This window comes from Imperialibacter sp. EC-SDR9, from assembly GCF_902498805.1.
Lineage (GTDB): Bacteria > Bacteroidota > Bacteroidia > Cytophagales > Cyclobacteriaceae > Imperialibacter.
Map to the genome: position 1 here is coordinate 1 of NZ_LR701577.1, position 57,671 is coordinate 57,671.

Sequence of the window (57,671 nt, forward strand, 5' to 3'; positions counted from 1 at the left end):
GCTCAGACGGAGCCGCATTTTAAAAAAAAAATATAATCAAATATGAGACCTCTGCCAAGGCCGCAAGGTCTTGCTGACTCTAATATCCAACAACAACCCCAGCTTTTTTTAAATGCGTTTGCCCTGCTCACCTACCCTATGCTCGTTATCTTTTCGGGCTTTTTGACCATTTTGGGCGGTTACCTCATTTCCATTGCTACTGGTGTGCTTACAGGCACGGAATACATCTACGGCATTCGATATGAATTCGTGCAATTCAACGTCTCCTTTGCGCTGATCAAGTCGGTGGCATTCGGCTTTTTAGTAGCAGCCATTTCTTCTTACAAAGGATATTATACTGTCGGAGGTGCGCTGGAGGTAGGTAAATCGAGTACCAGCGCAGTGAACAATAGCTGTATTGCCATTCTGGTTGCCGACTACGTATTGGCCCAACTTCTTATTTGATTTTGTATGATTGAGATAGAAAACATCAAGAAATCTTTTGACGGAAAGGCCATATTGCATGGCATTTCTGGCACGTTCGAAAAGGGCAAAACCAACCTGATCATTGGCGCCAGCGGCACAGGAAAAAGTGTGCTTCTCAAGTGTATTGTGGGCCTGGTAAAACCCGATGAGGGAACGGTGACCTACGATGGGCGGGATTTCACACACGGCGACAAGAGCCTCAGAACAGATATCAGACGTGAAATAGGCATGTTGTTTCAGGGCGGAGCGCTCTTCGATTCCATGAATGTGGAGGCCAATGTTATGTTTCCGCTCAATGTACTTACTAAGATGCCTCAGGCGGAAAAGCTCGACAGGGTGAACTTTTGTCTCGAAAGAGTGGGGCTGGCTGGCGTGAATAAAAAAATGCCATCGGAAGTCAGCGGAGGAATGAAAAAGCGGGTGGGTATTGCCAGGGCCATTGTCAACAACTCCAAGTACCTGTTTTGCGATGAGCCCAATTCCGGGCTGGATCCACAAACGTCGATAACAATAGACAACCTGATTCAGGAGATCACCTATGAATTCGACATTACCACGGTAGTTGTTACCCACGACATGAACTCAGTAATGGAGATTGGCGACTATATCCTGTTCATGCATCAGGGCCAAAAAAAATGGGAAGGCAGCACCGACACAATTGCACAGGCAGATGTACCGGAATTGAAAGACTTTATATTCGCCAACAAATTGATGCGAACAATGATTAAAGATGTGAAATAAGCTGATGGCATTTCGCTCATCTTGTTTTTGCTTTGAACATGAAATAAGAAAATAGATTTGAATTATTAACCAGAGTTGGTCGACGAAACATAGCCGAACAACCGCTTTCCCCACAATGCACAGTAAAGTTTCCTTTTTCCGGTTTGTTGCCACCATCGAAGGCATTTCCTTCCTCGTATTGCTATTGATCGCTATGCCATTGAAGTACTGGATGGGTCAGCCACTAGCCGTCAGGTATGTGGGAATGGCTCACGGCGTCCTGTTCCTCCTCTACATTCCGGCCTTGTTGTTAGCGGCTCCTGTGTTAAAATGGGGCTTTTTGATGACATTCAGAGCGTTTCTAGCCTCTTTTCTACCGGGCGGCACTTTTTTGCTCGACAGGCAAATTGTAAAAGACTGGAAAGAGATCAATTCTTCAGCAAACAACAGCTAACTATCCGCATTTAAGAGCCCTGAAGTAGTACCTTGATAGAAAATTGGCTTTCTTTATTGCCATTACCGGATCATTTAACCTATGAAAACCCTTCTTTTTTCTTCGCTGTTTTTAGTCACCCACTGTCTCTTTGCCCAATCACCGCAGGCGTTTGAAATCTACAATTCAAAAGGCAAGCAGGTTGCTTACGAAAAAATGCTAAAGGACGTTTCCCGGGCCGATGTGGTCTTCTTCGGTGAGCTGCACGACAATTCCATCAACCACTGGCTCGAGCTGCAGGTAACTAAAGGCTTATACGCTGAACATGGCAAAGAGCTGGTAGTCGCCATGGAGATGCTCGAGGCCGATGATCAGCTGGTGGTGGACGAATTCATGAGCGGCCTTATCGAAGAGAGGCATTTGCTCAAGGAAGCTAAAATGTGGGACAACTATAAAACGGACTACAAACCCATCGTAGAATTTGCCAAAGAACACCAACTGAAAGTGGTGGCGTCAAATATCCCCCGAAGGTATGCCAACCTAGTATACCGAAAAGGGCCTGATGCGCTCAATAACCTACCCGACGAAGCAAAAAAATACATTGCCCCTCTTCCCCTGGAAATTGACCTGAACTTACCCGGTTATCAGGAAATGATAGAGTCGATGGGTGGACACGGTGCCCCGGGAAGCGCCGAAAACCTGGCCAGTTCTCAGGCAAGCAAAGACGCAACAATGGGCTGGTTCATCAGCAAAGAAAGTAAGAGCAAGGTCATTCACTTCAATGGCTCCTACCATTCCAAAAATGGCGAAGGCATCATTTGGTACCTGAACAAATACAACAAGAAGGCAAGCGTGGCTACCATCCACTGTGTGGAGCAAGAAAACATCGGAGAGCTGGGAGAGGGAAATGTTGGTGCTGCGGATTTTATCATTGTGATCCCCTCTGATATGACGAAAACATACTAAAGGCAACCGTTGCAATCGATCAGGTGGCATTTGGATAAGCAGATTCCAGATTATTTTTTTACTTTCATACAATTTTAAGCTCCAACAGGCTTCTTTTTTTTCGACCAGCACAATGAATTTACTTAAGAAAGCACTCGGGAAGCTGCTGCCTGCCAGAGATGCCTCCAGGCCTATAGAAGAAAGGCTTTTTGAGATCACACTCTGCCTGACTATCCTCACGCTACTGTTGTGGTCGTTGGTAGGCATACTGTCGCAATTCAATTCAACTGTCCTCGGCATCTATCTGTTCGCACTGTGTTTTTACTCTGCGGTCTATTTGGCTGTTAAAAAAGGCATATCCTTTCGTCTTACTACCTCTGTTTATTATATCTCTGCATTGCTCATCATCTCCTTTGGCTGGCTCCCCTCCGGCGGCATCCGTGGTGCTGTGATGCACATGTGTGTGCTCATCTACATCTCAGGGCTTTTGGTTTTACCTATACGCCGTTATATCATCTTTATCATATCCACGATTTGCGTGGTGATCATTTTCGTCACCATCGAGTACTACCACAGAGACCTGGCCGTGCCCTACACTGATTATGTGAGCGAATGGAGAGATCTTTCGATAGCGGGGGTGGTCATGCTGGTGGTGATGGGCTTTGCTTTCTATATTTTCAAAAAAGAGTATTTGCAAGACAGAGAGCATCTGCAACGAATGAACCTCGAGTTGGGTACTGCCAAAGAAAGGGCCGAATCGGCCGATAAGGCTAAGAGTCAATTTCTGGCTACCATCAGTCACGAAATGCGAACACCGCTCAATGGAATCGTCGGACTTGCGGAACTAATCGAGAAAACCAATCTTGACAAAGAACAGAGCGAGCTTGTAAAAAACCTGGCAACCAGCAGCCACATACTTTCAGGCTTGATTACTGATGTGCTTGACATCACCATGATTGAAAACAACCGGGTGACGTTACAAGAAGATGCTTTTGAGCTGAAGGATGTAACGAAGGATATCAGCCAGCTATTTCATGGATTTGAGTCGGTGAAAACCAGTAAGGTTTCCATTGAGTTGGTACACGCCAGCAAATCCGACATTCACCTGATGGGTGACCTTAAGAGGATCAGGCAAATCCTTATTAACCTGACAACGAATGCGGTCAAATTCACGCCGGCAGGAAAAGTGACCATGTCTACCACCGTTGTGAGAAAAGAAGATAAGATTGCCACAGTTCTTTTCAAAGTTGACGACACCGGCATTGGCATTCCAAAGAGTCAGCACTCCAAAGTGTTTTCAAGATTCTTCAAGCATGAAACTGGCTTGGCGATGATAGGCACCGGGTTGGGCCTCTCGATTGCCAAAAGCCTCACCGACTTGATGAAAGGGAAGATATGGTTCTCTTCTGCGGAGAACAAAGGCAGTTCGTTTTATTTGGAACTTCCACTGGCACTAGCCAGCCAAGCTCACCATGCGGGGGCGGAAAAATACGCTCAACCAATAACCTTTAGTGAACTATCCATCCTTGTGGCAGAAGACGTACCTATCAATAGGCTTGTGATGCTTAAAATACTCAAGAACATTGGCATCACGAAAATAGAAGTGGCTGAAGATGGGGAGCAGGCTGTGACCCTGGCTTCTTCTCAAACCTTCGACTTTATATTGATGGACATTTTAATGCCCAGAATGGACGGTATTGAAGCAGCCCAGAGAATTCTTGAGATATTTCGGGAGAGACATCAAATCCCCCCTTTTATCATTGCTGTTACTGCCAATGCTATGACGGAAGATGAAGCCAAATGCCGGGAAGCCGGGATGGTTGATTTTATCACTAAACCTTTTACCACTGACGCCCTCACAGCAGTTTTCACACGTCTTTGGAGCTCAGTTTAGCTCTCGTCATCAGCATCATTATATACGCACAAATCACAGCCCAGCGCCATTCGACATATCAGTTTGGCTCGCTCACCAAAAATTGTTTAACTTACTGACAAGCTATAGCAGTCAACCTTTGACTTTGCCGACCTTATAAAAAACTCACTGTTCTTAATATAATTTTTTCTTGAAATAATTAAATTATTTTTAGGGACGTGTTTTTTGCATATATTTAAGTGATCAGCCTAGCTATGGGAAATACCGTTGCCATTTATAATTTTAAAGGAGGGGTGGGCAAAACCACGACTGCTCTCAATCTTGGCTACGCATGGTCCCGCCAATTCAAAGTACTTTTGATCGATTGCGATCCACAGTGCAATCTTAGCAACTCCCTGGGGGCCGATAATTCTACAAAGTCCATTTACCGATACATCAAAGACCTGTTGCATGACAACCTCCCTGAGAGTATTGAAGCGCAGGAGGTAACACCATATATGCACCTGTTGCCCGGGGACTACCTGATGACGGAAATGGAGTCGAACAGCAGGTTTATTTCGTTTGGTCCCAATATCGTGCAGAAGCTGGGGTACGTGTTACGTAAGGATTACGATATCGTGATCATGGACATGCCCACTCATTTCGGAGGACTGGTAAAATCGATGCTTACTGACGTAGACAGTATCCTGATTCCGGCTCTTGCTGATTCGTTCTCCATTGATGGCATCAAAAAACTGCTAACGTTTCTTTACACCGTTGAAAGAAAAAGGCCGCTGAACATACTGGGGATCTATTTCAACATGTACAAACAGTCGCTCATCCACCACAGAGAAAAGTATGCTGAGGCAATGACGGAATTTGAAGACCTGATGCTGGAAAGCACCGTCTCGAACTCCATCAAGGTAAGCGAGGCCATAGATATTGGCAAATCCATGAACAGGGTCAATCCTGAAAACAAGTCAGCCATCGACTTCCTCAAGCTCAGCGACGAGCTGATGGCCAAGTTCAATAACACCTTTTTGTCTTCGAAATTCATCTCCGAGGAGTTCCTGGAGAATATCAAGACGAGGTAAGGCTCTGAAAAGGATTCAACCGCTGAGAAAACCGAAAACACAGCGCCAGGGAGAAATACCGCCCGGCTTTCGGTAAACGCAAACTCCTCACAGTAGTCCCGTAGGGACGACACATAGGTAAACTCCACCAACACGTAAAACAAGCACTGCCAGTGCCGTCAGGTACGGCACATGGCGCACCCACGTGCCTACGAAAAAAACTTCCTACAACAACCTGGCTAATACAAACCACTCCCCACCTTTCTTCCACTTCAAAGGTTGAAGCCGCTTCAATAGCCTCATTGCTCCTCATCAAAAAGCCAAAGCATCGTTCTCCTCAAATTACTATATTCATTCAAAACATACCTTAACTACAATAATTACCATGGAAAACGAGAACAATAAAACCAATATTGGGCGGCGGGAAGTCATTAAAGGGCTCGGCCTTGGAGCCACTGGCACGTTTCTGGGGGCTGCCAATCCAGCAGTGGCGGGCGTGTATGAAGCCGCCACGAAAGCCCTCCCTCCTCTTACCATCACCAATGTGAAGGCCATTTCGACCTGCCCTCATGGCATAGAGCTGATCGTGGTAAAAGTGGAAACCAGCGAACCCGGATTATATGGCCTCGGCTGTGCCACCTTCCGCCAGCGGGCCCGGCCTGTTATTTCTGCCATCAACGACTACCTCAACGACTTCTGCAAGGGCAAAAGCGTCGACAACATCGAAGACATGTGGCAAACCGCCTACGTAAGCTCCTACTGGCGCAACGGCCCGGTGCTCAACAATGCCCTGAGCGGCCTCGACCAGGCCCTGTGGGATATCAAAGGCAAGCGTGCCAATATGCCGGTGTACCAGCTGCTGGGTGGGAAGTGCCGTTTTGCCATCCCCTGCTACTCTCATGCGTCGGGCAACTCCCCGGAAGCCGTAGCCGACGATGCCAAGCGAATCATGGACGAGGGCTACAAGTATGTGCGCATTCAAATGGGCGGCTATGGTGCTGCAGGCGTGGCGTCGGTGCCCGACTTCAAAGCCAAAGGCTTCGGAATGCCTGACGACAACTACATGGATCCTTACTTCTACATGAAGAGTGTGCCCGAGATCTTCGCCAAAACCCGGGAGGTATGCGGTGAAAGAGTGGAGCTGCTGCACGACATCCATGAACGCCTTCAGCCCAACGATGCCATCAACATGATCCGCAAGCTGGAAGAGTTCAGGCCTTTCTTTATCGAAGACCCTTTCTCTCCTGAAAACATTGGCTATTTCAGGCAGCTTAGGCAGCAGAGCAGCGTGCCGTTGGCCATGGGCGAGCTCTACAACAATCCTCACGAATGGGTAGGCCCCATGAGTGAAAGGCTTTTTGACTTCATCCGTATTCATATTTCACAGATAGGTGGCATTACGCCCGCTATGAAGGTGGCCAGGCTGGGTGAAGCCTTCAATGTGAAAACAGCGTGGCACGGGCCTGGAGATGTGTCGCCGGTAGGCCATGCTGCCAACGCCCACATCGACTTTGCGGTATGGAACTTCGGTATCCAGGAAAGTGTGAACTTCTCAGACACGCTAAGGGAAATCTTCCCCGGCAGCCCTTTCATGAAGGACGGTTATATGTACGTAAACGAAGCGCCTGGCCTTGGTGTGGACATTAATGAAAAGCTCGCCGCCAAGTACCCCATTCCTGAGAAGCAGTTGAACGGCTGGACACAGCTGAGAATGCATGATGGAACGCCGGTGCGGCCTTAGGATTTTTCCCTTTTAACCCTCCAAGGGGTTTTGAACCCTTGGAGGGTTGACTGTCATCCTGGCTTTAGAGATGCCTGCCTGCGCAGGTTTGGCGAAACCGTGGATCTGTATCGAGCATTTGAGTCCCTACTCCTTCCTAATCACCAGCGGAAAGTCCTGTCCTCGTGAAAAGGTATACGGGTATTGAGGGGTTCCTTTTAGCTTCTGGGTGAGCTCGGGCACCTGATCGTCGAGGAAGGACTTGAGTTCGTATATCGTGACTTTGCCGTCTTTGGGTGCGCCGTCCGCTGCTCCCTGCAAGCCGGAAATTAGCAGGTAGGTAAACAGCCCGTGACCAAGCTCAGCAAACTCCGTGGCAAATTGCTCACTACCAGCCGACGCCATCACATGAATGCCCGCACTTCGGGAAAGCTGTGCAATGGCTTTTTCTTCGGCTGCTCCACGGGTGGCAAGCAGCTCTATGGATGCGCCGGACTGACAGGCATCCATCACAATTAGCTGCTTGAGTGCGTGAATGCTTTTCAAGTGTTCCTGCAGCTCGCTGGCCTCAATGGCATTTTTCTTCAACGATGACACGTCGTACAGCCTGAGGCTTTCGGTGGGGATAAAATAGAAACTGTTGTCGACCATGCTACCATGCCCGGCGTAGTAGAAAATAAACACATCCTCGGGGTGCACTTCGGCGCTGAGTTCATCCAGCTTTTTGATGATGTTTTCCTTTGATGCCTGGTCATCGAACAACGTATGCAGCTTGATTTCCTTGAAAAGTGATGTGCCGTTGTCGTCAATCATGCTGCTGAACGACTCAGCGTCGGGTCGGGCATAGTTCAGCGTCATCTTGGGGTTTTGGTACCTATTGATGCCCACGGCCAGGATATGGCAGGTGGCACTTTTCGAAGAATGATCCGCCATTACCTCCACGTTACTTATCGCCGATTCAATATTGTCATTGTTAGCGGCCCTGGCTTCAAAGGTGTTGGCACCTCCTATCAGGTCGACCGTGTGACGATAAGTCGTGCTCCTGCCTTTACCGGAAGGGTAGCTAAGGCCCTGCGTGTTCAACGACATGCGCTTGCCGTTGTGAAAGAGCCTCAGCTCACTTACACCGCCGCCATTGTCAATCATTTTAACATACACTTCGGCTTTGGTGGCATCGTCGGCTGGCAGCGTAGCAATTTTTACGGTAGGTGGAGGGGATTTCAGAAGCTTGGTCTGGATGTTTTTAAGGTTGCCTGACCCTCCCCTGTTCGAAAAAATCTGCGGTAGCAGGTCAGGGCGATAGAACTCCTCAAAAAACTGGTCCACAGAATAGGTGGTGGTTTTATCAACAAAGTGGATATGCTTTCTCGCCTCGTCTGTCCCGTTAAAATAGCCCTCCGGGTTTTTCACCATCCATTCGTTGGCACCAAAGTGAATGTGCTCAAAAAACTCCTTCCCTGAAGCCAGGTCCCAAAACTTGGTGGTGCCGTCCAGGGCATGGCTGATCAGCATTTTGTTGTTTTGCCCCAGCAGCAGCGAGGTGACTTCCGCCGTATGACCTTCAAAGGTCTTGACCTGCGCAGCGGTGTTGTAATCCCACACCCTGATGATTCTGTCGGCTCCAGCCGTGTAAATTTGGTTTCCGTCAGGGCTAAAGATGGCTTTGTGCACCGGGCCGACGTGGCCCGTCAGCTTCTTCGTCATCAGGCCGGTGGCAATGTCCCAAATGCGGATGGAGCCATCCCAGCTCGTTGTGAGCAGTTCTTTCTGATTGGGGCTTAGGGTCAGTGAGGAAACAATATCGGTGTGCCCAACGAACGTGCGGACGGGCAAGTGGGTGTCCAGCTCAATCATTGTCAGCGAATTGTCGAGCCTGGCCACAAACACATACAAGTCGGTGGGATGAAAAAGCAGGTTGTAGACTGACTGTGACTGGAAGTCGTAGTAGTTCACCCGCTCGCCGGTGGCTAGGTCGTATATTTTGATCGTTGCGTCCCAGCTGGCAGTGATGAGATGCTTTTCGTCGTTGCTGAATTTCACATCGAAGATGGGCTCTCTGTGGGCTTTGATGGTGCGAAGGGTATCTCCGGTGGCCACGTTCCAGAGGATGATTCGGCCATCGCCGCCACCCGTGGCCATGGTTTGGCCATTGTCCGTCAGGTCATAGCAGAGGGCTGCTTTCTCATGGCCTTTGTACTCCATGACAGTTTTGCCTGAGGCGATGTTCCACCGCTTTACCTTGGTGCCAAACTTGCCCTTGATCAGCTCCGTGCCATCTTTGGAAAGCATCAGCTCATTTTTGAACCTGATGTATTTGGCAATGTACGAGTCCCAGTAAGAGTTGGGGTCGTAATTGATGCCGCCTTTGTCCCGCTCGTTGAGCAACCCCGTGAGGGTGGTTTCGACTTGCTCAGTAGTGGTATTAAGCTTGTAGGCTGTGTTGTTGTCGCAGGCAAGCAACAGACTACCATCAGCCGCCATATGGGTTTCGTTGATTTCGGTGGCTGCTTCCGACGTTATTTCCTTCACGAGCTTCCCTGACTGATTCTCCCAAGTGACGACGCTTGATTTGGTAGCCACCCAAATGTCGTTGCCTTTCTTACTAAAACCAACGCCGGAGAGCTCTTCCACTTCCTCACCATAGGTTTGAAGCAGGTCACCGTTTGAAAGCTTGTATTTTCTTACGACCGTTTTGTTGGAGGCTACCAGCAGGGTTTTGCTGTCGTCGCTAAAAGCTACCCAGGTAGCACAGCCCCCGCACCATCCTTCTGCCTGTTCGAAAGTGTATACCTTTTCCCAGGTAGCAGTGCTGTATACATTGGCCGTTCGGTTGTCCTCTCCTATGGCCAGCCACTTGCCGTCTTTTGAAAAAGCTGCATTGATGCCATAGCCGAGGCCTTGGTCGGCATTGACTTTGAAGGACTGAACTATCTTTTTCGTCTCAAAATCCCACAGGTGTGCTTCGTTGGGATAGCCCCCTGTGAAGAAAAACTTGGCATCATTGCTAAAAGCGACGGCAGTAAGGTATTTAGCTTCCACCGGCGTAGTGAAAATCATTTTGCCTGTAGCCACTTCCCAAATGCGGGCTGTTTTGTCACCGCTGCTGGTGATCATATACTTGCCATCGGCAGAGAAATCAATGCAATTGACGCTACCGGTATGCCCCAGGAAGCTGCGCACTTCCCTGCCAGTGGATACCTCCCAAAGCTTGGCGGTTTTGTCACGACTGCCAGTGGCCACCAAACTACTGTCGGGGCTTTGAGCGACACTCAGCACAGCCAGCTCATGCCCCTGTTGGATGACTGTTTCGAGGGTTTGGGCAGCCAAAGCAAAGGACAGCAAAAACGATAGCAAAGAGGAGAAAAAGCACTTCATTGGGTAAGGTGGTCAGCTATAGGAAGCAAGTTACTAAAGTTGACTGGTTGAAGCGGTAGGGAATGGAGGGAAGTTGTGTAAGGAGGCCCGGATACTGAGTCGGCTTGCTATCACACCCTACTTATCCAGCACCTCCGGCCGAAGCTCGACAAGCAGAAACAGGGGGAGAAAATAACTCGGTCAAGATTAGCATCGGAAGACATTTATCTAAATGAAGGAAGAAGGTGTTTTGCCCAAAATTCTGAATCTTCTTCGTTCGTGGTTCGTGCAGGTGCTGCTTCAGGGCCAATTGCATTGAAGGGAAACTCTTTTGGATAATTGATATAGATAAAGTGACTTTCAGTATCAAAAGCAAATTGTCGGCGCCCGGGAGAATAAAAGTACTTATATTTTGAATAGTCCCTTCCCATAATAAAATCAAATTTCTTTGCCGCAACATCCACGATAACAAAGCATGTACGCCCGTAGTTTTGTTTTTTTCCTAAAACATACTTTCCGTCAGGGCTGGCTAACAAAACTTCGATATATTCAGCAATCAACTCACTCTTTGAAAGATCAAATAAGGGGGTAGAATATATCTTCCAATCGTATACATCAGCTCCCTTTAGATAAAAAAATTTCTTGCCAAAAAACAATTTACCACTGCTTACCTGCATGTTTATGCACTCAATGCAACTCAAATCTCTTTGTTTGATCTCATCGTCGTCTATCTCAAAAATTCGGACAGTGCTATCTGACCTGCCGGATCTCAAATATTGGCTCACGTATTCGTTCAGGACGACAAATTTGCCGGATTCATCCAAAAAGTAATCGACATCCCTGTCGTAATAGTGCTCTGGATAAGATCTAATCTTCGTATCGCTACCATTGGAGCTAATCCAAAAGTCCTGAAAATCTTGTAAAAATTGACCACGGCTCAGCTCATCGACGTTTTTGTCAAGAAGATCCCCAGGAACCTGGAAAATGCCTCTGTACAGCGTGCTGCCATCCATTTGAATAAAGCTTAAAATATTTCGACCCTGCTTTTTAATAGATAAGGTGTCAATCACCTCATTGGTTAACTCATTATAAAAAACTTTCCCGACTGCCTCGGAGCTGAGTCCATATTTCGTGCTCTTTCTCAAATTGACTTGATACACTAGGTTATCATCGCTGCTACCTGCTGGGTAATATACCCTTCCAGACAAGAGTTCTCTCAGATCATCAGGTTTTGGTATTATTAATTCATCGGCCAAATGATACTCTTCTTGTGCTATCAAGCCATTACTCACGGTCATCAAAAGAGCAAATATCAGTTTCTGCATGGCAGTTATTTCCGGTTGATGTTGAAATCGACTTCCTTTCAGAGCGTCTCGCAGAGGACTTTCAGTAAGATGGTTGACGCCCCATCTTACTCAGCGCCTGCAACCGGATCGGCCTCAGGAGACACAGAGAGGTGATATTATTCGCTAAGTTGTTCATTAACCTGAAAACAATATAAAGTACCATTTTGATCGGTCGCAAAAATCAAATTTTCATGCATTTCATTACCAAACCGAAATAACAGACCATCCATCTCTATCAAAGGGCGTTCAGGTTTTGGATTTTGAAGACTGTCGAAAATATTAGAAAAGCATTCAAAGGAAATTTTACCATCACTTTTTCTGGCGGCAGTCAAACACGCATAATCATCAATCCTACGGTAGGTCAGTAAATAATTCTGCGTCTCCGCCATCATAAATGCATCCGCAGGGGTATAGCCATCGTTGCGCCAAGCCACCGTTCCATTAATGCTCTGATGGGCGGATAGACTAGCATTGGTGGTATAGAGTATGCTGTCATTTAAAAGTATTTCCATATCGGAAGCGCTACTATTTTCATTTTTCCAAACGATTGAATTAAGACTTAAGTCGAAACAAGCTAGCCCCATCCCCTTAATCCAAACATAAAGCAATTCACCATTCAATTTTGGGTCAGATGCAAATTTTCCCAATAGTATTTTTTCTAAAATTTCACCTGAGCTTGCTTCTATTTTATACAAAAATTTATCGCCAGAAACATATACTGCATCGCCTACTTTGATCGGTATATTATAAATATTTTCGATGTGTCTCTCCCAAAGCTTTTTTCCGTTAAGGACACTTATTGCGGAAAAAGTTGAGTCATCGGTTGCTGAGAACAAGACAGGTCCATTTATAACTCTTGGTTTTCTAATCCACGGTTCCCTTATTCTGTTATTAGATTTATATAATGTCTTTCCATTGAAAATATTTACCAATGCCTGGCCTCCCCTAGAGGAGAAGAAGATTAAACTATCATTAGTTATTTCTTTGATAGCCTCCTGGTCTTCTGGTTTTGAAAAGTAGAGTTTTTTTCCAGATGCAGCTTCGTATGCGTACGCCAAGCCATAAGTTTCAAATATCAAACCCTCATTCACCAGAGGGTTTGAAGAATAACGTTGCCCTTTCGCTGTCCATTTCAATTCGAGGAGCTTATCCAATGTTTCAACTCCCTTGCTTTGCCCCTGAGCAAAAACGCCCTCAAAGCTGAAAATTGTAAATAGTAGCAATAGAGCTTCTTTTAGCTTATTCATTTATAAATTGGTTGTAATTTCTACCAGGGATTCCGAAATGCATCCAGTCTTTTTTGCCATTATAATGGCCACCCCATTCTGTGATATTGCTAAATAAATCAAGCAAGATCCCTTCCATCAAAGACTCACTCATATCACAAAAACCATCTTTGCCTAATTCATTTCCAAAATCTCTGTTTAAAAATTGGATTAGAAGATCTTTTCCATAGACGTCAAAACCATCGTAGCCATAAAGTTTCAAAGCACTAACAAAATCAAAATATTCATCGGCAACAGGCTGAATTCTAACGAAATCAATGGAAAAGCTGGTGGCAACAAACTCCCTCAGTTTATTTATAGAACTCAAATCTGCATCATTGTAATCGTTTCTGAGCAATGTGCAAGCATCCTTGAGGTCTGATAGTTTCAACAAAATGGTTGCCAAATAAACGTCATCTAAATATGCTATGGAAGCTTTTCCAGCGGTCGAGAATATTGCTCTATCAAATATAGGCTCAATTACATTTTTCAATTCATTGATGCTGTAAATTCTTGATTCGATCTGATTTATAGTAGTTTCTATTACTATTCCAGTATTTTCACTTTGTTTTTTTTTGGCAATAAGATCAAGGATTGTGTTCAAGTTAGTTTTTATTACGTCAAGAGAGTTCTTTATCACATCATTATCTAGATCATCAATAGGGTAATGCCTAGAGTCCTTATTATAGAGGTCGATATGGCTGTAGGAATTCACATTAGTAAAATCAACCGAGTTTATTTCTTTGAACTTATTCAAAAAAATACTGTGCGCTCTCTTAGTATCAAAACCTGAAACTTTGGGAGCTCCAGGATCAAAATTCGTTCCAGTAAAATATCGTATAACGAAAAACGCAAGAGGTCGTTCAGAAAAAATTATTTGGGGGTTCCTTTTTGAGTCAATATCAACTGCTAACCCCAAAGAGTGAGGACTTAGATCAGTGCTTGGGGTTGATCCGTTATTGATCTTTCTGATTGCAAAATCATTGATCAAACCGTCGTATTTCTCCACAACCTCTTTGTATACGGCATTCCCATAATTCTGAATAATTGCGTTCTCAACTTGTTTGAGGTACGGGTAGAATTTTTTATGAACTCTAATCGTCTGCTCTAAAAAAGTATACTTGGAGCTCTCTGTATCAAAAGTTATTTTATCTTTAAAGTATTCGAGAGGATTAGTTTCCTCAATTGCCTTAAACTTACTTTTATACAACCGGCTTGCCTCCTTGTATTTGGCATACCTTTCGGCATTATTACATTGAACCTCCTTTCCACCAACTATTTTTGTGCAGAGTACCCAGTTCTGCATGCCCGTGTTGTCATTCCATTCATCGACTTCTTCCTCCACATCACTTTCGATAGATGAGACAAATTCAATATCGCTCCCTGATTCAAGTGAAGCGCTAATGCGTATTTCAAACGGTGATTCATCAAAACGAATAAACTTATCCAAAGAAGCTCCCTGATTCATTTTTCCATCCCAAATGAAAACTCCTTCCTGTGTAATCGGAAGATCTTCGTCATTCAGGTAAGCCAACGTGCCATCATTCTTGAATATCTCTACTTTGGCATATTGAAGCGGGAACCGCTCGGTGGCTTGAATTGAATAATGTATGGAAAGACTATCTTCGCCAATCCCCGGAGCAAACATCCTATCCTCAATCGGTTCAATCGTAACTAACTCAGGGCGCTCCTCTTCTGTATCTTCGATAATGAATGGGCAAACCATTTCCAAAAGCTTTGTTTTCACTCCATCGGATAGCTCTGGATAAAACGGCGGCACCTTTTCTAAAAATGTAAGCCCTATCACTTTCAATAACTCTGAATTATTCTCATCGGCGGCTAATTGCTTCAAGAAATCATCCACAGATTCGGTCAGTTTTTGAATATTCTCTAAAATAGTTTCGGTGCCTGCTTCCCTATCCACAAAGCAAGCATTAAGCTTTTCCCAGGGCCTTTCAATATTTTCTTCAACCGCCTTTTGCCATTCTTCTATATTTTCTCTAGCACTTGCTAGCGCTTCTTTGATAATTATTTTCTGTATTCCCTCCAATGAAGCATTGGCTGTTATCTCGTCTTTAACTTCCTTAGAATTCGTTTCCACCCGCTGCAGCGCCGCTATCAGCGCACTCACCACTGTTTCTTTGGCCTCGTTGGGGGTGGCGAAGGTGGCGCTGCCCAGCTGCTGCTGGCTGGTGGAGGCGGCAATGGAATCGACTTCGGCTTGGCTGATGCTGAGCAGCTCGTAGACCTGTGACGTTTTGCCCGTCAGCTCCAGGGTGGTGGTGTAGCCCGTTGGAGGGCCATCGGTGGCCACAGGCACAAAGATGATTTTGGCGGCCAGCAGGTTGTCGTTGTCGGCCTTGTTGATTTTGCCGAGGCGCTGCTGCCGGAAGATCCTGGGCCAGAACTCATCGCTGTCGATATAGCCGATGGTGAGCACCTGGATATTGTTGCGCTGCATGAAGCCGTCGGTGAAGGCGGTGAGGCGCTCGTCTTTGGCAATGCGGCCCAGGGCCAGGGAATGCGTGAGCCGGGGCAGATCAAACAGGCCTTTCATGATGTTGCGGGCTTCGTCTTCGGATATCGTGATGTTGTCGAGGGTGTCGCCTTCTTGTGGTGGGACTGAAGATTGCCGGGCATAGCTTTGAGGCACAATTGCCAGCAGAAGCATCCATAAAATCAGGTAAAATGCCGGGCTATATACCTTCGATATCATGCCAGCGGAGATAAAATTAATAGATAGTATCCCGCTATTTTAAAAAATGATTTATACGAAACCCCTTGCAAAACTGTCTCCATCCGGCTAAAAATAGGTTCTAGGCTGAAATAATATAATGAGATATTAAAATACGTACTTATTTTTCATTTGCAAATAGGAGTTGGATTTTGAGGGAGAAAGTAGCGATTGAAACGGCAGGTGAGGTTTGAGGTAGTGGTGCTTCGGTGCGAAGGGTGGCGGCCCTTCGCATGGATATGACGTTCTTCCGGGCCCCTTCAGGGGCGCCCGGCTTAGGGCGCCCGGCTTAGCGTGCCAGGCCCATGGTTTGCATATGTCCGGCCGGGTGAGGCCGTTCAAGATGTGGCCACATCAACAATCACTATATATAGGAGATTCCTGATCTCCGCTGGCGCTGCTTCAGGAATGACGGCGTGGAGAGGGGCTGCGCAAAGGATACCAGGAAGTCCGTGAAGTGTATTGACACCACCAGTCCCGTTAGGGACGACATGGCGGTAACGCCAAAAGCCAGGAAGGAAAGCAGAGCGAGTGCCGTAGGTACGGCATATAATCGTTCCACGATCATAGGTGCCGTTAGCTTGACTACAACTCCTACCTGTATAGCACCGGAAAAAGTACCTTATCAGGCCTCGGCTGTGGCTCATGGGGATTTCTTCGCTGCGCTGCGAAATGACGTTGTTATGGAAGGTCTGGCAGATGAGCGACCTCTTTAATTAGCCACAAAAAAAATCCCGCAGCTGCCTGCGGGATTCTAGGTTGGGCTTTTACACCTCTGGTGATTGATCATTCTTCGTCAGGTTCGTTCGACAAAAGGGTGCTTGATAGCTCAGTATACTTGGTATACCTCACTGTACCCATGTTTTCCCTCATCTCTGCGCTGGGCAAAAAGCTGATCTTGTTGCGCTTGATGCTGTAGTTACCCACCTCATCAGGCGTGTCGTAGCCTTTGCTGCTGATGTTCACCCGAAAGCTTCCCAGCTGACTCAGGTTCACTGTGCGACCATTGCGCAGAAACTTGGGTATCAACTCGAGAAAGTTCTCGATCACTGCCATGGCATCGGCGGTAGTCACGGTGCTTCGAGACGATATCTCCCGCACCATTTCTCTCAGTGTAACTTCTCGCTCTCTTTTGATGCCAGCGTAGTACTTGATTTGTCCTCCTCCAGCCACTCCCGGCTGGGTACGACCTATTGCTTTATATAAGATAGACATGACTTTAAAATTTAAATGGTTAATAAAATGATTTAAAACTGTGTCTCAGCCTGTGAAGCGTGTGCCACTTTTACTCCCCTGCTATGCGAACTCCCACATGGGCATGTTCTAAGAGGATGACTCCGATGACCTGGTCTTCTAAAGCATCCCGATACCCGGTGAGCCCACAGAAGGAAAGGCAAAATGCACTACTTCAAAAGATAAAACGGTAATTGATTTTGGAAATCCGGCCGGTTTTCCTGGAGTGAAAAAGTGGTTCGTTTGAGGCCTCAGCGGAAGTAATTCTTACTCCTTGTGTACGCTAAATTCTAATTCAATATTGATGCCAAAAATGAATTTCACCGTGCCAAATGTGGAATTTTTTTCTATTATTTTTTCAATCTATAATTTTTTAGAAAACCAGGAAGAAAACCCCTCTTTTAAGCCAACCAAAACATCTCTCCTCCCGTTTAAACACCCGGCGTTTTAGAGTGAATAGATTGATTGCAATCGTTTGCATTTGGTTATTCGCATGTTGACAACCTACATCAGCTCACGTTCTACTTCCGCCGCCCTCAATTGACCGATATTCCCCCCTCTTAAATTGTACTTTTCCTTGACTATTTTCCTACCCACCAGACCTCAATAGTCGGGTTTTTGACTGCCTGCTTTTGGCCCTCCGGAGACAAGCGCTTGTGCCACTATGTGTTAAGCGCTTATGCCGGTACCTGATAAGCGCTTGTGTGGGTACCTGATAAGCGCTTGTCTCACCCCCTCATAAGCGCTTAACACGAGACGAATAACAGCATGACTTGAAACGAATAAGCGCTATACATGAGGCGGATAAGCGCAATACACCCACCGAGGTTAAAAAAGTTCGATTACAGGCAATAGAGAGGGGTTTCGATGGAGAGTGCAAAAGAGAAATGAGTGACCGAAATAGTGGGCGGGACAAGTAAAACAGTCCTATAGGCTGCGATATGTAATAGGATTAAACCATTTCTCCCGGCAAAAAAGCCAGTTCGCTCACAGCATCGAATAAATTATCACCGGAAGTGACAATTATGACGATTTTTATATATTACCTACTCATAACTGTTACATAACCTATCCGTCAGGCAAATGAACCGACCAGTCAACGTAAAAAATCTTTCTTTCCTTCTATTAGTTTGCTTTATGGGGCTTGGCTTCACCGCCACCAGCCAATCTTTCCGCCAGGACACCCTCGGCCTTGTGAACAAGCCTATGACATTCTACTTCACTTACAGAGCCGAGCCTTTCACCGACCTGTCGTACATGCATTTCAAATTCAGGGAGGTCAACGACCATCAGCTTATGAACAGCTACTACAAATACCAAAAGACCCACAAGGCCACCCGAATTACCAGCGCTGCCGGCGCCTTCCTGATCGGTTTTGCCGGCGCTGCATTGCTCCTCAACTCCCGACGACAGGAATTCGACAAGCCGCCCATGTACGCCCTGCTGGGCACAGGCATAGTCACTACCGGTGTTTCAATATGGCTGGAACGGAAATCAATCAAACATGCCCGCAAGGTGGTAGGGCGGTACAATGGTTTGGTGAGGTAGAGGGGGGGGGGTTAGGCTCGGTTAAAATCTTCTTTGAAACCTGAACGCATTTTCGTTTGTTTGTGTATTGAAGCGTCTTTATAGGCTTGAAGGCTTACGTTCTACGTAGGAGATCATTAGAGCTTGTTGGGGCGCTTCTCCTTTTTGCTGCTTTTTTGATATACGTAATCGCTGGGAGTGAATAGCCAATGGCGATACGGATGTAAAAATCGGTCGAGTTTGTCGTTATCGATGCCCGTGGAGATGCCGATATTAAAGTGGGGTCTGATTTCCCTGATTCTGGTATTGATGTATTTATAGACCTTCTCTTTGGCTAACGTTCGTTTTCCTCTTCTTTTTTGACCAGCAGGCTTTTCTTTGTGTTGATCATTCAACCTGAAAGCCATGGCACCAATAACTACATCGATGCACTGTAGGATGATATGTTTCTTCGAATCTACTTCGTAAATATCACTTTTACTGAGCCTTAGGTTGGCCGAAGCCAACTCTGGAAGGAATTGGATTCCATAAATAAAGTCTTTGAATTTTTTATTCTTAGTGTGGCTGTCAGGCAAGGTATCAAAGAATAATTCCAGTTGGATAGGGTAATCAGACTCCAAATAGGGGAAGCCAAAAGAGTGTTTGATAAACTGATAGTAGAGTAAGTGGTACTGAATTCTCCTATTGTCATGCGGAATGGATGTAGGAACAAACCTGTTGTCAGTAAACATCACTCTCACCTTGATGAGGTTGTTCGCTACTGCCTGAAAGAACACCTCCATCATTTCGCAATAGGCCTCTATCCTTTGGCTATTGATGTTGCCCCACTTTAGCTCTGAATCTTCCATATTCAGATCCATCCTCTTGCTCAATAGTACATTATTAACCCTCTCAAAATCAGCACGGGCTATCATGCACCCGCCGTAGAAATTAGAATAGTATTTACCCTGTTTGAGCGATTCGTCGCAGAATATGTAGAAACCCTTTTCCTTCATTAATTAAACTTAAAGTCCGGTTTTGCCTCCTTAACCAGTCTACTTTTTAAAAACTTGCTGTCTCCTTCAGGGGATTCCCTCATTCTGGTCTTCACGTTGGCGGCTTGCTTCCCGTAAAGCCTGAAATAAAAGTCGTAGGTTTTGGAGTAGGCATCGTTGAGAGAGTACGCATGGATGGGTTCGAAGAAAGGAAGGTTCCGTGAAGTGCAGTCTACTACCGTGCAATGACAATCCACCAAATCAAAGTCCTTGGTGGGCTCCTTCCTGGCCCCAAAAAGGGTTTCGTGGAGTTGGACTGCAAACATGCATTTCACTTTGTCAGTCTTTTTTGATTTGGAGCCCGCACTTATTGCAAAATGAAGAACCTCCCCTTTGTCCTTGAGCTTTAAGGCTTCCTTAAATCCCTTGTCTTTCAAAAGAGCTAGCCGTTTCTCAGTGACCATTGGGAAATTGACCTCATTATAAGGATCTGCCTTGAGCACATCCTGGGGATTGACCGTGATGGTCAGTTCACTGCCCTCAGCAAGAAGAATACGCTTGCCGGTATCTTTGCTATAAAGGAACCCATATTTGTAGATTGCATTATGTGCTTCCATATCTTTCGTGTTGTTTGGTGGTTATTTTGGCAATGAAAAATAGTGAAAAACATGGCATTACTCTACATATTATTGAATTGACGTTGCTATAGCACGCAATTATGGAAACGCTATGCGACGGGTAAGAGTAGCTCAGAAAACTGCGACGGCCCAATAGCAAGTGCAGTCAGGTATAGTATATAGAACAAAGGTGCGGGTAAAGGGGCAGCTAACTACTTCTGTAGGACTCCTTTTCGGATATCTGGCCCTGTTTGAAGTGACTTCAATAGACTTGATTTTTTGGGCATCAACTTAACATGGCTCGTCGGAAATCCCTTTTTTTAAACCTAATACCCAAATTTGCGCCGATTTCTTTAATCAGGTCAATTTTTTGATTTGGATCCATTCCCTCGTTCCCACAGGAGGCTGGAAACAAATAGGTGCCCCGAACTGTCATGGCTTTTTGTATCCTAGGGTAGCTTACAAGCATGTTAGCATCATGGACGTCTTTAAACCTCAAACAGGTGTAATTGACTGGCCGATCTTTGTCAGTTTCAGAATAAATCGGAAAGTTTCCGATGATGGAATCGAGCCATTCCACTGTAACATGTCTAGGAATATACCGGTTTTGAAAATAAAAGAATTCCTCACTTGTGAGATCGATGTATTTAATAAGAGTTTCCTCATCCACAGTACCGCTTCTAAGGCTAGGAAGTAAACTTTGGAATCGCTCAATACAACTAATCATTACTGTAAAGCGAAATTGTTTCTGGTTATGCTGATAACCAATGTAGAAAGCTACTAACCCTAAGATTCCAGCCGACGTAATTACATTTGCTGCAATGGTTGTGACTTCAATCAAACTCATTATCTCAGAGAAGTTTAGTTTCTATTAGTTTTTTTATTTCCGTTCCTACTTCGGAATTCAGTCTTCCATCTTTGATCGGATTGATGGTTGCGAGCGTGCATCTCTTGCCTAAAAAAGAATAGGTTCCTGAAACGTGGATCTTTGTTTCCTTTCCTGGGTAAAGAAGAAAAGCATGGTCTTTTACTTTAAATGAATTGTAAATAAACATCTGTTGCAGATCCCCGTCAGAGATAGAATCTAAATCGAAGGTTTTCCATTTTGTGTCGATCACTGCACTTTCGCAAATTATATCAGGCCTAATGGTTTTGCCATTGATTCCATAATTGATATCGGGATTCCAAAATGATGTTACATTTTGTCTGGTAGCCGAAGGGATCTCTTTTCTGATTTGACGGTAGATATACTCCTCCCAAATTCTGTTCATGTCGAATAGTAAGGCGAAAACCTGATTATCACCCCCTCTTACGTCTGGGCTGAGATGTAACAGTATCATCTTAGCAATTTCAACTGCCTTTTTGTATCTCTCCGTCTTTCGGTCGAATTTCAAAAGCCCAAAGTTTTTGGTGGAAATTTTAGTTTCCGGAAGCTCTGGAAAGTCAAGTAACGTCCTGTTAATTTGATCTGTCAGAAGTGGATTGACATTGATCAATTGCAGTACTTCCAGTGCCCGTCTCAAAATTTGGTTCAGCAGATGCTCATGGTCATAAACCTGATGTGTGGTGTAAAATCGCTCTTTGTGGACAAGGTTTCGGCTGATGTTTTGAGCAAACTGCAGTGAACCCTTTAGAGCTAAAACATTACCAGACCTACTTCTGTATCGCTTAGCCAGCCCCTTGTGAAGTAGTGTTCTAACTTCATTGATGTATTCCTGGAAGTAAAGATCCAGCAACGAATTCGATCTATATTTAAGTTGAGCTTCGGATACCGACTCCATCCTAACAAACAGGCACTCTTTCAGCATGTAAAAAAGCACCTTCTGCCAAAGGTCCTTGTTATCGTCTCCATATCGGTCAATCTTTGGTAAGATTTCTATTGTGAGATTTCCTGCCTGTACCACGCCAACATATTGGTTGAACTTTACGCCTTCCGGTACAAGCGTGAAATGCTTTCTCCCATGCTTCTCGTTGTATTTACCAAGCAAATCGAGGTGCTTCTGGGAAATAACTATGGCATCTTCGGAGGATCCTCCAGGAAAACTATCCCCAAGGTAGATGGCGTCGTGTTCAAATACCTTGATGATCCTACTCATATATAGACTTAAAAGCGTCTATTGTCCACTTGGAGGGTGAGCTAAAACCATACACCGGCCTTTGTATAAGATCGTCGACCAAGTCTTTCTCGTATCCCTTAAATTTAAAGAGGCCCTTTTCTGCCGCTGTTGTTTCAATAAAGGAGTCGCCCAAAACCAACCCTATCTTCCCAAAGTCGCCGTAAAAATACTCTTGTAGCAACGGGATAATGCTATTGTGGAAACAGTCCCTCAAGTCTTTTAATGAATACACCTTCAGGAAATAGCTGTGTCCGATACAGTGGTCTTTGTCGAGTAGCCGTTCAATCCTAACATTTAGCTTGGTCAGTAGCAATTCAAGATTAATCCCGGTCAGGTTGGTCAGCTCAAACGTATCAAGCTGGGCCTCCATCTTCTTATCATCCCAACTCTCCCATATTGCCTTCTTCCGGTCGTGGAATTCTTCCGGCACACCAAATAGCTCGAAAAATTCCACTTCAGTAGTCTTATATGGCTCATCGTTCCACGGGGTTTCCTCACCGTCCCAAAACATCTGCCACAACATGCGCTTTGTATTCAGCAGCTTTGGTTGGGGAGCTATCTCCTTGAATACAAATCTTCTTCTAAGAGCGGTATCGAGCGCTTCAACACTCCGATCAGCCGTGTTCATTGTTCCGATTAAGAAGAGATTGGGTGGAACAGAAAACTCTGTCTTTGAATAGGGCAGCTTGGTGGTCAGAACTTCGGGCCGGTTCTTTCTTTTGTCAGCTTCGATTAGCGTAATCAGCTCTCCAAAGATCTGAGACACATTACCGCGATTTATCTCATCAATTATCAGTACATGGTTCTTTTTAGTTCGATTTTCTGACTTTACCACTTTGCCTTGTTCTTTGACAAAAAACTCTTTCTTTAGGGAATATTTTGCTAATTTATAGATCGTCATCATAGACAACGATTTTTTGTAAAATTCCTCGACAGGAATATTTTTATCCGTCATAATCCATTCCACTGTCCTGAAGTGATTGTACTGAATTCCCGAATCCGGATTATATTTGTACTCACCCGTCACTTTCCCAATCGCCCTAATCTTGCTATTTCCGTACGAAACCACAACGTATTGCCCGGTTTTTAAGTAGTTCTTAAAAGTGTTAACAGCAGTGGCATTGTATGGATCATAACCTAATTCTTTGACCTTTTCTTTGACTTGTGATTCATTCATCCCAGTGTAGTCTTGATCCTGACCATAACCTAAGGCGATGACATTATTTTCAATACAATATTTGTAGATCTCCTCATCTTCAGGCACCTGACTATTTCCCAAGCTTATTTTATAAAAAGTGGCCTGATTGTACTGATTTTCTGAGAGGTCAAAGATAGTCTTAGACTCTTCGGGCTCATAGTCCTTATATGAATCGGCTCGTTCTGCAATCCTTTTAAAAACGCCTGGCGAAATTTCATAACCAAGCATACCTTCCCTGTCTGTGGACATGATCGGCTTTATCCCTTCTATAAAGTCCTCATAAGAGAATGACTGATGAAAGGTCACGAACTCAATCTGTCCCAATTCCTTGTACTCCTGATATGCCTTTCTTAAATCGTCTCTGTCTGCATATTTTTCCTTAAACTGACTTTCATCCAGTTCTTCCACTATTTTGACGGCTTCCTCCATGGTGGAGTAAGTCTTACCTGTTCCTGGAGGGCCAAACAAAATCTGATTGAGTGGATGATTGCTCATAGAAGTCGAGTTAGTACTTGTGGAAGGTTGCTTTTCGCTGCGATAGGCCTCATAGGAAATAACATAAAAGGGCTCATCGATCTGCTCTCTTACGTTCTGTAATATGTTCAGATACCCCTGCCAATCATGAAAGTCCGTATTGATCCCTCTTTCATTGAGGTAAGGTCTGGTTTGTGCATTAATAGGGAGGTATTCTTCAGGGTTGACGTAAAAAAGGCCCTGTGTAAGCTTTACGAACCCAACAGCCGGTATTTTCTGGGCTTCCTCAAAATCTTTCGCATCAACTTGCTTTCTAATCGCATCCTTGAATAGCTTCCACAAAAGGGGAAGCTGGGGGGCTTGCCTGATTTCTTTGAATGGGAAGTACCACACTCGCTGAGCTGGTGCTGTAGGAATTCCATTGACATCTGTCGGCTCCTTAGCACTAAGCTTGTATTTCTTTGCAAGGGTCTGCAGAAACTGCAATCTCTTTTCCGGGCCAAATTTAAAAGTCATGGAAAGGAACGTAAACGGGTCAATGACTGTAAGCGGGATTTTTCCAGTTTCATCCTTGTCCGTTAGCCCTTCCTTAATTCCCAACTCTTTCAATGTATCGATTAGTGACTCCTGCTGACTTTCTAGTCCTGAAATCTTCGTGGACAGTTCTTTTAATACCGGAACCCACGTGTAATTAGGACGAACACTCTTTGGATTATAAAGCAACGCCAACCTGCTGATGGATGTTCTTTTGTCAGCGAAAGCACACCGCACGTTGTTCGCTACCTTATTTTTTTCACTTTCTAAAAAGTCATTTTCATCTCTATCTGGAAACAAATCCGAAACTTCTTTTCCGTTGTTTTCTTTGCCAGCTGAAAATGACTCCAGTGGCTGCAGCCCCTCAATGTCATCATTTTTGGCAATCTGGGCGGAAAGTCTGTTCCTGCGAAATTCTTTATTCACAAATTCCAGGACTTCCGCTCTGGTCGTATTTTGAAGGTACATGTAGTCCGACTCAGAAGTGCCCGGAATGCGAATTATCTCTCTGTATTCATCCGGTATGCATGTTCGTCCGTAGTCTATCAGCTTTTGCTTAAATTTTTTTAAGGTCATGGTTTAGTCGTTTAGTACTTCGTAGGGCCATGTGTAGTGGCTGTGAATAAAGGGGGTGCCTCCCTCTCTATTGGTCAGCTTGGCCCTTATCCGGAAGCGAGTACCCACTGGGTATTCCTCCGATAGCTCCTTTGCGCACCTTACGTGCATATGGGGTAAAAAAGGAGCTTGCCCCGGAATGGGACGGATATGAATGGGGCCGTGGCGGCCGGCAGTATTACTGGGCTTGAAGCTTTCTACCACTATATGTTGGTATTCGGATATCATTGCAGCTTGAGGTTTTGGTACTCGTGTTCACTGAATTCAAATTCACCATCTATAGCCGTCACTTCCTCGTAGGTGAGATTGTAGAGTTTGTAAACCATGGAATCAATCACCTTTTCCAGCTTTTTTGTGTCCTTTCCCGCAGCTTTCAGCTCCATTACTTCCTCTACTTTACTCTTAAAGAGATCGTCTGTGGCCTGCGGCACCCTTTCTGGTAGGGGGAAAGGATTTATGTAGTTGGTTTTAAATGTTCTTGCATCCCCCTGAAGAGTATCGCCGGTGTTTAACAAGAACCACCAAAACAGCTGAGAATTCGATATAGCCAGAAAATATTCATAGCTCGTCTCCACATGTTTTCTTTTTACCCAGCTATATACCTTTGTATTGTGATACAGGTTTTCAAAGTTCAATGTCACATTGGGATGATCCGAGCAGATTTCCATGCTGGAGAGCTTGGGTTGTTCGAATTTGGTGAGGTTCTTCGGGTATATGTAAGCATACCAGCAATCCATTGACTCCGCTTTCCCTCTTTCCCTTGCCTTGAAAGCTTTTTCGTTGTCCTTAACGAATGCGTATGTCAGTGGATAGTTTTTCTTGAGCTCGTCGAGCAGCACAGGTTTTGCCTTTTTACCATCAACTATGTATGGAAAAAAGACATAGGTGCTGGTACTGAGCTTTTTGTAACGATGGACATTTTTGCCCATGAGTATGGGCTTGAAGAACTGTCTTTCTACTTTGTACTCGGTATCTGCCAGTTCATTGTAACCAACGATAAACTCGCCGTCTACTGAAGAGTTGTGCAGGAAATATAGGTCGTCTTTACTTGTCGCTATGCCCTGAAATACATCTTCAAAAACATCCTCAAGTTTTTTGGAAGCTAAGTACATTTTGGTGAAAACATCATATTGAATGGCAGCGTCGAATAAAATGAACTGGTTAGTTCCGTAGGATTTTGATGCTGACTTTAACTTATCATAAGACACAAATGAGTACTGGGATTCGTCCTGCATTAACGAAATGAAATCACTCTTAAATGGGAACTTCTGAATTTTAAATCCTTCGTTTGGCAGCTTGCTAAAGAAGCTAATACAGGTATAGGTATCTGCTTCATTAAACACCATATTAGCACCAAAATGGGCAATCTTATCTATGTAGCGGCCTTTCAGCAAATAATCCCTGAATACACCAGAGCTAGCCGCATTAAAAAACTTGTGGGGGAAAATAAAACAGTTGCTGCAGTGATTGTTGGATAAGTCTACGGCCAGCTCAAAAAAGAGATTTGCCAAATCGTAGGCTCCTTTTGCATTTTCGAATTTCTCCTCCAAAAACTTCTTGTCGGCAGGATAAAGCCGTTCCAGTTCCTGCACCCGCATATACGGGGGATTGGCAATCACAATATCAAAACCAGGATTGGCTTTTACGTGGGGGTTCATCACTTCCGGAAAATCCAGTCGCCAATCAAAATATGGTAGATGTCGGCTGGCATCCTTCTTAATGGCTTTTAGCTTTTCAATCGTCTTGGTAAAACCAGCTTCTCGCACCTTCAAGCCCGCTTTTTTCACCTGATCATCTTCAAACAGACTTACCTGTCGCCTAAGACTTTGCCCTACCTTGTCTTTGTCGGCGTCAAGTTGAGCAAGCAATAGTTCAATTTTAAGGCTTCTGATGTCCTGTTGTATTTTTTCCTTTCCTTTGGTACTTCTATAAAAGTCGGCCTGCCTTTCGGTGATTTTCCGTGAGATATCCTTGATTCGTTTTTCCAGGTCATTGCCTCCCTTTACCTCCCAGTCAATGTCGATTACCTCATTTTTGAACTTCCCTAGCAGCGCATTCCCAGTAACGATTTTGTATTCGAGGTTAGGCAGTGGCTTGGGCAAGTCTTCGTCGACAATGATCGAGAGCCAAAAGCGAAGCCGGGCTATATCGACCGCCCCGGGGTCGGTATCCACACCATATATTGAGTTTTGGATGATGTCGATTTTGATTTTGGCAGGGTTCCATTCATCTGTGTCAAGATCCCAAATAGATTTTGCCAAGTCTGAAACACTGGCAAATACCTCAATGATGTCGACCATTTCCTGCAAAATGCCCACGGGAAAGGCCCCTGAGCCAATGGCTGGGTCACAGATTTTTACATTTTTCAGTGACAAAAGAAGCTCTTCTTCGAAGTCGATGAGCTTTGCCCCCTCCTGTTTTTTCACAAGGTCTTCGAAATATCCCCGGAACTCTTCCTCCTGATCGCTATTAATCAGGTTTTTGCTCCTAAATGATGTCAGAAGATAATTGGTCAATGTCTCCTGGCACATGAAATGAACTATCGGCTTTGGCGTGTAAAAGGCTCCTTTGTCTTTGTTGTCTTCAAGTAAGTTCTCGAAAATGACTCCGAGCATCTCGGGGTCTACAGCCACCATCTGTTCTTTCGATGAATCTTCGTCGATGGTAAAATTGAAAGCATCGAGAAAATCAAGAAATCCTCTTTCTTGTTCGTACTCCTTCCGGTCATTCGAAAAGAGTGAGCTTGGAAAAACAATTTGAACAGCTTTCTTGTCGACATCATCTTCCTCGAACAGTCCGCCATTTAGAAATGGGATTTTGGTCGTTGTGCTATTGGGAAGCTTAAAGTCGCTCCCCTCCCTCTCCTCATTAAGTGCTTTGAAAAAAAGCGGCCTTAGCCATTCGTTGTAAAAAATCCCTTTGTCCTTACAGTTATCAAAGCACCAGCGAATAAAATCACGATTACCGTCCTTAAACTCTTTGGTAGATGCTCCCAGCCAACCTTTCTTTTGAACAAAATAGAGGAATGTGATTCTCCCCATGAGCTTCTTGCAAAAATCCCTTGCCTTTTTATCATCACCACCAAATACAGGTACGAAAGATGAATTAGGGCTAGATAACTTCACTTCTTTCCATTTCCCCTTCTCTTTTACCATCCTTTTGCCAGTTAGGAACTGTACGAAATTCTGGTAGTGCTCCCGATATTCATTAAAGAAGGTCTTCGACAAGGTTTCGACCGAAAAGGCCTCATTCAGATGCCTTTTTTCTTTTGGCGTTTCCTTAGCGAGATGAAATAACCTTGCGGCGGGCGTTTTCACCCGCTCACCATTGCCCAAAATGTAAGTGTACCTTTTGCGGTCACGAACGTCAATATCCTTGAAAGTAGCTTCATCAAACTCTTTAGTAACATAGGTAAATCTCCATGTGGGGTCATTGCCTTTAAACACAACCAAAGCAGCATCGACCAGTCCTGTTATGATGTAGTCTTCTATTAGTTTCCTAACTCCCACACGGTTCTTCGATAGCTTTACACCGTCTTTTATGTGGACTTCGTAAAAGCTGACGGTAGCGTCTTTCAGCACCACTTCAGCAATTCTATCAATAGAATCGGCAATATCAGTCTTATACTTTTGGTCGAAGTGCACAGACTCTGACTTCGCAAATACATCTACTTCCGGAAACACCGCATGTAATAGGTTAGTCCACTTTTGTTTGTTGTAGGGACTGCTCAATACTTCACGAAGTTGATTTTCGGTCATCGCTTACTTTTTACCCTGTAAAAGACTCAGATATAATTATTTCCGGCAAATCATTCTTCGCCAAAAGCTTGGTTTTCCTTTTTATCATTTGGTGGTCTTCCTCGTCATTATCCTTTGCAATTTCAGCCAGAGGATAGTCACTCAGAACTGTGATGAGGCTCTCATACAACTCCGATTTTCTTAACCGCTGCGCCTGAGCGCTTTTGATAAGCTTGTTAATCTCCCGTGGTAGTTTTTGAAAAGCGCCCTTTCTTATTGCGTTTCTTGCGTTGAACATCAAGTCCTCTTCGTCAGGAGTAGCCAATTCGTATCCACGAAAATTGCCTAACAGTGCAACTGCTTTTTGTTCGTTCGGCCCCAACTTTACTGTTGCCTTATCACCAAGGTTTCTCAGGCTCGATTCGCTTTCAAACTCATTTAAGGCTATCTGTATTTGCTCGTGATGATGCCCATGTAAAGGAAAAGCACGCTCGGAGACAGTAGATTTATAGATTCTTGCTGCTTCTATAAAAGTCAGCTCCTCAAGCTTAAAATCAGGAAAAACGAAGAAAAAGCTATCTCTGTGTCGATTTTTAAGATAAGCCAGGGTGCATTGCTTTGAGCGTACGTCTTTCCTTCCGCAACGTGCCCTTTTCGGAATCTTCTTTTGAATTCTTCGAAACTCGTCCGGGTTCTGGTCACGGAACTGCCGAAGCCAGTTAAGAAACTCCAGTCTTTCATCCTTTTCTTCTTCGGGCACCTTTTCGAAAAGCCCGTAGCTATTGAACTCCTCTTCAGTTGAATAGATCTGGCTATCTTCCCCAAGAGCAGAATGAAAAGCCTGTAATTTTATGTAGGCTTTCTTATTCAACTCGATTTGATCATCTGTTTCTGCGGTGGGAAAAAAGTTATAAATGTAGATGTACTCAGAGGGGGTGCCAACCCGGTTGACCCGCCCTATCCTCTGCATAAGTCGGGTGGCATTCCAGGGAATATCATAGTTCACTACCACATTGGAGCGGTGCAAATTGACTCCTTCTGCTAATACTTCTGTGGTAATAATAATGTCGTAATTGTTTTCTCTAAGGGCAGGGTTATAATTAGCATCGAAATTTTTGGCGATAGTTTCAGCCAAGTCTTTCTGATTGCCGCTGCTGACACTTAATAGTTTACTAAAACCATCCTCATTAAGCCGCTCAGTTATGTATTCGGTGGTCTCCTTTGATTCTGAGAAGATAATTAGCTTGTGATTGTCATTAATGCCGCTGTCCAAAAAATTATCGATCTGATCTCTGAGTTTGTCATATTTCGGATCCTGAGTTACTTTTCCCCATTCACTGACCAATTCATTCAAAATGCTTTCGTCCCGAAAAATGCCATCTACAAATTCTTTGTCAAAGTCCTCCACGGCAAACGCCTGAATCAGTTCGGGATCGGAACTCTCCCGAAGTATTTCCTCTAAGTCGTCCTCTTTATCATTAAGTATAAACTCATTTACATTAAGCTTAGGGGCAATATAAATTCTACCTTTTTCAATCATTTTGAGCATGGCGGTATTGGCATCCCTAAACCGCTTTAATGATTTCTTAAAGGCATAAAAGCTGCTATCGATTCGCTTTACAAGCAGTATGCGCATGATATTAGCCAGCTGCTCAGAAATGACGTCAGCCCTTTTGTTAAAGTACTTGTCCTTAACTTCTTTGGGCAAAAACTTGATGGCCTGATATCTATAGTACCCCAAGCCATTTCGGTTGCCTTTGAGTAACTGAATAGTTTTATCATAAAGCACATTCAAATCTGGTTTAAGAACATACAGAACCTGGCGTGGGGGTATAATCTTAGGAAAACGCTCCCCTTGAGAGCTTAAGTCTTCCCAGTACTGGGGCGTATTTTCAATATCCGTCCGTGTTCTTCTTACTATAATCGGGGTAAGAATTTTCACCCGAATGTCTTCATAAATTTTCTTCACTTCCCTGGCAATAACAGTACGGTCTCGCTCTTTCCTTAGCTTCTCGTAGGTATCGATATGTGGTCGGAAAAAATGCTGAAGATTCCCCACTTCCAGGGTGGATCTCTTGGCATCCTGAAAAAGGTAAATCTGGTTACGTATATCCTCAGGTCTATTGTTCAATGGCGTAGCCGTGATAAGGATTACTTTCTTTTTAAAGGTTCCGTCGAGTTGTTTTCTTTTGCAGGGGGTCTTACAGAGTTTTTGAAGCTGGTTAAACATTTCTGATTCATCACTCCGGAATTTATGAGCTTCATCAATCAGGATAAGGTCATAGTCTTCCGGGTGTTTAATCTTATGCAAAGAGCCATTGGTGATAAGCTCCCAGTTAGGAAACTCAAAATCTCGAAGGGTCTTCTGCCAGCTTGGTTCAAGTGCAGGGGGATGAACTATGAGGGTTTTGGTTCGGTAGCCGTTACTGAAATAGAACTTCTTTGCTATGATTGTGGCAATCACCGTTTTTCCCAAGCCCACCACATCAGATAAGAAAAACCCGCCGTGCTTTAACAACTTGTTATAGCCGTCGTTCACCGCATCGACCTGATAGGCGAGCTTTTTATAGCCTTTGGGAAGATCGGTTATCGATTCAGGATCATACTCGATACTACTGCCGAAGTACTCAATAAGAAACTTTACATATATCTCGAAAGGGGAAAATTCATCGTTGATGTATGTCTCAAGCTTCGCCTTTTGAATAATCTGAGGCGATATATCAATCGATTCGTCCCAGAGCGCTTCGAATGTTTTCAACGAAAAGGCAACGTCATCAAAATCCCGCAGTTCAACATTGAACTCAAAGTTACGCTCCAGCCCGGATTCGGTGAGGTTGCTTGATCCTGATATTACAGACCCGCTATTGTGCTCATTCCAGTTGGCAGGACGAAAAATGTATATTTTGGCATGAATGTTCTTATCAGGATGAGCCTTGATTTCGATTCTGCCGCTTCCCACGTCTCTAATAAACTCAAGTATGCCTTCCTCTACTTCTTTGTCATAGTTGGCTTCCTGAATATCTTCTACCAAACGTCTGTAAAATTCCTCACGAGTCTCATTTGCATTAAACTTAAACTCAAGACCTTTTAAAGACGCTTCAGTCATTAGGTGATCGACATCAATCCCCACCAGAATCCTAATTTTAGTCACTTTCTGTAGAAACCCCCTCACTCTGAAGTAACCGGAGGATCTAAAGAATCCCACCAGAGCATCGAAAAAAGCTACCTGTGTATGAGTGAATATTCCCTCAAATTTCTTGATTAGTGTATTTTCTGTAGAGTTGGTGAAAAACTTGGTTGACATCAGGCTAGATTGTTCCTCAGAGAATAATGGCTAAAATGGGAAAAAATTGTGAGATATACTTAGGGAAGTTTCGCAGCCATACCTGCGGAAAGTAATCTCTTGGCAAAGTAATTGATTAGGAAAAAGCTTTCGCCAAGCAAATGAAGAAAAATAGCAAAAGAAAAGACCTCATGATCGGCTTCCATGATCGACTCAGGTTGGCAATGGAGGTTAGAGCAGAATCACAATCATCACTCGCCAGGCAGTTAGATCTAACCCAGCCTGAAATTCATTATTATCTTAAGGGAAAGATCAAACCACGGCCCATCGTCAGACAAAAGCTGGCTTATGTATTAAAGGTCAGCTACCTATGGCTTGCCTGGGGCAGAGGTGAGCTCGTCGCCTTTGAAACTGGCTATCCCATTGAGGAGTTTCATCAAAATTTTGAGGAGAGGTTCATTTTCCTGTTTTGGAGTAGAGGTATTAGTGTGCAACAACTTGCCAGCACCATGGAAGTATCCTATAATGAAATTGAATATTGGATGGAGGGTGATAGATATCCCACTGAAGAAAAGTTGGATAGGGTTTGTGAGATTTTTAAGGTTTCCAGGTCATGGCTGGAGGAAAAGTCGAACTTATGCATGACAGTTGAGAAAAAAATACTGGGGGTTAACTCACTTTATTGATATATATGGATGATTTACCTACTTTTGGATCGACATAATTATCGAAGCAGTTACTTAACTTTTCGTAATTATGTTGTACCAACAAATTCTTGACGCTCTCAAAGAGCAAAATTACTCTCAGGCTCTTGATCTAATTGATGAGGATCGGGTCGAAGAGTTTTTTAATCCGCTGCATTCCAGGTTCTTCGCCAAACAGTCTTTACTCCCAGAGGATGAAAATTTCTGGAATGTTCTTTTCTTACATGAAAAGAGTTCAATAGTATTTCGATCTGAGTTCATTTATTCTTTTCTAGAGACGTTCTGGAAAAGACAAAGCTTCTCCAGAGACCTGATCAGAGCTTTTACTGACAGGCACCCGAAGAAGTTTGTTGAGTCGCTGAGATTGAGTGGGTACTTTTTGGAAGACCATTACTTCAAGAATATCAGAAAAGCATTTGAGAACCCATCTCCGTACCTAAGTAACCACTTCAATTGGATGGATCGGCTTCGATCTAAGAAGAACAGCTATGTAAAGGAAATTGATCAATTGGAGTCAAGGCTGAAGGAAGTAAGTCTGGCTCAGACACTGACCTCAATTGTCGTTTGGTGGGTTTCTCCTGGATATGAAGACCGATCACAGACACATTTTAAATATGAGGCAGTCAATAAGCTGTTCATCAAATATTTTCAGCAGCACCCCAATAGCGGAGAAAAAATTGACTTCGAGTCAGTGGTGAAACGGTATGCCGCCGAGATTGCAGAATTGGCCAAGAGAGGCAAGAAGCCAGTCGTGATGCAGGCGCTGGATAAGATTTACAACTATTTAAGGTTTGAAAGTTCTGAAATCGATGTATATCGATTTGATTTACAAGACGACTTTGATGAAGGGGAGTATCTAATAGACAAAAGAGCCAGGATGAAGTTTATTGAGAATGGAAATAAGCTTTATGCCTTCGAAACTCTCAATTCAATACTGGCAATTTTTGAAACTGACGATCGGGCACATCGTGATAATATTTCCTTCAAGGGAGACTCGGAAATAGACCAGAATGCCAATCAACATGCATTGGCCTTGAATAATTCAGTCGCAACAATTCTTGAATACCTCGGTCAAGAAGGAATTATAAGCAATACACAACTTCTATACATTAATATCCTCGCTCTACTGAATGTACATGCCCAAATGCGTTTTTTAATACCATTCAATTCTGTGTTGTCGGCTGGTATCCATCCAGTTGTAACACTTATGAGAATTCTATTTGTAGATGAAGGCAAAGGGTGTCCGATACAGGTTGAAACAAAAGATTCATTTCGATCAAAAACGCTTAGTTCATTGGGCGGCACATTGATCGAGGCCGAAATTACAGATGCCGTCAATTTGAGTGCAACCTCAACAAATGAGATACATGAGTCAGGGAAATTAAACATTATAGCAACGCCCAATATCCGAACCGGCAATGGTTCGATGATAAGACTTCTGCCGCTCTTGGCGGTTCAAAATACAGCTTTTGCTGGTTTGGAAACTCTATTTAACATGTTAAGGGATGAAAATAGAACGGCAGATAAAGACTTTGAATTAAAAATTGCAACTCACTTTAGAAAAACTGGACTTCAAGTATTGAACAGGATACAGGTTGATAACGCAGTAGAGATTGACGTTGGTATCTACGAAAAGGGACAATTACTAATTCTCGAAATCAAACGTAATAAGTTCAGGAAAGACAGCGAATGGATATGGAAGGACAGGACAGACGGCCTTCAAAAAGCATCCCGCCAACTGTATAAGGTACAGGAGAGCTCAATTTTGGCAACAAAACTCTCGGAACACTGGCCAGATCTTGAGATAGGCAACTGTGACATCCACAGCCTGATCGTTACGCCCTGGTTTGAATACGACCATGAATTTATCGGAAGATATCAAAAGGTCTCCTGGTTTGAGATCAAATGGGTACTCGAACAAATGAAACCCATGTGGGAAAATTCGGAAAACAAACTGGCTACCATCATTCAGTTGATTGAAAATGACCAGGTATGGCCGGAGATATTTCGTAAATCTAAAGAGTTCGACGATTTGATGAAGTCTTCTTCGCAGGAAAGCTAGCGGTTGTTTAACCCTAAATTTTCTTGTTATGAATGATCAAACGATCTCTGCGGTCAACTACCATTTGAACCGCAATTGCAACATGCACTGCAAGTTCTGCTTCGCTACTTTTCGGGATATCGACCACGCAAATTCACGTATGGAAGAGCACATTAGCATCATTAAGCAATGTGCGCTGGCAGGCATCAGGAAGATAAATTTTGCAGGAGGTGAGCCGACACTTTTAAAGCATTTGCCAACGTTACTTCGTGTGTCGAAAGAGTTGGGTATGGTGACGTCCATTGTGACTAATGGAAGTCGATTACTCGATGAAGCGGTTTGGCGTTCTGTTTCTCGCTTTTTGGATATCCTTGGACTAAGTGTAGATAGTATAAATGAGCACCTTAATGTTCGCTCAGGCAGGGCATTAAACAAAAACCAGCAAGCCCTTACAGAAGAAAGCTATTTCGGGCTGGCGGAAAAGGCTCGGCTAGAAGGAATTCCTGTTAAGCTGAATACTGTAGTCTCTAACTACAACTGGCAGGATGATTTGTCTCATTTCGTGAGAGAGGTGGCCCCGGTTCGGTGGAAAATATTTCAAGTATTGCCAATCCTCGGCCAAAATGATCGATATAAGGAGGAGTACCTTATCACTGACTCAATGTTTTCTAAATACATTGAAAGGCATAAAGCGGCATTGCCAAATGTTCCAATTATTGCTGAGGAAAATGATTTGATGATGGGCTCCTATCTTATGATTAGTCCGGACGGGCGATTCTTTGACAACACCAAAGGAACACACAGCTACAGTAGCCCGATTCTTGAAAGTAGTTTTGATTACGCCTTGTCTGAGATTGCTGTTTCGAAGAAAAAATTTCTCCAAAGAGAGGGCGAGTACTTTAACAAACTTGCCTAACTGGCAGGAGGGGTTGCGTGCGTCGAAGGGATTTCGCTCCGAGACTGGGGGACTTCTCCGCTGCACTGCGAAGTGACGTTCAGGGTAAAGATCGACCTCCGAACTAGCGACACTTCTTCCATAATATCTAGTTAAAGGAATGCCTTCTTGCGTGAGGGACTGAGCCATTGTTGGAGCCCGCTGTTGGTTTTCGAGCGTTGGCCGGCGACTGGTGATGGCCCGACCCCTGCCGCCGAAACGGGTTGTCGGGTGAGTGGTAACACTCCGGCGGCAAGGGGGCACGCCCAAGTCATTGAAGTATTTTTTGATTGGGTGATGGAGAGATTGGGGTGCAACTTTTCATTTCGTCGGGGAAGATTAAAGAGGTTACTAAGTGCTGAAGCGCAGAGAGTAACCTCTTTAATAGTTAACGTTGAGATTAAAGAGGTTACTATTTGCAGGGGCGCAGAGAGTAACCTCTTTAATTTGGTTCTGTTGCAGGAGCGCAGGGAGTAACCTCATCAATAGTTCACGTTGGGATTAAAGAGGTTACTACTTGCAGGAAAGCAGAGAGTAACCTCTTTAATGGTAAAACCGCCACTGCGTTTTAAAGTCTTTGGGCAGGGTTTGGTTGGTGAGGATGGCCCGGACCATTTCTACCGGCATGGCGTTTTCGTGGAGCACGGCGTCATGATATTCTTTGAGGGTCATTTTGCCGCCGTCGACCAGCTCCTTTTTGAGGGCGTAAAACTGCAAACCGCCTGTGAGGTAGGCCACCTGGTACAGCGGCCCGTAGCCGCCCGTGAAGGAGCGCCTCACCTCCCCTTCGGCGTTGGCTCGCTCATGCCCTACCCTGTCGACGAGGAAGTCGATGCACTGCTGGGGGCTCCACTTGCCCATGTGGTAGTTGAGCGAGAAGATGATGCGGGCACAGCGGTGCATGCGCCAGAAGAGCATGCCGATGCGGTCTTCGGGGGAGCGGGGAAAGTCCATGTCCCACAGCTGCAGCTCCCAGTAGAGGGCCCAGCCTTCGGTCCAGAAGGGGGTGCGGAAGTGGCGGTAGGTTTTGTAGCGGCGGTTCATGAAGCCCTGCAGGTGATGGCCGGCAATGAGCTCGTGGTGCACGGTGGATCGGGAGAAGTGGGGGTTATTGCCCCGCATGCTCATCATGCGGTCTTCGTATTCCATGGTGTTGGTGGGGTAAGAGATAATGAAGTTTTCGCCGCCCAGGAAGAACGGACTCACCTTCTGGCGCTCGGCCGCCATCATGGTCATTCGCCAGCTTTCTTCAGCAATCGGCGGAATGGTGACCAGGTCGTGTTCTTTGAGGAAAGCCACCGACTGGTTGTAGAGCTCCATCATGGCTTCGGGCTGTTGGCCAATGGGCACATAGGAGTTCTTCACTTTCTCCTGCGCCGCCTTCCAGTCGTCGCCGAAGCCCATTTCCCTCGACGCCTTGAGCAGCTCGGCATCGCACCAGGCGAATTCTTTGTTGGCCAGCTCAATCAGCTGGTCGGGCGTGTAAGGGATCATTTCAAACTCCAGCTGTTTGATGATCTCGTCCCGGCCTATTGGGCTGCCCACAATCCCACTGCCGTCATCTTTTTGTGTGGTGATGAGCCTGGCCTTGCTGGTCATTACCTTTTCGTAAATGCCAAGCAGGCTGTCGACCCGGGTGATGGGCATGGTGACCCACCAGGTGTACAAGGGGTCGTATTCGTTGTAGAAGCTGTGGATGCTTTTGATGCCTTCCTGTATGCCTTTGATGGAGGCCGAAGCTCTTTTAGTCAGCTTCTGATCGAAGGGCTCGGCGGCTTTTAGTTTGATGGTGATCGCTTCTATCTCGTCGCCTGTGTCGGTCAGCTTTTTGGCTACTTCCTGCCATTCGAGTTGGTTGCCCCGCCGCCGGAGGTTTTCGATTTCGTAGAGATAGGGAGCAAACGGAAGCCACTGCTTTACGGCTGCCAGTTCGGTGCTTTCCAGGGTTAAGTTGCGGAGGTCTTCCTGCACATCCCGCCTGAAGAGGAGATAGTCGACCCGGGCACCGGTGCCGAGGGCGTTGAAGTCCATGGCCTCCAACTGCCTGAGATAGTCCTGATCGAGGGTTTTGAGCCGCTCGATGCGCTCCGGCGAGCTGTCCATATAGTAAAAGCGGTGCAGGCTGCCGTGGTCGGCGTCGTAGCGCACCATGAGGTTGTTAACCTCGGAGGTTTGCTCGTAGAGTGGTTGGGAGAAGGCACTGAGCATACACAATGAAAAGAGGAAGGAGAGCAGAGTCTTTTTCATAAGGCAGATAGGTTGAATCCAAAGCATAAGATGTGACGGAAACACATGGAAATCAATGGAAGCTGGACAAAGGGAAAGAAAGTGCGGTGGGTGGTGGAACCGGCGGTGAAGACACCCGCCGGAACGAATCACAGTCGGCGGTGGAGACACCCGCCGGAACAGAGGACATAGCTTTGCGTTGGGCTGCCAGCCGCCTGAAAGTCCGAAGCCTAAAACATCACTCTGCGTCATTGAAGAGAAGCAAGTCAACTCGTTGATTGTGTGCGAGAATTATATTGCGACGAAGCAATCTTGGTCAACAGAACCCGGCTCCGTATTCGACAGATTGCCACACTCGTTCAAAGATTTTGGACATAGATAGACAATTGTCAACTCGTTCGCAACGACGATCAAGTGGTGAGTATTCCCTAAAACAACCCCGTTATCGCCACCCCACTAAGGCCGCTGCCAAGCAAGGTCTGCATTCCGGTGTCTGACGGCTCTTGCTAGCTGGCTATTCCGCCGTGCCGACACCTTCGTTCGTCCAAGCCCTAAGCCGGGCACCCCTGAAGGGGCGTGATACGAGGAGGATGGCGGTGAAGCCCCATCCGAATAAGGAAGCGGCTTGCAGCTCCCCCCTCTCCCCACGGGAGAGGGCCGGGGTGAGGTGCAGAAAAATCAGCCAAACAAAACGCTACTTCCTATTTCATTTAATGTTCAAATACGCTTTATTATGCCTTGTTTACAAAACTGAGAGATTAATACATGAAAAACCTATCCTACTCAATACTTCTATTTATAGCACTAGTTTCCTGTTTTCATACAGCCTCAGCGCAGGAATATGTCCGTGATTTCGGAACGGTAGCCAATGAGGATTTTGAGTTTTCCAAATTTGATTCTGAGCCCGACGCAGAAGCTGTCATTTTGTTTGACAAAGGCACGTCCTCCTTTATTCGTGGCAATACACAGGCATTTGAGCTATCTTTTGAACGCCACCTGAGAATCAAAGTTCTAAGCAATGCAGGCATAAGGTGGGCAGAACATGCCATTACCTTGTACCAGGATGGTGTTGACAACGAACTCCTTCAAAGCCTGGACGCCATTACCTTTAATTTCGAAAATGGAAGGCTGGCAAGAACAGAGCTTGACAAGGCTACTATTTTTGAAGAGAAGGTATCGGACAATGTCACTGTGAAAAAGTTTGCCATGCCCGCCGTTCAAAAAGGATCCATTATTGACATAAAATATAATGTGATCAGCCCTTTTGTCTACAGGCTTAACGATTGGCGCTTTCAATCAAAAATCCCAACGCTGTACAGCTATTATGAAGCCAGGATGATCCCTTTTTACGAATACGTCTTTATCTTAATAGGGAATCCCAAGCTCACACTAAAAAAATCCTTTATCCAACCTGGGCAAGAGCATTTTGCAGGGGTTGACTATAGTATTGCTGTTAATCAGTTTGCCACTAAAAATGTACCTTCTTTTGATGACGAAGATTTCTTTTCTTCGGAAGATGACTACATACAAAGGATCGATTTCCAGCTTGCCAAAGTAACCCAAGCAGACGGAGGTAGCAGAGAGATCATCACCACCTGGCCGAAGCTAGTCTCCGCTCTCGATAAGCACTTCGACTTTGGGAAGTACATGGACAAGGCGGCAAAAGTATGCAAGGAGCCTCCTTTTTCTGATATCAAAGGAACCTCGGATTTAGAGAAGCTAAAAGTGGCCGTAGATGTGGTGAAAAACACCTTTAGCTGGGACGGCTATTATGGTAAGTTTGCTACCAAATCGCCAAAAGACCTTGTCGAACAGAAAACAGGGAGCGATGCAGATATCAATCTGTTCCTTGTAGCTTTACTCAGAACACTCGGGCTGGACGCCAACCCGGTTATCATCAGTACGAGAGGACATGGCAAAGTGTACAAAGACTATCCCTTCGATCATTTCTTCAACTATGTTATCGCCGATGCGCAGGTTGGCGAGCAACACATTCTGATGGACGCCACGGAAGTCCACAGTCAATACGATGAACTGCCTGTGAGGTGTATCAATGATCAGGGGCTGTTGGTCAAAAATGGAGACCCTCAATGGGTGAGTGTGATAAGCAATTCACAGTCAACAACAACCAGCGAGCTTACCCTCAGCTTCTCCCCTTCACTCGACTCAATCAGGTTTGAGTCAAAGAACTCTTCTGCAGGGCATGAAGCCATGTACCTCAGGCGAACGCTTGAAAACAAGCAAGAGGCAATACAAAACCTCTACTCCTCCGACGGGCAACAAATTGGCCGTATGTCGACGTCCAACTACAAAGACCCATCGCAGCCTTATGTGGTTGAATATTCGGCGTCGATCCGGCCGGAAGTGGTTAACTCCAAAGTGTACTTCTCACCGTTTCTCAATGCACCCCCCAAAGAGTCAGAATTTAAATCAACCAGCCGGAAGTACCCTGTGGACCTTATATACCCAAGAAGCGCATCCTACTTGGCTACCATCAACATCCCTGATGGTTATAAATTGGAAGCGATACCCAAAGGGTACAAATTGGATAATGTTCTTTATACGCTGCTGTTCGACGTAGAGGAAATGAGCGCTAACACTATCAAGGTGTCCGGCAAGTTTGAGCTGAAACATGCTGTTTACAAACCTGAGCACTACATGGCCATTAAACTAGCGAACGACAAGGCAATTGATTTATTTAACCAAAAGCTGGCCATTGTACCAGTGGAATAGGCGACTGCACTGTTGCAGATTACACCACGACTTCTTATATGAAAAGTAAATTTATCTTCTGGGCGATTAGCTACTGTTTTTTGAGTACCTCCCTTTCATTTGCTCAGGACTGTGAAATAATAAAGTATGACACCCGATGCGTCGTCAACGGAAGCAAACTAACCACCGCGGTGGATGTCACGCTGCAAATCAATAAACGAGAAGGTGATGACTACGGCATCGTTTATATTCCATACAGTAAAGGCGATCAAATTGACGATATCCAGGCTTCAATTACCGATCGCAACGGGAAAACAGTGAAAAAGCTAAAGAAGACCGAGATAGCTACACGGAGTGCCGTTTCCAATGCTGCGCTGTATGAAGACGACTTTGTAAAAGTGTTTCAGATGAAACACAATGTTTACCCATACCAAGTTCACTACTCCTACTCCTATACTTTTTCTCAATTTCTGAGTATTGCCGACTGGAATCCATCGTTTTATAACCTCCCAGCCCACAATGCCAGCCTGGTGGTGGAAGTCTCACCAACGTACGATTTTTTGCTCTACGAAAAAGACATCACAAAAACAGAGACAATGACAACCAAAGGCGACAAGGTCTATACGTGGCGTGCCTCGGACGTGGCCCCGGTGCCAAGAGAATCTTACGCCCCCAACAGGCAACGCATGCTACCCAATGTAAGAATTATACCGAAAGCATTTCGATATGGATTGCTGGGAAGTATGACTTCATGGCAGGAGTACGGCACATGGCAATACAAAACCAATGAAGGGCTGAACGACCTGCCTGACTTTGAAAAAGCCAATATCGACAGAGTGATCGCCGACGCCAGCGAAACAAGGGAAAAAGCGAGAAGGATATACCACTACCTGCAAGACCACATGAGGTATATTCTTGTGAAAGAGGGTATTGGCGGCTTAAAACCCTACCCAGCCTCTTACGTGGCCAGTAACAAATACGGCGACTGCAAGGCCCTTACAAATTACATGATGGCTGCACTCAAGTATGCTGGTATTCCGTCGAACTATACGAAGGTGTTCGCTGGCGACAAGGTGGTTCCCCTGATCAAAGAGTTACCAAGCCAGCAGTTTAATCATGTGATTGTTACCATTCCCAACAAGGGCGACACCATTTGGCTGGAGTGCACCAGTAAGTACAATCCCTTTGGCTACCTCGGCACCTTTACTCAAAATAGAGAGGTTCTTTTTGTATCTCCAGATGATAGCCAACTCATTAAAACACCCGCCCTAAGCATGCCCGACGTTAGGGAAAAAAGGACAGTTGTGGCGGAAGTATCATCCAACGGCAAAACGCTGATCAACATTGATATCGAATTTAGGGGTGATAAATTCGAAACATTCACCTACCTGCTCAATGAGTACACCCGCACGGAACAGGAAGAGTATGTCAGGAAAATGATCGACTTACCAGAATACACACTTATCAATTGGGAACTTAAACGACAGCATAGAGACTCCGCCTCAATATTGCTGACGGCCGAGCTAACGACGAATAATTTTGTGAAGAAATATGGAGATAGCTATGTTGTCCGAAACCTGCCACTGGACATTCCGTCGACAGAGGCTCCGGCAAAAAGGTCACTGCCTTTTGAGCTTTACTACCCCATTTATCAAGAAGAATCTGTCACCGTAAGGTTTCCTCAGGATTTCGTAGTTGACAAGCTTCCTGAAGAAATTCAGGTCGATTCCGATGCCGGAGCCTACCGGATATCGAGCTACGCCGAAGGTAACGAAGTCCAAATAAAGCGATCCTACATTGTTCAGTCCGGAAGCTATGGAGGAAAAGGTTACGAAGGTTTCTATGACCAACTGGCAAAGGTCAAAAACCTTGAAGCCAGCAACCTACTGACCTTAAAAAAAGCTAACTGATGAGACAGATTGTTGGTGTTTCTTCGGCAGCCAGCTGAAGATAGGAAACAACCCCAGGCGTCGGTAAGACAGGCGGGTTTTGCGGTTCTGGTATGCTACAGCTCTGGCTCGGTGGCTATTTCGCCGTGCCGACACCTTCGTTCGTCCAAGCCCTAAGCCGGGCGGCACCCCTGAAGGGGCGTGATACGAGGAGGATGGCGGTGAAGCCCCATCCGAATAAGGAAGCGGCTTGCAGCTCCCCCCTCTCCCCACGGGAGAGGGCCGGGGTGAGGTATCCAAGCCCTAAAACAACGCCGTCACCTGCACCCCACCAAAGTGAATCACCGCCTTACTGGGCGACTTCCGCCCATCGTAGTTGATCTGCAAGCGCAGTCCGTTTTTCAGCCTTTGCTGCCACTGTAGCCGCCACGTATAGTTAGTGCCCGGCCTCAGTGCCTCCAGCATCTCGTAGCCCAGCGGACTCGCTTCATCCCCTTTGAAGTTCATGTCAATTACATTCACAAAACCCGAAATAGTAGATTGCAGCGACTTATTCATTTGCCAGTCGATTTGGTATTCGGTCAGGTCACTTCCCTGCTCCTCCGACATTGGCAAGGCCCTTTTGTGAGAATAGCGAATGCTACTGGTTATGCGAAGCCACTGCAACGGCATCCACTGCAGCTGAGGCTTTACCTGCCGCTGCCTGATCAGGTAGTTCCGGTTGCTGAAGATATCACTTGACGACTTCGTCTCTCCTACCTCACTTTGCAGAAAAATGGCCCAGTCGGCCGACAGGTTGGTGCGGGTGTTGAGCTGCCACACCTTTTTGTTTCTCGCTTCCCACCCGCCTGTCAACAACTGCCTCCCGGCGGTAGACTGGTACCCAACATCGAGGCCGTACTTCGGATCGGCCCGGTTGAAAAACCAGCGGCTGCGAATAGCATTCTTATAAGCCAATTCATCCTCAGAAGTGCCCGGCGTGCTCCACACATCAAACCGCTGGGCCCAGTTGCTGTCCTGCGTTTTTCTGTCCACCAGCACAGCCGACACATTAGAAAATCTACCGAGAAAAGACCTAAAGCCACCTGCAGACTTCCACTCGGTGGGTGCTATTAGCTCCAGGCTGTAGTTGAGGATGGTCTGGTAGGCCGAGATATAGTTATCGGTGGGTACAAATATCTTGGCGTAGGTGCGCTCATCGGGGTTGATGGCTTCGTAGAATTCATTCAAATCCTGCACGCCATCGCCATTGTCATCTCGCCAGGTATGCGTGCCCTGGCCCGGAATCACCTCAATGAACACGTACTCCCGCCGCAGCTCCCTACCGTTTAGTAGTGCCAGAGAAAGATCCGAACGGATCGACCGCTCCCACCATGCGCTTTGCCAATTGATCCTACCCTGCACGGTTTCCTCTTTCTCGTCGCTGGTATCAAGTATATCGTCCAGCTGTCTGTAGGTGAAAACACCCGACACCACATGTCTGTCCTTCCATTGAGTGGTGAAAGAAGCGTTGGACGTATAGCTGATATCGCTTCGCTCCAACACGCCATCCACAGGTCGGTCGTCTATCCGCCGGTTGGCATCGAGCCGGAAGGTGGTGCCGTTTTGAGCGGTGTCGGTCGACTGCAGAAAAACCATGTGCTGGCTGTAGTTCATCGCTGATGACACCACCGAGTCGGCGGGTACGTAAGTAATAGCATTCCTGTCGCTCTGAAAGGTATAGCCCGGCATCAGCTTGCCTAACTTATAGGAAGCCGTCAGCTGTGCTCTTGTCCAGGTAGATTCATTGAAACCCTGTGCACTTTTCAGATCGAAAAAGTCACCACTAAAGGTCGCTTTGCCTAGCTGTTGACGAAGCAATGCTTTCTGCTGCCAGCCATCGATTGTCTGTCCTTTGTTACGGTACGAGGTCTGGTAGTTCCAGCGGTTCACACTGCTCTTTTGCATGCCCAGCCTCCCCACCACAATGTGGTCCTCAATTGCAGTTGGCTCCTGCCCCGACTGAAAGATGGGTGTATAACTCCAGTCCCTATCATATTCTATGTAACGGTACCTGTCGATAGGCCGGAAGTACTGATGGTTCCATTCGTAGGATGCCTCCGACAGCCATTGATAGCCTTTCAAAAAACCTACCTCCCTGCCCTCCGACCGAACGCCCGACTTTTGCGCCCAGCCCTGATTGTCCTGCTGGTCGAGCGTAGAGAAGAGGTTCTTGTCCTGGTTGCTGGCCGAAAGCTCGGTGTATACTGTTTCATAAGGAGTTATTTTAGAACTAACCCCTCCCACAATCATCTGCCTGCTATTGGGTGTTACCACGGGAATACTCGGCGAGTAGCCGCCCTGAGGTACCCCGTTCACAGGCGCTACCCACTCATATGCTTTACCGTTCAAGCCCAACGGCAACTGCACATAGTCACCAGCAGCTACCTGGCTAAAGCTGACTTGATACACCGCCGTTGCTGGATCGCTGGAGTACTGATAGATACTGTAGGCACGTCCCTGCGCATCCACCGTGTCTAGCCTGGCATACAAGATTCGATTATCCGAATACCCCACACTGTCGGCCCCGGATATGGTTGCCAACGACAGGTCGTCACCAATGCCGGACAAGGCAAGCCGATCAGCTTCGGTCAGGTCATAGCTAAGCGGCCGGAACGGGTTATCCTTTTCCCGATACACCTCGAAGTAGGCCGTTGTCTTCCCATTCGACTGCCTGTGTGACGCTGACAGTATGGAACGGCTGAAGTTTTGAGCCGTGTATTCAAAGTCGACCCGGATCCTGGAGAATTTGGTGATCAACACCTTAGGCGTGAAAGTGACCTCGGCCAGGTTATAATCAATTACGTAGTCTTCATTGAAACCTCTTTTCAGGAGCCTGCCATCCAAGTAGATCTTCTCTGAGTTGGCAATCACAATGATGAACCGCTCTCCATCCGGGCCCCGAAGCCTGTAGGGGCCACTCAGTCCTTCTACTGCGTCCAACAGCGTGGAAGAGAACTTTCCCTTCGCAATAGACGCTGTAACACTTGTGGAAGCTTTCCAGCTCCCGAGGTCGTATTTGTAAGCCGCCCTGCCACCCTGCACGTTCTTGTAGTATTTCAAAAAGTAAGTGGAGTCGTTTCGCAGTACCACATCGCCAGCCATGAGCGAGAACTTGTCGTTGTAAAGGCTGACCAGCACCTTGTCGAAGTCCTGGATCTGTTGGGTGTTGCCCTCCGGCTGAAAAGGCACCTGCTGGTCGGTGATCACCGCATTGATGAACAGGTCGTCTGCTAGCTGGCCATCGAGCTGCAGGTTGAGACTTGATGTCACTCCCAGGTTGTTGGTGTTGCCCACAGTGATGCCCCGGCTGATGCTCCCCGTTTTGTAAAGTGATTCGGTAGCAAAAAGCTCCTCTTTCACAAGCGGCGCACTGGCTACGGCCTGACTGCTTTCCGTCACGTTCTCCCTCGGCCCTTCTGGAGAGTAAAGCGACATGTCGTACTTGTAAATGGGTTGATGAAGGGCAAAAGGAAACACCTGATAGCAAACCTCTATGGATTCTTCCAGAGGCCTTTCAAAGGTCAGCTCCCCGGTGGCCAGGTCATAACTGTACACAATGCCATCCGGCAGCTCAATACTCTCTGGGTTGGCTGAAAGTGAGTCGAGTTGAAATTGAAGTCGGCCCTGAGGTATTGACCTGCATCTGGTGCTACCCGCCTGCGCAAATGACAACAACGGGGAACAAATGAGAACCAAAGCCATAAGGTGAGGAACCCTGATCTTTCGCAGGAAGGCTGTGAAGATATAAGCAGCATTTTGGCGTGGCCCCATTAACCTAAAGGTAGTGAAACATAAAAAGTAGTTCCATACCCGTGTACCGTTTCAAACCATATGCTCCCACCGGCTTGCTCCACACCTCTTCTGGCCAATGCCAGCCCTATGCCCGATCCTTCCTGTTTGGTGCTGAACGAAGGCACAAAAACCTTGTCCTGAATATCTTCAGCTATGCCAATGCCGTTGTCCTTGAACGAAATCTCGGCCTCTTTCTCCTTCACCCTTATACCAATTTCCAGGCGGGGCCCTGGTCTCCCTTCCATAGCCTGGCAGGCATTAATAATCAGGTTCGTGAAAATGCCAGAAAGCATCTTTTCATCGGCAACGACAAGCACCGGCTCTATCGGCGATTCGTATACGAAATCTACTTCGGGTTTGCTGTGCAGGTGCACCAGCTGGCTAATCAATCCGTTGATATCAAACCGGCGTGGATCAGGCGCCGGAAGCCTCGCAAAAGCGCTGAATGAGGTAACGATATCGCTCAGGTTGTCAATTTGCCTCAGCAGGTTATCAATCGACTTCTTCAGCCCCTCATCTTTGTCATCTGCAAGCCTGCGCATGTGCTGAAGCGTAAGCTTCATGGGCGTCAGCGGATTCTTGATCTCATGTGCCACTTGCTGGGCAATCTCTTTCCATGCCGACTCTTTCTCGCTCCTCACCAATGCGGCCCGGCTGGTTTCCAGCTTCACCAGCATAGAGTTATATTCAGCTACCAGCAACCCAATTTCGTCTGAGGTATTCCAGTGAATAGGCTCATTTGTTTCGTTGAAAGTCGTTTTCCGCAGCCTGGAGGTGATGATTCGCAATGGATTGGTGAGCACCCTCGAAGCCATGAACGACACCACCAGTGAGAAAATAAAGATGAAGGTGAAAATATTGATGATGTTGGTAAAGACCTCAATCTGTTGGTTTTGCTGCTGCGCCCTTGACTCAAAGAACGGCATACTCATAATACCCAGCAGGCTGGCGTCATTGAATGACTTGATCGCCAGGTAAGTCGACTTGTAGTTAAGTGTGCCCAGACTTTCAGAAAGGATAATCCTTTCTCCATCATCCTCCCTGATGCGTCTTAATGCCTCCGGGTTGATGTACTCCGACAGTAGCTTGTCATCATAGATTGTTTGCTGGCTGGAAGCCATCAGCTTCCCATTCACGCTAAACAAGTTGATGTCAGCCTGCGAAAACCTGGCAATATCGGTCAGCTCGTTGGACAACACCTCCTTGTTGATCACATTCGAAATGTAATTATCCATCAGCGATACGAGGTAGCCGTTCACACTTTCCGCCTTCTTCATATACTGCTTGTCAATATCTTCCTTGTATGAATTATTGATAGCGCTAAGTGTAGCCACAGTGACCACCACCAGCGGCAGAAAGAATGCAATACTAAGGTAAATTTGAATTTTGGAAGCCAACGTAAGCCCGGTATTAGCAAACCTCACCTCTAGCGCATTAAAAACCACCGTGAGTGCAATGCCGCCAATAAGTACCAAAAATAGGAACGAGAAATTGGAAACCATCCAGCTCACCTCGTACATCGGCGAGGTGATAATGATTCTTTTCTCTCTTGATCCCTTTATCCCCAAATGATGGAACCCATTGATTTCCAGGCCAGTGGTATACAAGCTACTCCTGTCAAAAATAGCCTGAGACAGATTGGTGATATAGTTGAACGTCCCAGACTTATACCGCAGATTTGTGCCCTCATAAATACCGTAGCTATAGTTTTCATCAGCCGGTTCATTCATAAACCTTTCGTCGACCAACAGGCGTGGGTACACCGTGCTGGGAAGGTACTTTTTCAGTCGAAGTTGCAAAACAATGTATCCGATTGTCTTATCGTACCTTTCCAGCCCTATAAAGCACACGTAGCGCTTGGTGGATCCTGGTGAAAAGTTACTTTCAAAAAAGATGTTCTGATAGTCTGTTTTGTAAATCGGCTTGTCATAGGTTTCTCTTATGGCAGAGAAAGTAATACCCGGCTCATTGGGAAAAGGATCACCCTTCGAATTGTACATCGACACCTGCACATCGTACTTGTCGAAGTAGCTGTTCATGTAAAGCCTCTTAATGCGCTGCTTAATCATGTCCTTGGCCAGCACAGGGCTCATCATGCGGGTCAAAATAAAGATGTCGCTTTTGATCGACTTCATAATGCCATCGAGCTGAAACTCGCCCTGGATATCATTTTCTATCAGAAGGCTATTGGCAAATTTTTGCTTTTGCACATTCCTCTCAAATTCGCTGTATTTATAAATTGAATAGCTACCCAGAATGGACGAAAAAGCCGCCGCCAGAAAGAAATAAAGGAAGGCCTGAAACTGGATCGGCCTAATAAACTCAGGCAAACTGAACCAAAATATAATGGAGAAGTAAGCAGCATGCAGCACAGGTACAATGGCTAAATCACCATCTATGATAAGAGCCGCAAGGAACAAAATGGCAGCCGTGGCCAGATGAACCAGCCAGACAATCCCTGGCGACGTACTTCTGAAATGCTTAAGCAGTATATAGGAAGCATGAGCAATGAGAAAATAGCTGAAGCAAAACAGAAAGTACACCACCAGCGTGCCCATCCGAAACATATCGAGGTGAATGCTACGGTTTACATCGAGGTGTATTTGAGAATTCTTAAATATCTCCTGCAAAAGCAGGTAGGTATACCCCATAAACCCATAGCCCAGCAGTATGACCACAATAGTGATCAACCATTTTACCTTTTGCGAAGCACCAGAGAAGTAAGCGTAGGCGTCGCTGCGAAAAACGGCATTGGAAGTAAAGTAGACAAAGTAGGCGAGCAAAAAGGCTGTGATAATCAAGTCACCCAATGACTTGTGGAGCGAAGAAATCACAAGGTACCGTGAATTGAACAGGTCGAAGTGGTAAACCGACGACGGGAAATTGGTTGCCAGCAGCAGCCAGCGGATAAACACTACGCCCACAAGTAGCAAACCTATGCCTGCATAAGGCCTGCCGTTTTCTACCAGATTGGAAGCGGATCGCTGGAAGAAGAAAAACCCCAACACAAACGCCACAGAAAGCAAACTAAAAATAAGGAAGCGGTCAAAACGGGACGAAACAGCTGGCGGCGACTGAATGGTGAAATAACATACTACCTGATCATGATAGCTAAAGGCGAAGCTTCCTTCCACCTCCTTGTCGTACACAAAAACCCTCAGTTCGTCAAAAATGTTCTTGTCGTATCCTCCCCTGATGAGTTCATTCTCAATCGGAAAGTTACGATAGATGGGCAGCACGCCAACATACTCCTTCCGGACACCTGCTCTTTCGGTATATTCCTTCAGGGCAATGAATTTATTGCCCTCCCATTCCAAATACTGAATTTGGTAGTCACCCTCAATCACTCTGTAGTCGGGCACAAAAGCATTGGAGCTCAGCCCTGTGAGCGACCGATTCGTGTAAATCTGGATGGGGTAATTGGATTGCAGTGTACCGGGCACCTTCCCACTGCTTTTCGCATTGGCCAGGTCGCTCTCAATGAGTTGCAGCTGGCTAATCAGCCGTTCACTGATTTGCTCGTAAGCCTCCTGACCTCTCTTCGAACTCTTACCAACAAAATACCAATAGAAGAACGCAGAAGCCCCGAACAGGGCTGCAATAAAGAGATATCTATAGCTTACTACATGGGAGGCCAAATGGAACAGTTTTATCTTAGCTATTTGTCTTCGCTCGACACACCGAACGATGCATCATATTTTATGCCACCAAATGCATGAAGATAAAGAATTCTGGAATATCTGAACATAGTTGTAGACAAAAGCAACACAACGGTGATGATTGCCGCCATGTAAACCCACATGTCGGGGTTGTCAAATATAAAATAGATTGAAAACCCGACTATGATAGTCAGCGCCACGGAAATGGCATAACTCACATACATGGCTCCATTGTAAAACATGGGCTCCGGCTCAAAGCGTAGGCCACAAACCTCACACTTAACCGGCATTTTATCGAAGTTTTTTAACCTGAAATTCGGCTCAATAAACATGTTGCCAGACCGGCAACGGGGGCACTTACCATGAACGATTGCCTGAAGGGCGGAGGTTTTTGACATTTTTCCTGCTGTTTCTGTACCAAAAAAAGGCAATCACTGCTAACAACAAGTAAGGAGTGAAAAATAAGTAGAGTATGCCAAAGTTAAGACCTGCTGCAAAATTGGCTGTTTCTCCATTGCTCATGTTTGCCTCCAATGTCGACCGGCACATGGCGCATTGAGCCCAACTATCCATATTGGTCAACAGCAGCACCACAGCAACAAAAAGGGTTTTGATAAATACTTTCATACGCTACCTAACAGTCTTTAACTTCCCTCAGTTCTTTTATGTATAAAAAGGTCTGATCATAAAATACACAATCACTCCGGTAATTGACACATAAAGCCAGATCGGATATCCAAACTTCACGGCCTTTTTGTGTTTTTCAATCTGTCCGGTGAGTGCAAAATACAATGCCATAAGCACAAAAGGAACCACAACAATAGAAAGTCCTATGTGTGACAGCAAGGTAATCAGGTAAACCGTTCTGCCATTGCCCATTGCCGCCATTTCCCCCTCCGAAAGTATCCCATCGGCATTGGTGTCGCCGTACTTCACCGACGGCACAGACGCATGGTAAATAATGTACGAAAAAAGAAAAATAGCTCCCAGGGCAAACGCCCCGAGCATCACTGCCCTATGATGATCCACCTTTTTGTTTTTAATGAAATACAAACCAAGCAACAGCAAGGCCGCCGTTGCGCTGTTAATCACTGCATTCAAGTGAGGTAAAAATTTTACCCACTCACCAGCATTTAGTCTTGCGGGCATGAATATCAATATGGCGACTGCCACTGGAATGATCACTGAAACAACGCTTATCCAGCGCAAATAATTAGGCTTAGTATTTGAAACAGCACTCATTTTTCCTGCATTAAAACATCCAACTCAACTAACAATCTATCCATCTCACCCTTTTCAGCACTGGCGTAAAACCCCCTGATCCGGCCAACCTTATCTACCAACACCATTCTGCTCTCCGAACCCACAGTATCAAGGGTAGCTTGAGAAAGCAGCAATTGACAATTCATCAGCTGTTCCATGCTGCCAGCACAGGCTGAAGTCACCACCCAATACCTGGTTTCCGCTTGCGAAGCAGCCAGCTTATCCCACTTATCTACTTGCTCCTCATTGCTCATGGTGATTAACCGATAATCCAGCGGTTTGGTTTCTTCCACCAGCCTCCTCATTTCATTCATTTCACGTGCTATATCCGTTTTAGAAGGGTCAGGAAAATGAAAGAGATAGGTTTGCTGGTCGCCCAGCACCACTACATCGGTGCTGTCGCAGGTAAGCCTGCTAACTGTATAGTCAACATTTACCGTTCCGCAATCGGCTGAGCTATATGACGTCTCCGGATACACCGGCAGCGCATACATATTTTCACCGAAAGCTTGAAGAAAGAGATAAATAGACACCGGCAGTCCCAGCGTTATAATTAGAATAATTCCCTTTGTCAGCTTGCTCATGAATGGTGTGTGGGTACAAACAAAACATGCCGGTAGGTGTACCGGCATGCTAATATCTTTTATGCAGCTAAACTTATCGCACCAACAGCACTTGACCGCCCTGATAAATCAATGCTATGATAAGCCATACCAGAAATATCAAAGGAATCAAAATAGACCAGATAAGGGTCTTTACTTCATGGCCAAGGTGCATAAATTCGCTTACTATGTAAAACGCTTTTACGATAGTCAAAGCGATGAAGACCGCTGTCCTCAAAATACCTGCATCCACAGTAAAGGCTATGGCAAACTCAATCATCGTAATGACGAACAAGATCAGTGTTACCTTCATGAACAGTCTGACTTTCGCCTTGTCGACTGGCTGAACTACAACTGTTGATTCTTCGTGATGTTCTGCTGACATTTTACTAATTGTTTATAGAACGGAAAATTAAACCAAATAGAAGAAGGTAAATACAAATACCCAAACAAGATCCACAAAGTGCCAGTACAAACCTACCTTTTCCACCATCTCATAGTGACCCACTTTTTCAAGCTTGCCAACTGTTGCCTGGTAGAATATCAGGAAGTTAAGGCACACCCCACTAAATACGTGGAAGCCGTGAAAGCCTGTGATAAAGAAAAACAAAGCTGCAAAGTTAGGAGGGCCATATTGATTTTGTGACAAGCTAGCCCCATGGATGAAAGTGCCATCCAACATTCTTCCACCCTGTTCAGTACCTACTATAAAGTGCGTCCACTCCCAAGCCTGGCAGCCTAGGAAAGCAAGTCCGCCCAGGATCGTCCAGAGCATCCATTTCTCCACGCCCTTCCTGTCCATACGCTGACCAGCCTCTACAGCAAGCACCATGGTTACACTACTCAAAATCAACACGAAAGTCATGATGCCCACAAACACCAATGGCAACGAAACACCGTGAAGGAAAGGAACAGCTTCGAATACTTTTTCAGGTATTGGCCAGTACTCCTGCGAGAAAACGAATTCGTCGGGGCTGCCCTGGAAAGCAGGGTGGCTGAAACGGATCATTCCGTAGGCAATCAAAAGGCCAGAGAAAGAAAAGGCATCGGAAAGCAGGAAGAACCACATCATAAGCTTGCCATAGCTCGCTTTTAGGGGCTCATTACCTCCCATCCAGAGGTCCTTGTCAGAATCGGATGCAACTACTGCAGTGCTAGACATAGACGATTAGTTCAGATTAATTATTTAATAATAAAAATAAGTACAAATATATCCAAAGTCCACTCAGGAAGTGCCAGAATGTTGTACACATTTCAATCTGGGTCATACTTTTTGAGTGTACCTTAAATCTCAGGGTCGAAATTAAAACAATAATCAAAAAAACAATACCTGCCGCCAGGTGAAAGGCGTGTAAACCTGTCAAAACGTAGATAAACGATCCTGCCGGGTTACCTACAAAGAAAACCTGCTGATCAACCAGCTGACCCCAGCCGAGGTACTGCACGATCAGAAAAACCAAAGAAAGTGCCAACGTAACGCCAACAGCTATTTTAATTTGAGAAAGATTGTCCTTTTTAGCAGCCCAATACGCCCACTGCATAGTGGCACTGCTCAACAGCACTACAATGCTGGAATAGATGAATGCCTGAGGCAGGTCAAAAATCAGCCATGCCCCTTCTGATTGCTTCACCACATATGCACTGGTGAGTGACGCAAATATCATGACGATAGACACTATAAACAGCCAAAGCAAAAACTTCCTGGGGTGCATCGACAGCACCTGAGCGGGAGTTTCCATATCTGATTTTTTGGCGCTCATCATAATTTATCTAGTAAAAAGGCTATTTGAACAACTGGCAGGTAAATAAATGAAGCAAACATCAGTTTCAAAGCTGCGTCACGAGAACAGTCTCTGATCAAAATAAAGGTTTGACTCAGAAACAACACACCGCAAATAGTAGCTACAACTGCAGAATTTATCCCGGTGATGCCAAAGTAGGCTGGCAGCAACCCGAGCGGAAGCAGAAACAATGTATAAATCATGATGTTCACTGCTGTGGTGAAATCCTTCTTTCCGCCGAACGGCAACAGTTTAAATCCCGCCTTTTTGTAATCTTCATCTGCTACCCAGGCAATCGCCCAGAAATGCGGAAACTGCCAGATAAACTGGATGCCAAAGATGATCAACGCTTCGTGTGTGATAGCACCCGTAGCAGCTACCCATCCCAGCAAAGGAGGAAGTGCTCCGGGAATTGCTCCCACAAACACAGCGATAGGCCCTACCCGCTTCAGAGGGGTATAAACAAAGCTATACAGCACCATTGACACCACAGACAGCACCACAGTAAGAGGGTTGGCGTAAATAAGGATCAGCCCAAGCCCCATGGCTATTACCACAGCAGCAAAAACAACGGCCTCGCCAACTCCTACCCTATTGGTAGGCAATGGCCGACCCATCGTCCTCTTCATTAGTTTATCGAGATCCTTCTCTATCACCTGATTGATGGTGATACTGCCGCCTGAGATCAAAAAACCTCCAAGCGACAAAAAGCCCAAAGTAGCCCAGTCGACGGCGCCTCTCGCCCCCAGCAAGTAGCCGAAGCCACACGAAAAAGCAACCAAAAAAGAGAGCCTGAATTTAAGCAACTCGTAGTAGGCCTTTAACCTCCCAATGACGATAAAAACCGGCGATATGTAAGAAGTCTGATTCAAATCGAGTGTTTAATATTGAGCGCATCTTTTCTATTGATGCGGAGGAACAAATATACCTGAAAACCGAACACTACGCTTGCTAAAAGCAAATGAATCGGCTGTATAAAGGCAGGAATGGAGAAATAACCCATCGCCGCTCCCGAAACAATCTCAAGAAATACTACCAGTGTCAAAACTGCCGAGAATTTAACGGAAAATGAAAGCGACGAAGACGTCCACAAGAAGTACGTCAGTAGCACATGTCCGATAAGCAGTGCCCATGAAAAAGATCTGTGGAAATAGAACTTAAAGCCGATCCATTCAAGTACTGTGCTGCGCTCTATCCCGGCAGACAGCCCGGAGTCCACCCCTTCTCTTACGTTGATACCCACAATCAATTGAACAATAAACAGCGCTGCACATCCCAACAAAAGCCACTTCACATTTATTGCATCGCCACCAGTTTCGTTATCGGCCACCGGCGGATCAACAGTGAAATAAGTATATATTAGCAGCATAACGATCAGCAGTGCCAGTAGCATGTGAAAGGAGATCATTCCTGGAAGCAAATTAGTAGAAACTACAATGGAGCCTACCCAACCCTGAAAAACTACCCCTACAAATGCCAGCAACGAAAATATTAATACTCTCGGCTGCGTCTTTCTGAATCGAATGGAGTAAACAAAAGTGGCAAAAATAAGCATCCCTATCACCACTCCCACCAGCCGGTTCACATATTCTATCCATGTTCTCAATGGATTGAAATCGGCCTCTTCCCTTACCGACGGATCGTTCTTCAACTTGTCGGCTGTATCGGAAAAACCTAACTTTTCGAGGTAGCCTGTCAGGCGGATATTCTTCTGGTGTCGCTTTTCGGAATACACTTCCTTGTAATTGACAGGGAGCTGATCAACACTGGTTGGGGGCACCCAGTTGCCAAAACACTTTGGCCAATCGGGACAACCCATGCCGGAACCCGAACTTCTAACAATGCCGCCTACCAAAATCAAAAGGTAGACGGCAATGATAGTACTTATAGTAAGTTGCTTGTATCTCCTTAGAGACTTAGGATTTTCCTGCATTAGCAGCTTTCACTTCTATCCCTTCTTCCTTCAACTGCTCTACTTCGTGTGGCAGGTTCGACTCTGGTGTTTCCGTCAAAGGAATGTGCTGCGGTATAAAATCTTCAGGAGCACCTGGCTTGCTATAATCGTATGGCCAGCGATAAACCTTAGGGATATCACCTTCCCAGTTACCGTGCCCCGGCACTCTTGGTGTAGTCCACTCCAGCGTGTTACTACCCCATGGGTTAGCAGGTGCTTTTCTACCTCTGAATATATTGTAGAAGAAATTAAAGAGGAAGATAAACTGTGCCGAAAAAGTAATGATGGCAGCCACACTCACGAATGTGTTCAGATCAGTGAAATCCTGGAATGCATCAAAGTTGGTAAACGAATAATAGCGACGAGGGAAGCCTGCCATACCAATGTAGTGTAGCGGGAAGAACACCAAATAAACACCAACAAAGGTCAGCCAGAAGTGTATGTACCCTAACTTATCATTCATCATTCTACCGAACATCTTAGGGAACCAATGGTAGATACCTGCCATCATTCCAAAGAAGGACGCACTACCCATTACAAGGTGGAAGTGAGCTACTACAAAGTAAGTGTCGTGCAAATTAATATCTACTGCAGAGTTACCCAGGAAGATTCCCGTTAAACCACCAGAGATAAAGAATGAAACCAGGCCGATAGAGAACAACATAGCTGGCGTAAATATTATATTTCCTCTCCAAAGTGTCGTGAGGTAGTTGAACGCTTTTACAGCACTTGGCACTGCAATGATCAATGTCAGGAACATGAAAATAGATCCAAGGAATGGACTTAGTCCTGACACGAACATATGGTGTGCCCAAACCACAAACGAAAGAATAGTGATTCCAAGCAGCGACAAAATCATCGCCTTATAGCCAAAAATAGGCTTTCTCGAATTTGTAGCAATAACTTCCGAGGTGATTCCCAAAGCAGGAAGAATTACAATATATACCTCCGGGTGTCCCAGGAACCAGAACAAGTGTTGGTAAAGTATTGGGCTACCACCGACGTTCGGCAGAGCTTCTCCCCCTATGTAGATGTCAGAAAGATAAAAGCTAGTTCCAAATGATCTATCGAATACCAGTAGCAAAGCCGCAGAAAACAATACTGGGAAAGAAAGTATGCCAATAACGGCTGTCAAAAAGAACGCCCATATCGTCAGCGGCAATCTGAAAAACGACATGCCCTGCGTACGGAGGTTAATAACTGTGGTAACGTAGTTAATACCTCCCAGCAACGATGACACGATGAAGAAAACCATGGCCACCAACCAAAGCGTCATGCCCAGTCCCGAGCCCTGCATGGCCGTTGGCAGTGCACTCAAAGGAGGGTATACAGTCCAACCAGCTGATGCCGGTCCCGTTTCAATAAAGAAGGAAATAAACATGACAACCCCTGATACGAAGAAGAACCAGTACGATAACATGTTCAAAAAGCCGGAAGCCATATCCCTTGCGCCAATTTGCAGCGGAATAAGGAAGTTGCTAAAGGTACCGCTCAGACCCGCCGTCAACACGAAGAACACCATGATGGTGCCGTGCATAGTAACAAGGGCCAGGTAGAATTCGGAATCAATTTGTCCTGTTGACGTGATCCATTTGCCCAGAATTGGCCTTAGCCATTCCAGGTTCATGTCTGGAAAACCTAATTGTAAACGGAATATGATAGACAATCCACCGCCAATAAGCGCCCAAATAATTCCGGTGATAAGGAACTGCTTAGCGATTGTCTTGTGGTCAGTGCTGAAAATATATTTCTCAACGAAATTTAGCTCGTGGTGCTCATGATCATGAGCGTCGTCGTGACCTATATGTTCGTTTGTATGTACTGCTGTTGTTGACATAACAAATTTAATTTAAAAT

At 45.6% G+C, this 57,671-nt stretch carries 42 protein-coding genes (1 of these 42 running past the window's edge); 15 read left to right on the plus strand and 27 right to left on the minus strand.

The features are described 5' to 3' along the window. Positions 1-42: 42 nt before the first annotated feature. The 7 genes from GC130_RS05695 to GC130_RS05725 all read left to right on the plus strand — a co-directional run bounded on the left by GC130_RS05695 (position 43) and on the right by GC130_RS05725 (position 7,229). Entirely contained in the window at positions 43-444 is a 402-nt protein-coding gene (locus GC130_RS05695) for an ABC transporter permease (protein WP_151997314.1), read from the plus strand. 6 nt (positions 445-450) lie between these two features. Continuing rightward, positions 451-1,206, plus strand: a complete 756-nt coding sequence (locus GC130_RS05700; protein ID WP_151997315.1) for an ABC transporter ATP-binding protein — start codon at positions 451-453, stop codon at positions 1,204-1,206. Positions 1,207-1,321: 115 nt separating this feature from the next. Next, complete coding sequence (locus GC130_RS05705) at positions 1,322-1,639, plus strand: DUF3817 domain-containing protein (protein ID WP_151997316.1); 318 nt, start codon at positions 1,322-1,324, stop codon at positions 1,637-1,639. 81 nt (positions 1,640-1,720) lie between these two features. Next, positions 1,721-2,584 (plus strand): ChaN family lipoprotein, encoded by an 864-nt coding sequence (locus GC130_RS05710; RefSeq protein ID WP_151997317.1) that lies wholly within the window; start codon positions 1,721-1,723, stop codon positions 2,582-2,584. Positions 2,585-2,696: 112 nt separating this feature from the next. After that, positions 2,697-4,457: an ATP-binding protein gene (locus GC130_RS05715; RefSeq protein WP_151997318.1), complete on the plus strand. Its 1,761-nt coding sequence runs from the start codon at positions 2,697-2,699 to the stop codon at positions 4,455-4,457. A 233-nt stretch (positions 4,458-4,690) separates the two neighbouring features. Beyond that, positions 4,691-5,509, plus strand: a complete 819-nt coding sequence (locus GC130_RS05720) for a ParA family protein (RefSeq protein WP_151997319.1) — start codon at positions 4,691-4,693, stop codon at positions 5,507-5,509. 364 nt (positions 5,510-5,873) lie between these two features. Next, positions 5,874-7,229, plus strand: coding sequence for an enolase C-terminal domain-like protein (locus GC130_RS05725; protein WP_151997320.1), 1,356 nt, complete (start codon positions 5,874-5,876; stop codon positions 7,227-7,229). A 126-nt stretch (positions 7,230-7,355) separates the two neighbouring features. Here the strand turns inward: GC130_RS05725 and GC130_RS05730 are convergent, their stop codons facing one another. The 4 genes from GC130_RS05730 to GC130_RS05745 all read right to left on the minus strand — a co-directional run bounded on the left by GC130_RS05730 (position 7,356) and on the right by GC130_RS05745 (position 15,634). Beyond that, the gene (locus GC130_RS05730) at positions 7,356-10,583 is read right to left on the minus strand and encodes a caspase family protein (protein ID WP_151997321.1); all 3,228 of its coding nucleotides are present in this window, start codon (positions 10,581-10,583) and stop codon (positions 7,356-7,358) included. 203 nt (positions 10,584-10,786) lie between these two features. Continuing rightward, on the minus strand, positions 10,787-11,887 hold the full coding sequence (locus GC130_RS05735) for a WD40 repeat domain-containing protein (RefSeq protein WP_151997322.1): 1,101 nt from the start codon (positions 11,885-11,887) through the stop codon (positions 10,787-10,789). A gap of 137 nt (positions 11,888-12,024) precedes the next feature. Next, positions 12,025-13,155: a PQQ-binding-like beta-propeller repeat protein gene (locus GC130_RS05740; protein ID WP_151997323.1), complete on the minus strand. Its 1,131-nt coding sequence runs from the start codon at positions 13,153-13,155 to the stop codon at positions 12,025-12,027. After that, positions 13,148-15,634: a hypothetical protein gene (locus GC130_RS05745; protein ID WP_151997324.1), complete on the minus strand. Its 2,487-nt coding sequence runs from the start codon at positions 15,632-15,634 to the stop codon at positions 13,148-13,150. Before GC130_RS05745 ends, GC130_RS05740 begins: the two co-directional genes overlap by 8 nt. 725 nt (positions 15,635-16,359) lie before the next feature. Between GC130_RS05745 and GC130_RS05750 the strand changes: the two genes are divergently transcribed. After that, positions 16,360-16,623 (plus strand): hypothetical protein, encoded by a 264-nt coding sequence (locus GC130_RS05750; RefSeq protein ID WP_151997325.1) that lies wholly within the window; start codon positions 16,360-16,362, stop codon positions 16,621-16,623. A 70-nt stretch (positions 16,624-16,693) separates the two neighbouring features. On the opposite strand, the gene GC130_RS05755 is transcribed toward GC130_RS05750, so the two are convergent. Continuing rightward, positions 16,694-17,122 (minus strand): HU family DNA-binding protein, encoded by a 429-nt coding sequence (locus GC130_RS05755; protein ID WP_151997326.1) that lies wholly within the window; start codon positions 17,120-17,122, stop codon positions 16,694-16,696. A gap of 1,101 nt (positions 17,123-18,223) precedes the next feature. Between GC130_RS05755 and GC130_RS05760 the strand changes: the two genes are divergently transcribed. After that, entirely contained in the window at positions 18,224-18,688 is a 465-nt protein-coding gene (locus GC130_RS05760) for a hypothetical protein (RefSeq protein ID WP_151997327.1), read from the plus strand. A 116-nt stretch (positions 18,689-18,804) separates the two neighbouring features. Here GC130_RS05760 and GC130_RS05765 read toward each other — a convergent pair whose 3' ends face one another. The 8 genes from GC130_RS05765 to GC130_RS05800 all read right to left on the minus strand — a co-directional run bounded on the left by GC130_RS05765 (position 18,805) and on the right by GC130_RS05800 (position 32,237). Beyond that, positions 18,805-19,662 carry a DUF3800 domain-containing protein gene (locus GC130_RS05765; RefSeq protein ID WP_151997328.1) on the minus strand — a complete coding sequence of 286 codons (858 nt, stop codon included), beginning with the start codon at positions 19,660-19,662 and terminating at the stop codon, positions 18,805-18,807. After that, positions 19,662-20,258, minus strand: a complete 597-nt coding sequence (locus GC130_RS05770) for a hypothetical protein (protein WP_151997329.1) — start codon at positions 20,256-20,258, stop codon at positions 19,662-19,664. The genes GC130_RS05765 and GC130_RS05770 overlap by 1 nt, the downstream gene beginning before the upstream one ends. Before the next feature lie 286 nt (positions 20,259-20,544). After that, the gene (locus GC130_RS05775; RefSeq protein WP_151997330.1) at positions 20,545-21,105 is read right to left on the minus strand and encodes a hypothetical protein; all 561 of its coding nucleotides are present in this window, start codon (positions 21,103-21,105) and stop codon (positions 20,545-20,547) included. 4 nt (positions 21,106-21,109) lie between these two features. Continuing rightward, positions 21,110-22,354 (minus strand): McrC family protein, encoded by a 1,245-nt coding sequence (locus GC130_RS05780; protein WP_151997331.1) that lies wholly within the window; start codon positions 22,352-22,354, stop codon positions 21,110-21,112. Next, positions 22,347-25,157: an AAA family ATPase gene (locus GC130_RS05785; RefSeq protein ID WP_151997332.1), complete on the minus strand. Its 2,811-nt coding sequence runs from the start codon at positions 25,155-25,157 to the stop codon at positions 22,347-22,349. The genes GC130_RS05780 and GC130_RS05785 overlap by 8 nt, the downstream gene beginning before the upstream one ends. 3 nt (positions 25,158-25,160) lie before the next feature. Beyond that, complete coding sequence (locus GC130_RS05790; RefSeq protein WP_151997333.1) at positions 25,161-25,424, minus strand: hypothetical protein; 264 nt, start codon at positions 25,422-25,424, stop codon at positions 25,161-25,163. After that, positions 25,421-28,954 carry an Eco57I restriction-modification methylase domain-containing protein gene (locus GC130_RS05795; RefSeq protein WP_151997334.1) on the minus strand — a complete coding sequence of 1,178 codons (3,534 nt, stop codon included), beginning with the start codon at positions 28,952-28,954 and terminating at the stop codon, positions 25,421-25,423. The genes GC130_RS05790 and GC130_RS05795 overlap by 4 nt, the downstream gene beginning before the upstream one ends. A 10-nt stretch (positions 28,955-28,964) precedes the next feature. Continuing rightward, positions 28,965-32,237, minus strand: a complete 3,273-nt coding sequence (locus GC130_RS05800) for a helicase-related protein (RefSeq protein ID WP_151997335.1) — start codon at positions 32,235-32,237, stop codon at positions 28,965-28,967. Between the two features lie 140 nt (positions 32,238-32,377). Between GC130_RS05800 and GC130_RS05805 the strand changes: the two genes are divergently transcribed. The 3 genes from GC130_RS05805 to GC130_RS05815 all read left to right on the plus strand — a co-directional run bounded on the left by GC130_RS05805 (position 32,378) and on the right by GC130_RS05815 (position 35,877). Then, complete coding sequence (locus GC130_RS05805) at positions 32,378-32,902, plus strand: helix-turn-helix transcriptional regulator (RefSeq protein ID WP_151997336.1); 525 nt, start codon at positions 32,378-32,380, stop codon at positions 32,900-32,902. A 70-nt stretch (positions 32,903-32,972) separates the two neighbouring features. Continuing rightward, positions 32,973-34,982 carry a hypothetical protein gene (locus tag GC130_RS05810; protein WP_151997337.1) on the plus strand — a complete coding sequence of 670 codons (2,010 nt, stop codon included), beginning with the start codon at positions 32,973-32,975 and terminating at the stop codon, positions 34,980-34,982. A 28-nt stretch (positions 34,983-35,010) separates the two neighbouring features. Beyond that, positions 35,011-35,877 carry a viperin family antiviral radical SAM protein gene (locus GC130_RS05815; RefSeq protein WP_151997338.1) on the plus strand — a complete coding sequence of 289 codons (867 nt, stop codon included), beginning with the start codon at positions 35,011-35,013 and terminating at the stop codon, positions 35,875-35,877. A 561-nt stretch (positions 35,878-36,438) separates the two neighbouring features. On the opposite strand, the gene GC130_RS05820 is transcribed toward GC130_RS05815, so the two are convergent. Then, the gene (locus GC130_RS05820) at positions 36,439-38,142 is read right to left on the minus strand and encodes a DUF885 family protein (RefSeq protein WP_151997339.1); all 1,704 of its coding nucleotides are present in this window, start codon (positions 38,140-38,142) and stop codon (positions 36,439-36,441) included. A 32-nt stretch (positions 38,143-38,174) separates the two neighbouring features. On the opposite strand from GC130_RS05820, the gene GC130_RS05825 reads away from it, so the two are divergent. The 3 genes from GC130_RS05825 (at position 38,175) to GC130_RS05835 (ending at position 42,743) form a co-directional block, all read left to right on the plus strand. Further along, positions 38,175-38,399 carry a hypothetical protein gene (locus GC130_RS05825; protein WP_151997340.1) on the plus strand — a complete coding sequence of 75 codons (225 nt, stop codon included), beginning with the start codon at positions 38,175-38,177 and terminating at the stop codon, positions 38,397-38,399. Between the two features lie 487 nt (positions 38,400-38,886). Further along, entirely contained in the window at positions 38,887-40,854 is a 1,968-nt protein-coding gene (locus GC130_RS05830; protein ID WP_151997341.1) for a DUF3857 domain-containing protein, read from the plus strand. A 38-nt stretch (positions 40,855-40,892) separates the two neighbouring features. Next, complete coding sequence (locus GC130_RS05835) at positions 40,893-42,743, plus strand: DUF3857 domain-containing protein (RefSeq protein WP_151997342.1); 1,851 nt, start codon at positions 40,893-40,895, stop codon at positions 42,741-42,743. A 282-nt stretch (positions 42,744-43,025) separates the two neighbouring features. Here GC130_RS05835 and GC130_RS05840 read toward each other — a convergent pair whose 3' ends face one another. The 13 genes from GC130_RS05840 to GC130_RS05900 all read right to left on the minus strand — a co-directional run. Further along, complete coding sequence (locus GC130_RS05840; protein WP_151997343.1) at positions 43,026-46,535, minus strand: hypothetical protein; 3,510 nt, start codon at positions 46,533-46,535, stop codon at positions 43,026-43,028. Next, entirely contained in the window at positions 46,535-50,194 is a 3,660-nt protein-coding gene (locus GC130_RS05845; protein ID WP_151997344.1) for a HAMP domain-containing sensor histidine kinase, read from the minus strand. Before GC130_RS05845 ends, GC130_RS05840 begins: the two co-directional genes overlap by 1 nt. A 20-nt stretch (positions 50,195-50,214) precedes the next feature. After that, entirely contained in the window at positions 50,215-50,505 is a 291-nt protein-coding gene (locus tag GC130_RS05850) for a DUF983 domain-containing protein (protein ID WP_193217777.1), read from the minus strand. 67 nt (positions 50,506-50,572) lie between these two features. After that, entirely contained in the window at positions 50,573-50,842 is a 270-nt protein-coding gene (locus GC130_RS05855) for a hypothetical protein (protein WP_151997346.1), read from the minus strand. 36 nt (positions 50,843-50,878) lie between these two features. Beyond that, on the minus strand, positions 50,879-51,457 hold the full coding sequence (locus GC130_RS05860; RefSeq protein ID WP_151997347.1) for a DUF420 domain-containing protein: 579 nt from the start codon (positions 51,455-51,457) through the stop codon (positions 50,879-50,881). Further along, positions 51,454-52,062 carry a hypothetical protein gene (locus GC130_RS05865; RefSeq protein WP_151997348.1) on the minus strand — a complete coding sequence of 203 codons (609 nt, stop codon included), beginning with the start codon at positions 52,060-52,062 and terminating at the stop codon, positions 51,454-51,456. The genes GC130_RS05860 and GC130_RS05865 overlap by 4 nt, the downstream gene beginning before the upstream one ends. A 73-nt stretch (positions 52,063-52,135) precedes the next feature. After that, positions 52,136-52,465 (minus strand): cytochrome C oxidase subunit IV family protein, encoded by a 330-nt coding sequence (locus GC130_RS05870; RefSeq protein WP_151997349.1) that lies wholly within the window; start codon positions 52,463-52,465, stop codon positions 52,136-52,138. A 27-nt stretch (positions 52,466-52,492) separates the two neighbouring features. Then, entirely contained in the window at positions 52,493-53,242 is a 750-nt protein-coding gene (locus GC130_RS05875) for a cytochrome c oxidase subunit 3 (protein ID WP_151997350.1), read from the minus strand. A gap of 16 nt (positions 53,243-53,258) precedes the next feature. Further along, on the minus strand, positions 53,259-53,840 hold the full coding sequence (locus tag GC130_RS05880) for a cytochrome c oxidase subunit 3 (protein ID WP_151997558.1): 582 nt from the start codon (positions 53,838-53,840) through the stop codon (positions 53,259-53,261). Next, positions 53,840-54,733: a heme o synthase gene (gene cyoE, locus GC130_RS05885; protein WP_151997351.1), complete on the minus strand. Its 894-nt coding sequence runs from the start codon at positions 54,731-54,733 to the stop codon at positions 53,840-53,842. Before cyoE ends, GC130_RS05880 begins: the two co-directional genes overlap by 1 nt. Next, positions 54,730-55,794 (minus strand): heme A synthase, encoded by a 1,065-nt coding sequence (locus GC130_RS05890; RefSeq protein WP_151997352.1) that lies wholly within the window; start codon positions 55,792-55,794, stop codon positions 54,730-54,732. Before GC130_RS05890 ends, cyoE begins: the two co-directional genes overlap by 4 nt. Beyond that, on the minus strand, positions 55,778-57,652 hold the full coding sequence (locus GC130_RS05895) for a cbb3-type cytochrome c oxidase subunit I (protein ID WP_151997353.1): 1,875 nt from the start codon (positions 57,650-57,652) through the stop codon (positions 55,778-55,780). The genes GC130_RS05890 and GC130_RS05895 overlap by 17 nt, the downstream gene beginning before the upstream one ends. 12 nt (positions 57,653-57,664) lie before the next feature. After that, positions 57,665-57,671, minus strand: the 3' portion of a protein-coding gene (locus tag GC130_RS05900) for a cytochrome c oxidase subunit II (protein WP_151997354.1). The gene runs 1,088 nt beyond the window's last position; only the last 7 of its 1,095 coding nucleotides appear in the window; the start codon falls outside the window, past its right edge; it ends in the stop codon at positions 57,665-57,667.

Bases quoted from the DNA above. Each gene is read 5' to 3' on its own strand.
- GC130_RS05800 (WP_151997335.1), bottom strand. From the start codon at position 32,237: ATGTCAACCAAGTTTTTCACCAACTCTACAGAAAATACACTAATCAAG.
- GC130_RS05695 (WP_151997314.1), top strand. From the start codon at position 43: ATGAGACCTCTGCCAAGGCCGCAAGGTCTTGCTGACTCTAATATCCAA.
- GC130_RS05860 (WP_151997347.1), bottom strand. From the start codon at position 51,457: ATGAGTGCTGTTTCAAATACTAAGCCTAATTATTTGCGCTGGATAAGC.
- GC130_RS05830 (WP_151997341.1), top strand. From the start codon at position 38,887: ATGAAAAACCTATCCTACTCAATACTTCTATTTATAGCACTAGTTTCC.
- GC130_RS05775 (WP_151997330.1), bottom strand. From the start codon at position 21,105: ATGAGTTTGATTGAAGTCACAACCATTGCAGCAAATGTAATTACGTCG.
- GC130_RS05810 (WP_151997337.1), top strand. From the start codon at position 32,973: ATGTTGTACCAACAAATTCTTGACGCTCTCAAAGAGCAAAATTACTCT.
- GC130_RS05785 (WP_151997332.1), bottom strand. From the start codon at position 25,157: ATGACCTTAAAAAAATTTAAGCAAAAGCTGATAGACTACGGACGAACA.
- GC130_RS05740 (WP_151997323.1), bottom strand. From the start codon at position 13,155: ATGAATAAGCTAAAAGAAGCTCTATTGCTACTATTTACAATTTTCAGC.
- GC130_RS05760 (WP_151997327.1), top strand. From the start codon at position 18,224: ATGAACCGACCAGTCAACGTAAAAAATCTTTCTTTCCTTCTATTAGTT.
- GC130_RS05865 (WP_151997348.1), bottom strand. From the start codon at position 52,062: ATGAGCAAGCTGACAAAGGGAATTATTCTAATTATAACGCTGGGACTG.
- GC130_RS05805 (WP_151997336.1), top strand. From the start codon at position 32,378: ATGAAGAAAAATAGCAAAAGAAAAGACCTCATGATCGGCTTCCATGAT.
- GC130_RS05780 (WP_151997331.1), bottom strand. From the start codon at position 22,354: ATGAGTAGGATCATCAAGGTATTTGAACACGACGCCATCTACCTTGGG.
- GC130_RS05790 (WP_151997333.1), bottom strand. From the start codon at position 25,424: ATGATATCCGAATACCAACATATAGTGGTAGAAAGCTTCAAGCCCAGT.
- GC130_RS05855 (WP_151997346.1), bottom strand. From the start codon at position 50,842: ATGAAAGTATTTATCAAAACCCTTTTTGTTGCTGTGGTGCTGCTGTTG.
- GC130_RS05850 (WP_193217777.1), bottom strand. From the start codon at position 50,505: ATGCCGGTTAAGTGTGAGGTTTGTGGCCTACGCTTTGAGCCGGAGCCC.
- GC130_RS05880 (WP_151997558.1), bottom strand. From the start codon at position 53,840: ATGAGCGCCAAAAAATCAGATATGGAAACTCCCGCTCAGGTGCTGTCG.
- GC130_RS05705 (WP_151997316.1), top strand. From the start codon at position 1,322: ATGCACAGTAAAGTTTCCTTTTTCCGGTTTGTTGCCACCATCGAAGGC.
- GC130_RS05835 (WP_151997342.1), top strand. From the start codon at position 40,893: ATGAAAAGTAAATTTATCTTCTGGGCGATTAGCTACTGTTTTTTGAGT.
- GC130_RS05815 (WP_151997338.1), top strand. From the start codon at position 35,011: ATGAATGATCAAACGATCTCTGCGGTCAACTACCATTTGAACCGCAAT.
- GC130_RS05700 (WP_151997315.1), top strand. From the start codon at position 451: ATGATTGAGATAGAAAACATCAAGAAATCTTTTGACGGAAAGGCCATA.
- GC130_RS05755 (WP_151997326.1), bottom strand. From the start codon at position 17,122: ATGTCTATCTTATATAAAGCAATAGGTCGTACCCAGCCGGGAGTGGCT.
- GC130_RS05710 (WP_151997317.1), top strand. From the start codon at position 1,721: ATGAAAACCCTTCTTTTTTCTTCGCTGTTTTTAGTCACCCACTGTCTC.
- GC130_RS05875 (WP_151997350.1), bottom strand. From the start codon at position 53,242: ATGTCTAGCACTGCAGTAGTTGCATCCGATTCTGACAAGGACCTCTGG.
- GC130_RS05795 (WP_151997334.1), bottom strand. From the start codon at position 28,954: ATGACCGAAAATCAACTTCGTGAAGTATTGAGCAGTCCCTACAACAAA.
- GC130_RS05765 (WP_151997328.1), bottom strand. From the start codon at position 19,662: ATGAAGGAAAAGGGTTTCTACATATTCTGCGACGAATCGCTCAAACAG.
- GC130_RS05725 (WP_151997320.1), top strand. From the start codon at position 5,874: ATGGAAAACGAGAACAATAAAACCAATATTGGGCGGCGGGAAGTCATT.
- GC130_RS05715 (WP_151997318.1), top strand. From the start codon at position 2,697: ATGAATTTACTTAAGAAAGCACTCGGGAAGCTGCTGCCTGCCAGAGAT.
- GC130_RS05890 (WP_151997352.1), bottom strand. From the start codon at position 55,794: ATGCAGGAAAATCCTAAGTCTCTAAGGAGATACAAGCAACTTACTATA.
- GC130_RS05870 (WP_151997349.1), bottom strand. From the start codon at position 52,465: ATGTCAGCAGAACATCACGAAGAATCAACAGTTGTAGTTCAGCCAGTC.
- GC130_RS05770 (WP_151997329.1), bottom strand. From the start codon at position 20,258: ATGGAAGCACATAATGCAATCTACAAATATGGGTTCCTTTATAGCAAA.
- GC130_RS05820 (WP_151997339.1), bottom strand. From the start codon at position 38,142: ATGAAAAAGACTCTGCTCTCCTTCCTCTTTTCATTGTGTATGCTCAGT.
- GC130_RS05720 (WP_151997319.1), top strand. From the start codon at position 4,691: ATGGGAAATACCGTTGCCATTTATAATTTTAAAGGAGGGGTGGGCAAA.
- GC130_RS05745 (WP_151997324.1), bottom strand. From the start codon at position 15,634: ATGCAGCGCAACAATATCCAGGTGCTCACCATCGGCTATATCGACAGC.
- GC130_RS05735 (WP_151997322.1), bottom strand. From the start codon at position 11,887: ATGCAGAAACTGATATTTGCTCTTTTGATGACCGTGAGTAATGGCTTG.
- GC130_RS05730 (WP_151997321.1), bottom strand. From the start codon at position 10,583: ATGAAGTGCTTTTTCTCCTCTTTGCTATCGTTTTTGCTGTCCTTTGCT.
- GC130_RS05895 (WP_151997353.1), bottom strand. From the start codon at position 57,652: ATGTCAACAACAGCAGTACATACAAACGAACATATAGGTCACGACGAC.
- GC130_RS05840 (WP_151997343.1), bottom strand. From the start codon at position 46,535: ATGGGGCCACGCCAAAATGCTGCTTATATCTTCACAGCCTTCCTGCGA.